Origin of the sequence: Methanothermobacter sp. KEPCO 2, from assembly GCF_041228365.1 — an archaeon.
Lineage (GTDB): Archaea > Methanobacteriota > Methanobacteria > Methanobacteriales > Methanothermobacteraceae > Methanothermobacter > Methanothermobacter marburgensis.
Genome location: NZ_CP166185.1, coordinates 709,085 through 765,923, shown reverse-complemented (window position 1 = coordinate 765,923; position 56,839 = coordinate 709,085). Strand labels below are relative to the sequence as shown.

The following is a 56,839-nucleotide window of genomic DNA, read 5'->3' as shown; positions in this document are numbered from 1 at the left end:
CTGCAAGGAAGGATATTCCCTCCTGTTTGAGGCTCATACCTGGCCCTGAGGATGCTGTCATGACTCTGTGGCCTGCTGCGGCTGCACCGTAGACCATGTTTATGGCTGCCTCCTCTGATTCTGCCTGCACAAACTTCCTTCCCACCATGGGGAAGTACCTTGAGGCCTCGTGGAGTATCTCACTTGCTGGTGTTATCGGGTAGCCGAAGTAGCAGTCGCAGCCAGCATACATGGCCCCTATTATCACGGCGGTGTTACCCTTAACCATCTGTGTCGCCATCTTCACACCTCTCTATGTGGACCTCTATTGCGTTGATCTCGGGGCAGGTGTAGTAGCAGTTCCCGCAGCCATTGCATCCCTCTCCACGGTACTCAACGTAGTGGTAGCCCCTCTCGTTGATCTTATTGCTCATGTAAAGCACTTTCCTGGGGCATGCGATTATGCACCGCTCGCATGCCTTGCATTCGACCCTGTTTATTACCGGGTAGGCCTTCTTCATTGGTTTTCACCGTCTCCTTCAAGGTCATGCTGTCTGATCTCAACACGCCTTATCTTACCGCTTATTGTCTTTGGCAGTTCATCAACAAATTCAACTATCCTGGGGTACTTGTAGGGTGCGGTCACCCTTTTCACGTGATCCTGTATCTCCTTCTTCAGTTCCTCTGATGGTTCATATCCCCTTGCAAGCACCACGGTTGCCTTGACAACCTGTCCCCTTATGGGGTCAGGGTAGCCTGTAACTGCGCATTCAAGGACCGATGGGTGGGATATGATGGCGCTTTCAACCTCAAAGGGCCCTATACGGTAACCTGAGCTCTTGATTATGTCGTCGGTTCTACCGACGAACCACATGTATCCGTCCTCGTCCATCCAGGCTGTATCGCCGGTGTGGTAGTAACCGCCGTACCATACCTCCGATGTCTTCTCGGGGTTCCTGTAGTAGCCGTTGAAGAGCCCTATCGGTTTACCATCCTCTGTTTTTATGACTATCTCGCCCTCTTCACCCACATCCACAGGGTCGCCGTTCCTGTCCACAAGTTCAACCTGGTATCCTGGTGATGGTTTGCCCATTGAGCCGGGCTTTGGCTCCATCCAGGGGAAGTTTGCTATGCACACAACGCACTCTGTCTGGCCGAAGCCCTCCATGAGCTCAAGGCCTGTGTGCTCCTTGAACCTCTCAAAGACCTCGGGGTTGAGGGGTTCCCCCGCTGTCACCGCGTATTCTATGCCTGATAGGTCGTAGCGTGAGAGGTCCTCCTTTATGAGGAACCTGTATATGGTTGGAGGGGCGCAGAAGGTTGTTATGTCATACTTTTCAAGCTTCTCAAGCATCTTCTCGGGGTCAAAGCGATCATAATCGTAGACAAAGACGGCGCTTCCAGCTATCCACTGTCCATAGATCTGCCCCCACATGGCCTTGGCCCAGCCTGTGTCTGCGACCGTGTAGTGGAGGCCGTCCTCCCTGACGTTCTGCCAGTACTTTGCGGTTATTATGTGGCCGAGTGGATAGGTGTGGTCGTGCTCTATCATCTTGGGCATACCTGTTGTACCTGATGAGAAGTACACAAGCAGCGTATCCTCTCCACCGGGGCGGTCTTCAGGGACCTGGAAGTCCCCCGGGATATCACTGAGTTCCTTCCTGAGGTTTATCCATCCTTCCCTTTCCAGGTCACCGACGATGACCCTTTTAACGTCTACCCCAAGTTCATCAATGGCACTGTCAAATACATCAGGCACTCCGTCCTCTGCTATGCAGACAACCATCTTTATATCGGCTTCCCTTATACGGTAGATGATGTCCTTCTCCTTGAGCATGTGTGTGGCTGGTATTGCAATGGCGCCTATTTTGTGAAGTCCCAGGAGGGAGTACCAGAAGTCGTACCTTGCCTTTAGGGTCAGCATGACAGTGTCACCCTTCTCTATACCCTCCCTGGTGAAGAAACTGGCCGCCCTGTCTGAGAGTTCCCTGAGTTCACCGAAGGTTATCCTCCTTTCATCTTCACTGTCGTTGCACCAGACGATGGCTGTCTTGTCGGGTTCAATCTCTGCGTAGCGGTCAACCACGTCGTATGCAAAGTTGAAGTTTTCAGGTATCTTTATCTGGAAATTATCACGGAAATCCTCGTAGGAGTCAAATTCAACACGGTTAACGAATTCATGTATGAGAGCAGTCATTGGCACACCTCTACATTATTATTGCAAGGAATCTGGCCCTTTTACCGTCCAGGGCCTCCATGGCATGTTCATATGATGAGTCAAAGAATATGGAGTCCCCCTCATTCAGTATTATCTCATTGTCGTGTATGTAGAACCTTATGCGCCCCTCCAGGACGTAGTTGAATTCCTGTCCTGGGTGGCTGTTGGTCTTTGGTTTTCCGTCCCGGGGCTCCACTGTGACTATGAATGGTTCGGCCTTCTTGTGTATGAACTTCTCTGCCAGGTTCTCGTAGCGGTACTGTTTTCTCCTCTCAACCTCCACCCCCTTGCCCTTGCGGGTGACGGTGAAGATGTGCATCCTTGTCTCCTCACCTGTGAGCAGAAGTCCCATGTCAACGCCCATCTTATGGGCTATCTCAAAGAGTATGCTTGCCGGGATGTCCTCCTCTCCGGTCTCATAGCGGCGGTAGGTTTCCACGTCAATGTTCAGGTAAGTGGCCATTTCATCTTCTGTGATTTCTGAGAGTTCCCTCAGTTCCCTTACACGGGAACCAATCTCCTTACTTTTCTCTTTCATGGTTACACCTCATCAGTGCCAGAAAAAAATAATAATGATTATTAATGATAAATGTCTTCTGCCTTAAATACATTTCTCCTCCTTTAATGATTTAAGTTACACATAATAAAAATATATTGAAAGGAGGTCTTTTCATGGAGATAAAGACGGTCAGAATAGAGCCCCAGGAGGACCTGAACCTGATACTCGGGCAGAGCCACTTCATAAAGACTGTTGAGGACATATATGAGGCCATTGTGAACACGGTTCCCCAGGCAAAATTTGGGGTTGCATTTGCCGAGGCATCAGGGGACTGCCTTGTGAGGCATGCCGGAAATGATGAGGAACTTGAGGAGCTTGCAGCAGAGACCATGCTTGAAATTGGGGCAGGACACTCTTTCATAGTGTTCCTCAGGGAAGCATTCCCCATAAACGTGCTGCAGCGGATAAAGGATGTACCTGAGGTTGTTAACATCTACTGTGCCACCGCAAACCCTGTTGAGGTCATCATTGCCGAGACAGAGCAGGGGAGGGGGATCCTGGGGGTCATAGATGGCAGCAGACCTGAGGGTATAGAGGATGAGGAGGACATCGCCGAGAGAAAGAGGTTCCTCCGCCTTATCGGATACAAGTTTTAAGGGAGCCACATAATCAGGGAGGGCCAAAATTATATTAAACACCCCGCCCAATAATAATACGGGGGTTGTTTAAATGTCAGATACGGTGGTTTTTGTTAAGGAGAGCGGAAACAAAAATAAGGGCGAAAACATCTTTGAAATAAACCAGAGCAGGGTCCGGATGAAGGAAAAACAGAAAGGTACACTCTCAATAACCTTTGAAAGTCCGGATAAGGGGGACATAGAGGCCGCAATGGCATTTTTTGAATCAATGACCGACATGGAACCTCTCACAATGAACATTGCAGATACCGGTGAGGTTAAGGCCTACTTCAAGGGGACAGCACCCTTCAGTCAGACCGAAGAGGAGGGAATGACGGTCTACACCTACGGTGTGACCATCCAGGAACTGCAGGAGTAAAAATTTAAATTCATTTTTTAAATTTTCATTGGTCCTTTGGGTAGGTCCACTCCTCAAAGATCTTGTAGATTTTGTCAGGGTCACTGAAAACCTCTGTTTTGTCCATCCGTGATATCCTCTTCACGTGTTCAACGTCCTCCCTGGTTATTTTGAGTTCCAGTTTCTTACCGTTTGGAAGTGTCGTGATGACCTTCCCCTCACTGTAATCCGATGGCATGATGTAGACAGGGACAGAGGCCTTCTGGGCCATTATAACGGCATTTGTAACCAGGGTATCCCCTATCCTCAGGGATATCTTGGCTGTGCTGTTGGAGGTGCAGGGAGCCACAAGTATGAAGTCATACTTACCAAGCTGGACCTGGCCTGCAAGGAAGGGTGAATTGGCGTTTATCTCAACCCATTTTCTGTCAAAGCTGGTCTCAAGGTCCCTGTAGAGGCCATAGTACTTGACAACCTGGTCACCTGCCTTGGATATGAAGACGTCGATTTTGATACGGTCCCCATAGATCTTTTTGATGTCCTTCATTATTTCGTAGGTTTCAGTAAGCTTTTCCCCCGCCCCGGTGATACACCAGGCAACAGTCAGTTTTTCAGTCATGGTTCATAATATGTTGGAACTTATTAATCAAATTTGGGTTGCATATGATGGCATGATCATGATGATAAACAGTTCGCATCATCAAGATTCCCAGGACAATTGCATATGATGGCATGATCATGGTGATAGCATGGAGAGCTTTGACCCGGGATCTGAGGATAAATCGACGATTCCATGGTCTGGCATTCAGCCAGGAAAAACCTTGAAGTGGGATTCAGGGATTTTGAAATGATTTCATGACCATTAAACTCTAAAAAATTAATAAGTACTTTTAATACCTTAAATGGCCTACTGCACAGGGGCACTGAAATTACATTTCAGTAGCTGATGTGGTGTCCAGCTAAAGTCACCTTCTTATAAATTCCAGAGCCTATGAAGCGCCCTGGCTACGCTTATGTCAATCCACGATCACACCATCAAGTATCCTTATGGTTCTTGAGGCCATCTCAGCCACATGGGGCTCATGGGTGACAACAACAAGGGTAACCCCCTCCTCATCCTGAAGCTTCTGGAGCATCTGGAGTATATTTCTGCTTGTCTTTGAGTCAAGAGCCCCCGTAGGTTCATCCGCAAGGATTATTGACGGGTTATTGGCCAGGGCCCTGGCAATTGCAACCCTCTGGCGTTCACCACCAGAGAGTTCCGTGGGCCTCCGGTCAGCCTTATCCCCCAGACCCACCTGTTCAAGGAGCTCCATTGCACGCTCCTCCATGTTAACATGCTTCACAGCAAACATGGGTATCTCAACGTTCTCGAGGGCAGTGAGGCTGGGTATGAGGTTATGCAGCTGGAACACGAAGCCTATCTCCTCGGCCCTTAAACGACTCAGGTCCCTCTCCTCTGAGAGATCCCTTCCAGCGACCTTGATGGTGCCTGAGTCAGGGACATCAAGGGCGCCTATCATGTTGAGGAGGGTGGATTTACCTGAACCAGATGGCCCCATGATTGAGATAAACTCACCCATCTCAACTTCAAGGTCAACACCATTAAGGGCCCTTATCTTACCCCCGTCAAAGCTCTTTTTAAGGTTTCTCACCTCTATGGCCTTCATGGAACCACCTACTCGTACCTCAGTGCTTCAGTGGGGGCGAGCCGTGATGCCCGGTAGGCAGGGTACAGTCCACCGAGAACACCCACGCTGAGGGCGACTGCAAAGGCCCTCATGAAGATCTCAGTGCTGTATACTGGCTCTATGAATCCCCTCATTCCAAGCTCAAGGAGCACCTGTATGGCTGCAACACCAAGCACTGAACCCACAATACCGGCGATAACAGTCAGAACCACAGATTCCCCGAGTATCATAACGAGAATCCTGCGGTCCCTCCAGCCAACGGCCTTCAGAACTCCAATCTCCCTTGTCCTCTCAAATACAGACATTATCATGGTGTTTATAACTCCAATTCCACCTATTATTATGGCGAGGAGTGATATGGCCCAGGTTGCGGTGTCAATGGTCTGCAGGCCCTGGTCAACGCTCTGGAGGTCCTCAAGTGAGGCTATGGTTGTGAGGTCACTGTAACGTTTCTCGATGCGGTCTGTGACGTCCTCCACCCTTGAATTTCTGGTCATCTTAACGTAGATCATGGTGACCTTACCCTCCTTCTCCTCTATTTTCTGGAGCTTTTTGAGTGAAATAAAGGCCCCTCCGTCCTGCTGCATGTCACCGGATTCAAATATCCCGACGATACTGTACTCACGGTTCTTTATCTTTATTGTATCACCAACACCCTTGCCATGGTTCTCTGAGGCCACCTTACCGATTATGACCTCATCTGCATCTGGATCCGTGAGGGTCCTGCCGGCAGTTATCTTTATCTGGCTCATGTTTATCTTGGCAGGGTCTATACCTATCAGTACAAAGTAGGGGTTGTCGTCAAGGGGCTGTACAGCCATGAGTATTCCAACGGCGTCCTCAACCCCGCTCACGTTCCGCACCTTATCCACGTATTCCTCATCTATCTTGCTGAAGAACATGTCCGAGACATTGGACTCCACAATCGTGAAGTCGGCGCCACCCGCCTTGAGGGTGTTCTCTGTTGATGCCTTCAGGCCCTCGGTTATCACTCCAAGGGTTACAATGGTTGCAATTCCAATCGCGATACCTGTTATTGCAAGTAGACTCCTTGCACGGCTTCTGAACGGATTCTTCAGAATGAGTGTTATGAACCTCATGTTTAGGTATATGAAGCCGAACCTTAATAATGTTGACTAATCCAAAAAATAAATAATTTGAGGGGTTTCAGGACACTTTTTCTGATTTCAGGGATTAAAATGGCAAATATTAAAAAATAGGTGGTTTTCAGGACATCTTTCCTGCCCTTAGAACCTCAAATGCGTCCAGGTCCACAGTGCCGATGGTGCTGTAACATTCAGCTTCTGGCATCTTCTCAAGCTCTTCCATGCTTATGTACTTCATTTTATCAAGGCCACGGATAAAGTACCTGAACTGGGGTCCAAGCCTCTCCCTCAGCCTGTAACCCTTTCCAATGTTTATGAAGTACCTTCTTTTCACCTCATATTCCCCGGTGAGTTCATGGATTCTGTTAAGAAGCCTCCTTGTTGGGTGCCTGTAGGTGCCGTTCTCCATCGCTATTACAATGTCCACAGGGACACCGAGTTCATCCGCAAGTTCCCTCTGGGTTTTACCCGCACTGATCCTGTAACCCAGCACAAGAAATTTCAGTTCATCTTCACTCATAATTCCACCTCCGTTGAATTTATTATGAGACCCACCTTATAAATACTTTTTTATAAAAAAATATTATTAAAATTTAAATTAATTGAATAAATGTAATAATTATATTCAAAATTTATATTATAAATGATTATATCCATGACTGTGACAATATTTAATAGTTGAATAACACTGGGTAACAGTGAATAATATGAACATGGAGTAGATTATTAACTGGTGGTGGGATCATGGGACCTGAGTCATGGGTGATAATAGCTGCCATATGCCTCATAGGCGAAATGCTGACAGCAGGATTCTTTCTTCTCTGGTTCGCCTTCGGGGCACTGGCAGCAGCGGCACTTGGATACATTGGATTCGATACAACGGTACAGTTTGTTACATTCATCGTTGTTTCAGTTATCCTCCTTGGTATTTCGAGGCCATTCGCCGCGCGCATAACAGGAGAACCATCAAAGAAAGCGGTTGCAGATAGACTCATAGGAAGAGAGGGAACCGTGACAGAGGCAATCACACCCAGGAGCTCTGGTCTTGTGAGGGTCGACGGTGAAACCTGGAGGGCAAGGTCAGACGTGGATCTTAAAGAGGGTGACATGGTGAAGGTGAAGGCAATTGAGGGAGTTAAACTCGTCGTTGAAAAACTGGAGGAATGAAAGATGCTGCTTGAAATAATAATTGTACTTGTACTCCTTGTACTGGCATTCAAGAGCCTGAAAATACTTAGACCCTACGAGAAGGGTGTTGTTGAAAGACTCGGTAAATATCAGAGGACAGTCGAAAGCGGCCTCGTGGTTATAATCCCCTTCATAGAGGCCATAAAAAAGGTTGACATGAGGGAGCAGGTGGTTGATGTACCACCACAGGAGGTTATAACCAAGGACAACACAGTCGTTGTTGTGGACTGCGTCATATTCTATGAGGTGGTTGACCCCTTCAATGCGGTCTACAACGTGGTTGACTTCTACCAGGCCATAACCAAGCTGGCCCAGACGAACCTCAGGAACATAATAGGGGACCTTGAACTGGACCAGACCCTCACATCAAGGGAGATGATAAACACCCAGCTCCGTGAGGTCCTGGATGAGGCCACAGACAAGTGGGGTACCAGGGTTGTCCGTGTGGAGATACAGCGCATAGAGCCACCGGGAGACATAGTTGAGGCCATGTCAAAGCAGATGAAGGCCGAACGCATGAAGAGGGCGGCCATCCTCGAGGCAGAGGGTTACAAGCAGTCAGAGATAAAGAGGGCTGAGGGTGATAAACAGGCAGCCATCCTCGAGGCAGAGGGTAAGGCTGAGGCCATAAAGAAGGTTGCAGACGCCAACAAGTACCAGGAGATAGCCATAGCAGAGGGTCAGGCCAAGGCCATACTCTCGGTTTTCAGGGCAATGCACGAGGGGGACCCGACGAATGATATAATAGCACTCAAGTACCTTGAGGCCCTTGAGAAGGTTGCCGATGGAAGGGCCACAAAGATACTTCTCCCTGTGGAGGCCACAGGCATTCTGGGTTCAATTGCAGGGATCTCAGAGATGCTCTCTGACCCCTCAAGGGCATCTGAAAAAATATCGAAAAAATCTGAGCCATCAGAAGCAGATAAAAAATCAGAATCCCCAGAATTTCAGGAAAAACAGTGAATAATCACCTTTTATTTTTTTAGCTGGTGTTAGTTATAAATATCAAGCTGAACATAATAAGATTCGGGAGGTGTAAGGTATGAAAGAGGATGTTTTCTATGGAAAGGGCATGGTCCATGTGAAGGAGGACTATCCTGATATCTACGAGGCAGTTGTTAAACTCAACGAGGCCGCCTACACAGGGAAGGTTCTTGACTACAAGACACAGAAACTCATAGCCCTCGGGATAACAGCTGCAAACTCAGATGACCGTGCAGTTAAAAAGCAGATACAGAGTGCCATAAATGAATTTGGTGTTACAAGGGATGAGATTGTTGACGTTCTCCGTGTTGTTCTCCTCACATCAGGTAACCCACCATTTGTTAAGGCAATGAGGATTCTTTATGAGGTCCTTGGGGACTGATTAAATTCTTTTTTTAAATTAAAAAGGTCATATTCAGTTTTTTATTAATCAGCTCTTGAAAATCACCTTTTGCAAAAATAAAATAGAGAATAAGTATTCTTAAAATTTAAAAATAGAAAAGAAGTATTTTTTTATTTATCTTGTTGTGAATGCTGATTTGAAATCCGCTGCCATCATGTTACCGCTGCTGGTCTTAACTGCAGTCCTTGGAACAGTTATGATGTACCTTGTACGGGCACTCCAGCTCCCCACGGGTGTTATGATGAGCCTGTTACCGATGATTCTCTTACTGATGGGCTTCAGCCGGCCGGCGGATGTTTTTACAGTTATTGATCTGTAGCTGGGGCCGGCAAGTATGCTGTTACTGAATATTATGACAATTGCCCTGGTCCTTGAAACACCTGTTGCACCACTTCTGGGATCAATGGCTGTTACTGCAATGGCAGATGTGAAATGTGATGTGAATTCCATTTCCAGGGTGTTCCCTGCAATATTTTCTATGGCATTCAAGGGTATTCTGACTGTGAACTTAACACCGGGATCCCAGCCCCCAACGGGTGTTATGATGAGCCTGTTGCCGCTTATACTCTGGATGATTGATTTCAGAGCACCTGTAGATTTTCTGACTGTTATGCTGTAATAGTTAGTTCCGGCTATGATAATGGAGCTGAAGGTTATTACAAGGCTTTTTGTCCTTGAAATGCTCATGGAACCGTTTGGGGGATCCATGGATACCACTTTAAGTTTTTGCAGAGGATCTTTGATGAGGGGAAGGCTGTCGACTCCGCCGCTAAAGGTGTAGGGAGTGTCCCCAAAGTTATCCCCATTTTCATCATTCCCGGTGTAGTCGCTCCAGTAGTTACCTCCAGTGGGTGGCGTGAGATTGAAAAGATTGGTTAAATCACCTTCATTTTCCGCCTGAATACCATTGTATATGAAGCTGTTTCCATAGATCCTGTTACTCTTGCTGTAAGTTGATATAAGTAATCCCACGGAATTGTTCAATAAAAGATTACCATAGATTGTATTGAATGAACCTGTGACATGTATGCCCCTATTGCCGCTAAAGCTTATTTTATTTCCCAAAATGGTGTTGTTACTGGAATAGTGTATAAAAATACCATCATACCTGGCCATGTGTATCCTGTTACTCTGAATAGTGTTTTTACTGGACTGCAACAGGAAGATACCATAGTCATCATCGCTTATGTTGCAGTTCTCGATCCTTGAACTGTTTGTATTTGCAAGTATTATTCCGTTACCACATTTTGAGAGGGCAACGTTTTTTATGGTTACATTCCTGCAGCCCACGAGTGCAAGGTAGCCCATTTGGATTCCATTGTAGACCCTGTTGGAGATTCCAGTGAGATAATAGACTGGTTTACCGTCAATGGTATTTGAGGTATCTATGTTCTGGATAAAATGGCCAACTGAGTTGTCCCCTCCCCCAATTTTAATGGCTCTAGATGCGTTGATGATGGAGTTACCCCTTAAGACACTGTTGAGTGAGGTCAGAAGGCAAATAGCATTCTCTGTTATGTCCTCTATTCTGTTTTCTCTGATTACATTTGAAGGTGAGAACCCAGCTTCGATTCCGTTGAGACAGTTTCTTATAATGTTACTGGAAATTGTGTTTTCAGCTGAGGATTCAAGAGAAATTCCAGATCCCTCACTGCTTATATTATTTCTGGATATAATGTTCCTGTTTGATGATATTAGAACTATTCCACCAGTATTATCAGTTATTTCATTTTCCTGGATCACGCTGTTATCGGAGTCAATTAGCCAGATTGCTATATCGTTGTGTCTTATGACGTTCTTTGTCAGGTTACACCAGCCAGCAGATGAATATATTCCATGAGTACCATTGATCAGTGTAAATCCATTTATTTTCGATCCGTTGGCAATTATATTTATTACAGGTTCTCTTTCACGCCATCCATCTATTATTACGGTTTCATTTGCTTTCAGAGTTAAATTTTCTCTGTTTATCACTATGTTTTCTTCGTAAGTTCCAGCGTCCACCACTATAGTATCCTGGGCTTCACTATCGTCTATAGCCTCCTGGATTGTCATATAAGTTTTTCCGGTTCTTTCATTCCGTGAAACAGCTGCTGAAGTTCCAGAAAAAAACAAAACAAACAAAAAAGCCATAACCAGCAAAGAGCAAAATTTGACGTACTTCACATTCAACCCCCCGAAACAAACACTGTATTATATATACCTCCATTTGGATATAGATTAGCACCAAAATCAATAACCGGTAACATATGTTATGGTATTTAAAATGGTTTTTTGATTTTATGGATCATCTGCATCATGTTTACCGGATCTAAATTCCAGCTTAATCTAGTTTAATGGACTTAAATTAAGACATACACAAATGGTTAATGACACTAAAATCGTGTATAAAAAGATTTTTTCATGGAATCCACAGTAAACTTTTTAAGTGACCACATCAAATGTAGTAGTACATAAACCGCTATTTTTAAGGGATACGATCCCATGGATGTGGCGTAAAGCCGAACAAAATAGAGGTGTAAATAATGTACAAATATGTTAAAGACGCATGGAAAAATCCAAAGGACTCCTATGTAAGGGAGCTTATGTGGGAAAGGGCCCCAAAATGGAGAAGGGACCCTGTAATTAAAAGGATTGAAAGGCCAACAAGAATAGACCGTGCAAGATCACTTGGTTACAAGGCAAAACCTGGATACATAATCGTGAGGACACGTGTGAGGCGCGGTAGCCAGAGAAAAACAAGGTTCAAGGCAGGTAGAAGACCCAAGAGAATGGGTGTTAAGAAGATCACAACTGCAAAGAGCATAAAGAGGATCGCAGAGGAAAGGGTTGCAAGGAAATACCCCAACATGGAGGTCCTCAACTCCTACTGGGTCTGGGAGGACGGAAAATACAAGTTCTATGAGGTCATCCTTGTTGATCCAAACCACCCTGCAATAAAGAATGACCCCAAAATAAACTGGATCTGCGAAAAGCAGCACAGGGGACGTGTGTTCAGGGGCCTCACAAGTGAAGGTAAGAAGAACAGGGGCCTCCGAAACAGGGGTAAAGGGGCTGAAAAGGTAAGGTAAAGCCCCACTTAATTAATTTTAGAGGAAAATGATACACAACATCTCCTACCGTCTCATGGTTTACGGTACCGAGGACGAGGAAAAGGTCCTTGAGGCCCTCAGAAACATAATACCCGGAGCAGCACCTGAAAGGGAAATGGCAGAGGGCTACCATGGAAACCCCATCACGGTTTTAAGGGGCAGGGTGGACCGCAGAAGGGCTCTGAGAGAATTCATGGAAAAATTCATTGAGGTCTTCAGGGGCAGAATGGATGAACTCGAGGACCGTTTCGATGAAAACGGTAACCTGTTCATCCGCCTGGATAAACAGGAGGCCCTTGAGGGGATCTGGAAACCTGTAAGGCACGGTGATGCAATACACCTCAAGATCAAGGTGGAGGCCTACCCTGCAAAGAGGGATGTTGCAGCTGAGAATATAAGGAAATTACTTGAATAACTGGGTCATCCAGCCAGATGAATTCTTTAACTTCCATTAGATGCTCAAATAACCGATTTCAGCAGGGTTCAGATGAAATCCTTTGACTTCAAGGAGGATGCTCGAATAACTGGGTCATCCAGGCAGATGAAATTCTTTGACTTCCACATCCAGGCAGGGGACCATGATTCCAGTCTGAGACTTCTTAGTGAGGCTTCCCGTCTCGGTTACCAGGGGGCTGTCCTGGTATGCCCTTATGAGACCTACAGCCGACTCCAGGCAGAGATTGAACTCCTGAGGGATAACCCTGAAATCAGGGGCCTTGAGGTGGCAGCCGGTGTCATGATAAACGCCTCGAAGCCCCAGGATATGAGGCGCAAGGTTAACCGCTTCAGGAGGAAGGCCGACGTTGTATACGTTTCAGGGGGTGACCTGAAGGTGAACCGCGCCGCCTGTGAGAACCCCCAGGTGGATGTCCTCTCTGCACCCTACTCCTCAAGGAGGGACGCTGGCATGAACCATGTCCTTGCAAGGGAGGCTGCAAGAAACAGGGTTGCAGTTGAACTTGTCACCACTGATATCATGGGCTCATGGCTCAAGGTAAGGGCGAGGGTTCTTGAGTACTTCAGGGACATCCTTAAACTCCACAGAAAATTCGATTTTCCACTCTTACTCTCAAGCAGGGCATCATCAATATATGACCTCCGCACACCCCGTGACCTCATAAACCTTGCAGGATGCTTTGGCATGGATCCCCAGGAGGCCGGGAGGGCGCTATCATCAACACCATCATCCATAATCGAATACTCACGCAAACGCCCCCTTATGATTGCAGATGGTGTGAGGCTTGTGGAGGATGAGGAAGAGGACTGAACACAGCCAACGGAAGAACTGGAATAGGAAGGAAAGGCTTGTGGATTACGAAGAACAGGACTGAACCCCGGTGAAGACATGAGAATGAAGATACTCCCCCCCACACTCAGGAACCCAAAGAGGTACATCGCCTTTGAACTGATATCTGAGAGGGAGCTCTCAAGGGATGAAATCGTATCCCTCATATGGGACAGCTGCCTCAAACTCCACGGTGAATGTGAGACATCAAATTTCCGTTTATGGCTCATGAAACTCTGGCGATGTGATTTTCCGGATGCAGTAAGGATGAGGGGGGTGCTTCAGTGCCAGAGGGGTTACGAGGGAAAGGTCATGGCTGCCCTCACAGCGGCACACCACCACAGCGGGGCAAGGGTGGTATTCCATATACTGGGACTCTCAGGGACGGTGCGCTCTGCAACACAAAAGTTTATTAAACCTTCCAAGAAAGATAAATACTGACTGATTTGTTCACATGTTTCATGATTACCAGATTTATCCATCAATAAAGAGAGGTTAGAAAAATGCAACCACTTCAAAGTGCAGGATATGATAGGGCCATTACGGTATTCAGCCCGGATGGCAGGCTATTCCAGGTGGAGTATGCAAGGGAAGCAGTTAAGAGAGGAACCACTTCTCTGGGAGTAAAATCAAAGGAAGGAATAGTTCTTGTTGTGGACAAAAGGCCCACAAGTAAACTGGTTGAGCCAAAATCCATAGAAAAGATATTCCAGATAGATGAACACATAGGGGCCGCAACATCTGGGCTGGTGGCAGATGCAAGGGCCATAATTGAAAAGGCAAGACTCGAGGCCCAGATAAACAGGATAACCTACAATGAACCCATAAGGGTTGAAAGCCTTGCCAAGAAGATATGTGACATGAAACAGATGTACACCCAGCATGGAGGTGTCAGGCCCTTTGGAACGGCCCTCATAATAGGTGGTGTAAACGGGAAGGGCTGCAGACTCTTTGAAACAGACCCCAGCGGGGCCCTAATAGAGTACAAGGCCACAGCCATAGGGGCCGGTAGGCCAGCGGCCATGGAGGAATTTGAGAAGAAATACACCGATGACATGAACCTTAACCAGGCAATAGAACTGGCCCTTGATGCGGTCTATGAGGCAACAGAGGGTAAAACAACACCTGAAAGTGTTGAGATAGCTGTTATAGAAGCCGCAGATAAGAAGTACAGAAGGCTTCCTGATGATGAGATCAGGGACCATGTTGAGGAACTCCTGATCAGGAAGGAAAAGGAGGAAGAGGAGTAAAAAATGGTCAGCCTTGAAGATGCGGTTATCGCCCGGCTCGAATCCCATGGCGAGCGATTCGAAATTCTAGTGGACCCTGACCTTGCAGCTGAATTTCGGAGAGAGGATTCAGAGGTCAGTGTTGAGGATGTTCTGGCGGTCCAGGAGGTCTTCAGGGACGCCAGAAAGGGTGATAAGGCATCTGAGGAGGCCATGAGGAAGGTCTTTGAAACAGCAGATCCTCTTGAGGTAACACCCATAATACTTCAGAGGGGGACAATACAGCTCACTGCAGAACAGAGAAGACAGATGATAGAGGATAAACGCAAAAAAATCATCAGTAAGATTGCACGTGAAGCTATAAACCCCCAGAACGGACTTCCTCATCCTCCAAAGAGGATTGAAAAGGCAATGGAGGAAGCAAGGGTTCACGTTGATCCATTCAAAACAGTTGATGAGCAGGTCAACATTGTCCTGAAGGCCATAAGGACCAAGATACCCATAAAATTCGAGAAGGTCACCGTTGCCATAAAGATACCCGGCGACAGGGCCGGCCCAGCCTACGGCGTGATATCCAGTTTCGGGAAAATAAAGAATGAGGAATGGCAGAGTGACGGGTCATGGATAGCGGTGGTTGAGATACCGGGGGGTCTTCAGGATAGTTTCTACCAGAAAATCAATGAACTCACCGGCGGTAACGTTGAAACCAGGATTATCAAGTAAACCCTCCTCTCCTTTTTCGCCTTCAAAAAACAGGGAGGCATAATGTGTTACTCGTAAATGAAAAGGACCTGGTTGTCCCAGGTCAGGTTCTGGCAGAAAATGATTACTACCCAGGCAGGGGAACCTTCAAAGAGGGCAAAAAAATATGTTCGTCATTTGTTGGACTTGTTTCTGTCAGAAATAAGAAGATAAATGTGATACCACTTCAGAGCAAATACATCCCCAAGAGGGGAGATGTGGTGATCGGCGAAATCACGGATATAAGGTTCTCAATGTGGGGCCTCGATATAAACTCCCCCTACAGCGGGCTCCTGCCAGCATCTGAGGTTTTCGGCAAGGAGAAAAGGGAACTTGAGAACGTCTTTGAAATAGGCGACGTGCTCCTTTTAAGGGTAGTTGATGTGGACGAGGTCAAGAAGGTTAAACTGGGCCTTAAGGGCCGCGGGCTTGGAAAGTTCAGGGACGGAATTTTGGTATACATAACACCAACAAAGGTTCCAAGGCTCATAGGCAAAAGGGGATCCATGATAAACATGGTCAAGGAGAAGACACACTGCGATATCGTTGTGGGCCAGAATGGAGTCGTCTGGATAAAGGGCGAACCCGACATGGAGCGGATAGCCGAGAGGGTTATATTGATGATAGACCGTGAGGCCCACACATCAGGACTCACAGACCGCGTAAGGGAACTTCTGGACAGACTAACGGGCACTGAACCCACTGAGCTGGATGAGGATGACGGGTCTGAAGTGGTTGAAGCAGAGACCCCAGTTGAGGATGCTGAAGAGCTGGAAGAAGAAACAGAAAACCCTGATGAAGTAGAAGAAGATGAAGAGGAATTATCCGAGGGCGAAGAATCAGGGAATGAAGAAGTTGAGGATGAAAATAATTCCGAAGAACCGAGGTGATTTGTATCATCACACAGGATCAGCTGAAAACCTCCCCCAGTGTCAGGGAGGACGGAAGGGCATTTGATGAACTCAGGCCCCTGAAAATTGAGGCAGGAATACTTGAAAGGGCTGACGGTTCATCCTACCTTGAATTTGGAGGCAACAAGATACTTGTAGCTGTTTACGGGCCAAGGGAGGCACAGATAAGGAAGCTGCAGCGACCTGACCGGGCAGTTATAAGGTGCAGGTACAACATGGCACCATTCTCTGTTGAGGAGAGAAAGAGGCCGGGTCCCGACAGGCGCTCTGTTGAGATTTCCAAGATAACCGCGGAGGCCCTTAGGCCTGCACTGATACTTGAAAAGTTTCCAAGGTCCGTCATAGACGTCTTCATAGAGGTCCTTGAGGCAGAGGGCGGTACAAGGTGTGCGGGCATCACAGCAGCATCCGTGGCCCTTGCAGATGCCGGGATACCCATGAGGGACATGGTTGTCGCCTGCGCCGCAGGTAAGGTAAACGACCAGGTTGTCCTTGACCTCTCTGAGGAGGAGGACAAGGCCGGACAGGCAGATGTACCGGTTGCAATCCTACCAAGGACACGTGAGATCACACTTCTCCAGAGCGATGGAAACCTGTCAGAGGATGAATTTGAAAGGGCCCTTGACCTGGCAGTGGAGGGTTGCCTCAGAATACATGAGGTTCAGAAAGAGGCCCTCAGAAAGAGGTATGGTGAATAAAATGGATATAATACCTGAAATTACAAGAAAAAGCATAACAGACCTTATAAATAACAAGGAGAGAATTGATGGAAGGTCACTCCATGAGTTCAGGGACATATCCATTGAAACAGGGGTGATATCCAAGGCTGAGGGTTCCTCAAGGGTCAAACTCGGCAACACACAGATAATAGTTGGTGTCAAGCCGCAGATAGGCGAACCATTCCCTGACACCCCTGAGATGGGAGTGATACTCACAAACTCCGAACTACTACCAATGGCATCACCAACCTTTGAGCCGGGACCCCCTGATGAGCGTTCGGTTGAACTCTCAAGGGTTGTTGACCGCTGCATAAGGGAGAGTCAGATGATAGACCTTGAAAATCTCTGCATAATAGAGGGTAGCAAGGTCTGGATGCTCTTCCTGGACCTTCACATAATCGACTACGATGGCAACCTCTTTGATGCCGCGGTACTTGCCACTGTGGCAGCGCTCCTGGATACAAGGATACCTGCAGCGGAGGTTGAGGATGGTGAGGTCCTGGTTGACAGGGAGAACATGCAGCCACTCCCCATCAACAGGAAGGCCCTCATGTGCACCTTTGCAAAGATTGGTGATGAGATAATACTGGATCCCTGCCTTGAGGAGGAGGACATACTCACTGCAAGGCTGTCCATAGGGGTGACAGAGGATGGCTCCATATGCGCCATGCAGAAGGGCGGTGAGGGAGCCCTCACAAGGAATGATGTCCTGAGGGCGGTTTCCATTGCAAGGGAGAAGGTGCCCCAGCTCATCGAGTACCTTGATAAGTCAATGGCACCATGAATCCCCTGGAGAAATCAGAGGTCACCATATTCCGGTGGCTCTGTTCTCATGAGGAGTTATGGTTGGGATGAATCGGAGGTCACCATATTCTGGTGGCTCCCCAAATCTTAAATACTCGCCTTACAATACCTATAACATCATATTTACTGGAGTGATAAAATGGCAAGAACAAAGAAAGTTGGTATTACAGGACGTTTCGGTCCACGTTACGGTCGTAAAGCTAAAAGAGCTGTCAAGAAGATTGAAGAAGAGATGAAGAGGAAGCACGTATGCCCCAGCTGTGACAGGCCAGGTGTTAAAAGGGAGAGCAGGGGCATATGGAAGTGCAGAAAGTGTGGCGCTGTATTCACAGGCGGCGCGTACCTGCCTGTAACCCCGATGGGTAAAACAGCGGCCCGTAACATCAAGAGGATAGTTGGAGGTAAGTAGATTGTACCGCTGCGCCCAGTGCGGAACCCTGATCGACCCCAAGAAGTACATGGAGAATAAGTGCCCGAGGTGCAGGTACAGGATCCTCTTCAAGGAGGTGCCTCCTGTTAAGAGGACCATAAGGGCACGGTAGGATGCTTCTTACAACATCCAGGAAGCCTTCCCAGCGAACAAGGTCGTTTTCTCAGAGGCTCTCCAGGATAATGGGCTGGAGATATGTCAACAGGGGCAAGATGAGTATCAGGGACGTGCTCATCGAGGCATCAGGACCCGTGGCTCTTGTATCTGAAAGACACGGAAACCCCTCCCGGATAACGTTCCTTGGTGATAGGGGGGACGAGAGGGGATACATCCTGTTCAACCCATCCTTTGACATCAGGGGATCAGAGCGGGATTCTCCTGCTGCAGGGATAAGATCATGCCCCCCTGAGCTTAAAGGTATCTGCAGGATCATGGGCCTTGAGGTTGATCCCGGGGCATCAGGGAGCGTCTGGGAACTCAGGGAGGGCGAGGATTACCCCTGGGTTATGGAGTTCTTTGATGCCACTGGCGAACCTGCAGGGTTCAAACTGCTGATAAGGGACTTTAAGGCCGGTGAGTGATGTGGGTCTTAAGAGAATTCAGGGATTCATTGACATATCCACAGGAAACCCTGAATCCGCTTCAGTGGTTTACAGGGCAGTTAAGCCAGAGTTCATGGATTCTCCATCAGGGAGGTCTTCAGTTTCAGTGGACCTTGAGGATGGCCGGATAACCATAAGTATCAGTGCCCGGGACCCGGCATCATTCAGGGCGGCCCTAAACTCGTCGCTTCGCTGGGTGAGGCTCTCACTGGATATGATGGAACTAATTTCTCCAGATAAACAGGATTCATGATTGAATTAATGAAAGGTGATAATATGGAACTTCCACAGAATGTACAGCACCAGCTGGCCCAGTTCCAGCAGCTGCAGCAGCAGGCACAGGCAATATCTGTGCAGAAACAGACGGTTGAAATGCAGATTAATGAAACACAGAAGGCCCTTGATGAACTCTCAAAGGCTGCAGATGACGCTGAGGTATTTAAGAGTTCAGGAAACATCCTTATAAAGGTAGATAAGGGTGAAATCACTGCTGAACTTGAGGAAAAACTTGAAACTCTCCAGTTAAGGGAGAAAACCATCCAGCGACAGGAAGAACGTGTGATGAAAAAGCTGCAGGAGATGCAGGTTAACATCCAGGAAGCCATGAAGGGCGCCGGGATCAATCCAGGGATGGGTAACTAATTGAGCCTTAAAAAACTCAGTGACAGGGATCTGGATGAGATATCCAGTTTCCTTTATAACACCATTTCTGATTTTATACTTGAGAGGGTCTCAGCAAAGGAGATAGTTGATATTGAGATAACTGTGAGCGTTGAATACACCGACAGGCTGGATGTTGATATCACCGCCGAGCTTCATCTCGACGAACTCTCAGATGCAGACCCCCGAATTGTTGACGAGGCAGTGGATGCTGCTTACGAGGCACTGGAGTCATTCCTTGAAGGGTACAGGGAATGATTAGACTACGGGCTTTTCATAATTATTTAGGCTGATTAATTAATACTAAGATCTGGATCATTTAAATATAAGTAATAATTTTATTTCAAAAAGTATTTATATATCCTGTGCCAACCATCATATGAGCATGAATTCCTCCTAGCTTACCAGAGTAAGCCAGCTCAACAGGGCATCCAGCTACAATCCTTTCGCTCAAAAAAAATGTCATCTGATGCCCTGTTCCTCCTCTTTTCTAATCAAAATAAGATTTGATATCTACTCCAGGCATCAGTATTGAAGTACTCTGTGGGTTTTAAAGGGTTCTGCATGTGGATTGTGCTGAGTTTATCTGGACTTCCAACAGGTTTAAGGGGTTTTTCCATGTGGACCGTGTTGAGTTCGTTCCCGGTGTCAAGGGTCACCCTGTAGCCCATGGAGAGCCAGAATTCAAGTGCACCCCTCACATGTTTGTGTGTATGGAGGTACATCCTCCTGTACCCCATTCTGGCTGCATGGGCCTCTGCGATACCAACAAGGAGTGACGCGATCCCCCGTCTCCTGTAGTCCTCATGCACAAAGACCCTCCACAGACCTGCTGCTGTCTCAGGATCATAACTGAAGCCCTCAAATTCACGGTCATAGGCGCGGAGTCCCAGGGTCCCGATTACCTTTCCACCCAGAGAGGCAGAGATGAAGGTGTTCCCCGGTGGATTGAGATAGTGTTCCCTGAATTCCATGATATCCCGGTGGTAATCGGGTATGTACCCGTAGCCAAATTCCCGCCTGATCATATCAAACAGGAATCTTCTTATGGATTCAATTTCACTTTCTGTTTGGGGAATGGTAATCAGAATAATATCAACCACCATTCAGTATTAATTTTTAAGGGCATGCATGCTTCATAGTAATACCTGATTTCGTACACATATTATATATGCTGTGAAGTCTTATAAAGACTGCTGTTTAATTAATTACCATCATGGAGAACCCCACATGAGCTGCTACATCTACTGGAATAAGATAAAGAGGATAGCCTCGAGGCTTGAGGGGATGGACCACCACTTCGACAGGATGGACACATCCAGGGTCATACCCCTCCTGGACGAGATCGAGGAGATAGCCCATGATTCATCCATTGACTTTGAATCAGCCAGGCACATACTTGACGATGCTGATATGAACCATGCCCTCAGGGTCATAAGAACCTTCTATGTTAACCTTGGCATGAGACTTGAACTGGAGAAGGCGGCGGAGGTTAAAGACTCAGATTCGCCATGGGAGACCCTGGAATCATTCTACTTCTACCCAAGGTACCTCCAGCTCCTCAAAAATGAGGCTGCCCTTGGAAAATTCAGGAGTGGGGAGCGCGCTGTATTCATTGGGGGAGGGCCACTACCACTCACAGGGATACTCCTTGCAGATATCTATGGTATGAGGGTCCATGTTGTTGAGATTGAACCTGAGATAGCTGATATCTCCCGTGGCGTGATAGAGAGGCTTGAACCTGGGGATGTGGATGTGATCACTGGTGATGAGACCGCACTGGCGGATCTTGACTTTGACGTTGTTATGGTGGCTGCCCTTGCAGAACCCAAGAGGAGGGTCTTCAGGAATATCCACAGGTATGTGAACCCTGATACCAGGGTTATATACAGGACTTACACGGGAATGAGGGCGATTCTCTATGCCCCCGTGACTGATGAGGATGTGGCGGGATTCAGAAGGGCGGGGATTGTGCTTCCTTCGGGTAAGGTTAACAATACCTCAGTGCTTGTTTTTAAGTGCCCGTGATGTTTCTGTCATGATCAAATCAGTAACATCTGAACTTTTTTAAAGATCACATTATCTCTTTATTACCATTCCGGCAGTCTAGGCCCGATAATTATTATGAATATTAAAATAGAAAATATTAAATATGGCTGGTTTGCAATTTTAACTATAACACCATTATGGTGTTTGATAATAAATTTTCCCTCCAGCAATCAGTTCATGGGACCTTCCCATGAATCCCCTCCTTTTTAATTGAAATTAAGTATTACATTTTGCCTTTTATCAGTTTCTAAAGTATTAACAAAATAATTATATATGTTATTACTCCTACTCATTCTGTACATTATTAAACATTACAGAACTTAAAGGAGGTGAAAATGTTATGAGAAGACAGTATTTCATGGTTTTCATGGTTCTTCTCGTTGCTGTCGCACTGACGGGTTCAGTGAGCGCAGTAGACACAGCATGTGAGGTGGGGGTGGATGTAAAGTACGAATTTGCAGACGACAACCCCCGCATCAACCCTGACATAAACTGTATCACCGATGCAAACGGATCAAAGATCAACTTCACAAAGACCTTTGACCCTGCAGCCAACAGGACAAAGATCATCTTCAATTACCAGAACGTCACAAACACCACAAAATTCCGGATAAAGGTAACAGCACCGGGCTACAGGGACCTAGTACATGAATTCACCCTATCAACCAACCCGGCGAATCCACTGGATACCAAATACTATGCACTGCTTTCACTTAAAATGAACGCCACAGACGCCTACAAACTGGGAAGGGAGATCACCAGGAGGGCAGATCAGATCCTGAACTTCTCGAAGGGAAACGTGCTCGTCATAACAACTGCTGGTATTGTTAAGTACAGGAACGATACCACAGAGGACGTCATTGAGGGAATACTAAACCAGGCAGGTGGCCGTGTAACCTATGGTAAGGGGAACCTGCTTGTAATAAGGAAGTCACCTGTTGACCCCCTGGACACGTTCTTCATACTACAGAGGGGCAGCACACTGGTGGGTGTTTACTTCAAGAATGCAAGCACATCACCGGTTGTAATTAAAACAGTCAACGGAAAACCAGTTTACACAATCGACCTTCTGAAAAACATGACTGAGGCAAACTGGAACCTTCTGGTAAGCAAATACGGAAACTACGCGTTCCCGGTTGCAAGCCTTTCAAACGCATGGATGCAGGGCGCACCATCTGATCTCCTCAGGGCTGCAGCATTCCATGGTCACATGTGCCTCGGTACCATCAGCGGTTATGCAATGAGCCTCACACTATTAAAGTACTATCCACCGGTCATGGACTTCACCAACCCTGGCTCACCAGGTGAGATAACAAGTTACGTGACAGTGGGTGTCCCAGGGGACTCAGATGACGATTCACTGCTCATGTTCCTTGACACCACACCAGGTAAGGGAGGATCCTACAGCGGGTTCAACACCACGGCCACAGGTGCCGACACAAACCTGGTTGGCTTCATAAGGTGGAACCCCAACACCCTCAAGGGTGACCTCATAGTGATGAAGTTCGACAAGGAGGCACTCAGGAAACAGTTCCAGCAGCAGACAGGCAAAAAAACAGAACTTGAATTCAACGCATGGCTCATATCCAGGGTGAAACAGGACCCAACATCCCTTGTGACCATAGTCAGGGAACTTAAGGGCCTCAATGTGACCCACTACTACTATCTCCTGGGAAGCGAAAGCGGTGCCAACGTGACAGATAGGGTAAACAACATAACCTACCAGATTCCACCACAGGTGGCCCATGGACTTGACATGGCCTACATAGACAGCCTTGGACTTCCAAATGCGACCCGTGAAAACAGCACCTTCACATGGGGTAACCTGACATACGAGCAGATCAGGAAGATCGGTGCTGACGCAGCCAACCTTGCAAAACAGCTATTCCTCACAGAGAAGGGTATAAACCTTGAAAAGGACGACAGGGACCTTGTGGTACTCACATCAGCCGGTTACTCAAGGGTTAACGGTCAGGATATGAGTGCCGCCTGGGACGGAGTATTTGATGTTCTCGGCTCAAGGCTCAGCAGGGCAACACTTCTCCCGGTTCACAGACCACTCTGGAAACCACTCTGGTTCACATTCGTCCTGAGGGGCTACGATGGAGTGACAATGGATGCAGTCTACATCTACTATGACCCAACAACCGGTCAGCTAATCGCAAGCAATGCATCAGATGGTAAATTTGTGAATGACATCGGACCAAGAACCCTGAACAGCACACAGCTCAGCAACAAGGTCTCAAAGGTCTTTGCAAAGGATGGCTGGTTCAACATACAGAGCATAGCAAACGCATGGAGAAACGATCCACCATACGACCAGATACTGACGTTCCTCTTCCACGACCATGCATGTCCAGGCGTATCACCTGGTTACCTGATAACAGAGTACATATTCAAGAACTACCCCCTTAAGGAAAACGAGAACTACATCTACCTTGGTAACACCATCTACTGCAAGGACGACGCCATAGTCTACCGCCTCGGGGTCTCACCTGGACAGGGAACCTACTTTAACCTGCGTGTACCTGGATCAGATAACGACCCTGAGAATGAGTATGCATACGGAGGTAACATTGAGGGAATCCTTGTGATATGGGACAGCAAGAACAAGGTTGGAAAGGCAGTGGTCCTGGACTTCAAATGGCCGACCTTCGATGTGAGCGACTGCGTAACCAGCGATGCGAAGAGGGAAAAACAGATAGCAGGTTTCATCAGCCTCTACAAGGGTGAAACACCAAGCTATATGATCTCAGGGCCGGTTGTGACCTATGACGCTGAGAGGTACATCACTGAGAGTGAACTTCAGATGATCCTTTCAGGTGCCGGTGGTCAGCCAATAGCCTATGTGAAGGGGCTTCCTGCAAACAGGACACTTGAGGACCTCATCCCGGTGAACAATGGCGGAAGCCAGAACGGAAACCAGGGTGGTGTACCAGGTATACCTGGTGGCTCCACGGGTGGTTCAAGCGGTGGTTTACCATCAGGGTCCCATGGTACTGCAGGTGGCCATGCCGGTTACACACCCGGTGTTGATTACAGTGCTTCACCGGCTGATGTGAGTGCAGCATCTGAGGTTTCAGAGGAACCTGCAACAGCTGAGGGTAAGAAGGCCTATGAGGTTACAAATGCAACCTCCACTTCCGGTGGTTCTGACTCCTCATGGTACGTTTATGGTATCGTCGGTGTCCTTGTGGCTGCTGGCCTTGTGGCCTTCGGATTCCTCAGGGGTGGAGCAGGAAAATAAACACCCCAATTATTTATTTTTTTATTCAGAGGATTATTACTTTTTCTTGATTGATATTTAAATTAAGTAATATTTTAGGTTAAATAATAATTTATTTTTAAAGTATTCTGTATAATGTAATAATAATTTATTTTAATGACATAACTCAGAGGGGTTACTGTAAATTTAAAAAAATAAAAGGAGGTGAAAAGTCATGAGAAAACAGCTACTTACACTGATAGCAGTTCTCTTCATGGTTATATTCTGCCAGACAGTGGCAGCTGCAGATAACAGCACCGCAGGAGGTGATTCAGGAAACCTAACAGTGAACAGCACACAGGGGATCAGGGATCCTGTCGTACTTGTCATACACTCGTCAACCAGTTCCAAGATGACCAACGATGCTGCAAAGAAGGTCATGGACCTTATAAACCCATCACAGCCAGGGTACAACCCCCAGAACAGGTCAACATGGACGGTCAGGTTTGAGGTGAGGACCACCACACAGATATCAAGAATGAACTCCTCTGAACTTAAAACTCTTATCGAGTCTGCGGATATCGTTATTGCAGAGTGGCTCTTTGACTCAGGTAACTTCAGGAATGTTATGCGTGACTACCCTGAAATCGCATCTAACAGGCCAAACAAGATATTCCTGGTCCTTGAAAGTGACCCTGACCTCACAAACATGTCACAGATCAATGGTGTACGCATATTCCAGGGTATAGATGCCTCGGTGATTGGTAACACAGATACAAAGAACACAATCCTCTATGACCTCAAAAACTCCAACGAGGCACGTCTGAGGGCCTATGTTAATACTTACCCTCAGCTCGCACCCTGGGTGACCTACGGTCTCTACTATGCAAAGAAGGGAACCGTGAACTATGAAAACCAGTTCAAGCTGCTTCTTAAGAACTTCACGGTGATGAATGGGGGTACCTGGCCATCTGAATGGGAACCCGCAGCACCCATAACCATTCCAGCGGAGATGCTCTACCGTGACGGCAGGGTCTTTACAAGCCTCGCTGATTACCTTGCAGCATACCCACTCAACGCATCACGGCCAACTGTTGGAATAGCGGGCCTTGATAGCGTGCTCCTTTCAGGGGATATGGCCCACTTTGACAGCATAATAGCCAGGCTAACAGCCAGCGGAATGAACGTGATACCCGTTGTGGGGGCTTATTCCGGTGTTAACGGTACACAGCCACTCAACATCTATTCGGCAATGGTCAAGTTCTTTGTCTATGACCCTGCAAACCCATCAAGGGTGATCACAGCAGCGGAGTATGAGGCCAACCCCTCAGCCTACAGGTACAGGATAGACGCCCTTGTGAGTTTCACAACATTCACACTGGGTTCTGGCTTTGTGAACCAGACCGCAGCTCTCCTTGAGAGAATGAATGTGCCTGTATTCAGGGCGATGATATCCACCAAGAGGGAAGAGGGTGAATGGATAGTATCAGAGGACGGACTTCTCTGGAGTGACACCTACTACCAGATAGCCATTCCAGAGACCCAGGGGATAATAGAGCCCATATTCGTTGCAGCACCGGCAAAGAGTATTGACAGTGTAACAGGGGTTGAGATAGTTGCATACACACCGATAGATGAGCAGATGAACTACCTGGTGCAGCGAATCAGCAACTGGGTCAGGCTCAGATACCTGGCAAACTCCCAGAAAAGAATAGCACTCATCTACTACAATTACCCTCCAGGTAAGGGTAACATAGGTGCCAGTTACCTCAACGTACCTGAAACTCTCGTTGAAATACTAAGAGCACTCCAGAGCTCAGGGTACACTGTTTCAGGCTTCCCCCAGAGTGCAGACGACCTTGTGAAGCTCCTCACCGAAAGGGGAATAAACGTTGCAACATGGGCACCGGGGGAACTCGAGAAACTTGCAAATAAGACCTCCATCATCCTCTGGGATGCGGAGGAATACTATGCATGGTTCCAGAGCCTGAACCCGATTGCGAGAAAACAGGTCGTGGAGGGTCCTGTGGGTTACATTGAGGAGATGGTTAAGCTCGCGCTCAGCTACGTCTCCAGTGACACCGCATACACCGCAGCCCTGAATACCCTTGATAAGTGGTCCTCTGAGATGATATCACTTGCAAATACCTACCCTGAGAAGGCACAGCAGGCATCAGTTCTCATAAGAAACATGACAGAAGCACTGAAATCAGTTCTCAACAACGCAAGGACAGGTCAGAGCACAGATGCACCATGGAACATGTTCTATAACTTCAAAAATGAATTCCAGTCCCTTGCAGTCCCTGGATTCAATGGATGGGGCGCCCCGCCAGGTAATGTCATGACAGTGGAGAGAAACGGCAGAAAGTACATCGTCATACCAGGTATAATGTTTGGCAATGTCTTCATTGGCCCTGAACCCCAGAGGGGATGGGAGGCAGACGTTGATAAACTCTACCACAGCACGGTCGTGGCACCACCACACCAGTACCTTGCATGGTATGCATGGGTTAACACGGTGTTCAATGCGGATGCCCAGGTCCATATAGGCAGACATGCAACATACGAGTGGCTCCCAAGAAAGCAGGTCGCACTCAGTAACTTTGACTTCTCACAGATTTGTGCCGGTACAAAGCCCTCAGTCTACATCTACATCATGGATGGCGTTGGTGAGGGCATACAGTCCAAGAGGAGGGGATATGCGGTTATAGTGGACCACCTCACACCCCCAATGAAGACAACACAGCTCTACGGGGACCTCTCAGAACTCAGAGCCCTTATCGATGATTATACAAAGACACCGGATGCAAGCCCACTCAAGCAGGAGTACTTCAGTTCAATAAAAAAGATGGTCATGAAACTCAACATAGCCGCAGAGATTGGTATCAGTCCAGATAACTTCACTGCAGAGGACATTGAAAGGGTTGAGGATTACCTTGTGGTGCTCCAGCAGACACTCATGCCTGTGGGTCTCCATACCTTCGGGTTAAGGTGGACCGATGAGGAGATAGCCCTCCTTGCTGCTGCAATGGTATCCTCTGATGGCGGCCCATCAAGTCCCTCACTGCAGAGGCTCATAGCATCTCTGAAGGGATGGAACTTTGACAACCTCACGGCACTGCAGGCAGAGGAGCTCAACAATATCACCATAAGCTGGATACTGCAGGTCATGGGTGGCACACCACCAGCGGACCTTACAAACAATTCACAGGTAATTGAGCTTCTCAACAGGGCACGTGATTACGCAGCACTGATAGGCCAGAGCTTCAGTTCAGAGATGAACTCGCTTCTCGATGCACTGAAAGGCGGATTTATAACACCAAGACCAGGAAATGACCCTGTAAGGAACCCCTCAGCACTTCCAACAGGCAGCAACTTCTATGCGGTTTCAGAGAACCTGATGCCAACAAAGACAGCATGGAATCTGGGTAAACGCCTGGCTGACATGGCACTTGCACAGTTTGACAGGATCCCTGAGAAGGTGGCTGCGGTTGTCTGGTGTGTTGAGACGGTTCGTGACGACGGTACCATGGTCTCATTTGTCCTTAGGCTGATGGGTGTGGAGCCAACCTGGTCATCCACGGGGTCAGCTTCCAACCTTAAGGCCACACCACTCTCACAGTTACTCGCAGATATCAATGCAGTAAGATCAGCATCTGGACTTTCAAACTTCACAGAAAGGCCCCGGGTGGATCCGATTGTAACAACAAGCGGACTCTTCAGGGACCTGTTCCCGAGACTCCTCATCAACATGGACAGGGCATACAGGGTTGCCCTTGCCGCTTCATACAGTGAGATCGTCGCGCCCTATCCGTCACTTAAAACCTCACTTGACCATGTGCTGCAGACACTTGTCGATGCCAAGTATACAAACTTCAGGGGAAGCGAGCCTCTGCGCACCAACTACATTGCACTCCACTGGATCAATGATACCCTGAGGTACATGCAGGCGGGTCTTAACGCCACGGATGCAGGTGAAATCGCCATCACAAGGATATTCGCACCGCCTGTTGGTGATTACGGTGCCGGTGTCAGTAAGGGTACAGAGGTGTCATGGACCTGGAACGACAGAAGCGAACTTGCAGACATCTACTTCAACAGGATGAGCCATGCATACAGTGAACGTTCCTGGGGCGTTTCAATGCCCGAAACCTTCAAGGAACTCCTCAAGGGTATTCAGACGGCCTACCACAGCAGAAACACCAACCTGTATGGGGTTGTTGATAACGACGACTACTTCGACTACTTCGGCGGCCTTTCAATGGCCATCGAGATGATGAACAATGGAAGGGCCCCGGAACTCTACGTACTGAGATATGCAAACCCAGGCAATCCCCGGGTCATGTCACTGAAGCAGTTTATAGCCATTGAATACAGAACAAGGTACCTGAATCCCGAGTGGATCAGGGCAATCATGAATGAGGGGTATCAGGGGCCAAGGACCGTAGCCAAGTACACATCCCACCTGGTGGGATGGGAATACACGGTGCCTGAACTCCTTGACAGTGGCTTCTGGGACGAGTACTATGATGCGGTGGTTGCAGATAAATACAATCTTGGACTGAAGACAGCCTATTCAAAGAACCCCTACGCTGCCATGGACATACTGGCACATTTTGCCGAGATGGCAAACAGGGGCCAGTGGAATGCCAGGAGTGAGCAGCTTGCATTCATTGCAGAGTGCCTTGGAAATTACGTTGCCGAGAATGGTGTTTCATGTTCAGGATCGGTCTGCGGTGACAGGGAACTGATGAAGTGGATCAGCCAGTACATGTCATCTGATCTCAGGAAGAAATTCACTGCAGCGCTCTACGCGGCAACAGGGGCGTCGGTGTTTGCACCTGAACCATCCGGTGATGTGAATCCAGGTGAGAATCCATCCACAGGGCCCACAACAGGCCCTTCAGCCACAGGTGGCGGATCCTCTGGAAGAACCTCCGCTGATGGTTCTGCTGGAAGAACCTCTGTGGCTTCACAGGCAGCTGTTTCTGCATCTTCGGAGAATTCCGCAGGTGAAGGGGCCGGTCAGCAGAAATCCTATGAGGTGAAAGAAACCCATTCAGCGGTCAATCAGAGAACAGAGTTCCCGTTATATGGAGTGGCAGGTATAGCAGCCATACTGGTACTTGTGGGTGTGGGATACTTCCTTGGACCTGGAAGGAGGTAGGCCCACCATAATTTATTTTTTAGAAAACATTAAATATCAGATTTACTTTAATTCTAATAAAAATTGTTTGAATGAGTTATTACTCATTAGGGCCTAATAGTAATAAGAAATATGGTATTAAAATACTGCTTTAATCCTGCGAAATAGTAATAATTTAATTTATATAGTAATTATTATAAAGTTGAAAAGAGAAGGTGTGGAACATGGACATGGCAAACCTACTTTGGCAGGCGGGAATCCTATCGGTTTTACTGATATTCGGCGTGAAGATTGGACTGGCAATGGGTTTTGCAGGGCTATCAAGGAAGATGGCCGCCCTGATAACTGCAGGTTACGGTCTTGGCATATATGGCCTTTCAGCCCTTGCAAATGCCTACATGAACTCGATTCAGGGCTTCTTCAACACCTACAGTTCACTGATAACAATCGTAATGGCATCCATCCTCATATTTGCCGGTGTGCACACCCTCCGTGAGTGGAAGGAACACAGGAGGGACACAGCAAAGACTGCGTGCGTTGCAATGGTGGCGCCCTGCCCCTGCTGTTTCGGGGCGGTGATCGTCAGCATAATACTTGTATCACCCATACTCGGTGTATCAGCAATCACACTCGGCAAATATTCCGGAATAATTCTGGCAGCCTTCATAGCGTTCTTCTATTTATTTGCCAATGGAGTCGCATCAGCAATCAATAAACCCTACCCTGTTCTCCTGGGCAACTTCATGCTTTTTGCCGGTCTCTACTTCCTGACAGCTGCCATTGTGCTTCCAAATGTGAACAGCGCCATGAGCATGAAAATGACGCCACTGACGGTTCCAGGCATAAACACCATAATATATGTTGTGCTGGGGACACTGGCGCTCATGGGACTTGGAATTTACCTTAACAAGAGAAAGAGCACTTTCATAGAATAAGGAGAGGTGATAGGATATGGTTGCAGTACCCGGCAGTGAAATACTGAGCGGCGCACTACACGTTGTCTCCCAGAGTCTCCTCATACCTGTTATAGCAGGGCTCCTGTTATTCATGGTCTATGCAATAATAACTCTTGGCGGGCTAATGTCAGAGTACTCTGGAAGAATAAGGACTGACATCAGGGAACTGGAATCCGCTATAAAATCAATTTCCAATCCAGGAACCCCTGAGAGGATAATTGAGGTTGTAAATTCAATGGAGATACCACAGAGCCAGAAGGAGGTCCTTACAAATATTGCGGAGACTTCAGAACTGGGACCCAAATCAAGGGAGGCCCTTGCAAGGAAACTCATAGAGAACGAGGAGCTCAGGGCTGCAAAGAGCCTCGAGAAGACGGACATCGTGACAAGGCTCGGACCAACCCTTGGTCTTATGGGGACACTCATACCCATGGGGCCAGGTCTGGCAGCCCTCGGTGCAGGGGATATAAATACACTGGCCCAGGCCATCATCATAGCCTTTGACACAACAGTCGTGGGCCTCGCATCAGGGGGTATAGCCTACGTAATCTCAAAGGTCAGGCGCAGATGGTATGAGGAGTACCTCTCAAACCTTGAGACCATGGCCGAGGCAGTGCTGGAGGTGATGGATAATGCCGCTCAGACGCCGGCGAAGGCTCCTGTCGGATCAAAATGAAGAGGACCCGATGGCCGGAAGTGCAAACCTGGTTGATGCCATGCTGGTCCTGTCTGTGGGCTTCCTCATATTCCTGGTGCTCTCCTGGAACATGCAGAATGTCGTATTCGCTGACATGACCCCACAGGAGCGTCAGGAAACCATGGAGGCAATGAAAAGGGCAGTTGAGGTTCAGAAGGGCCAGGAGCTCAACAACACTCCCGAGACCAGTTCAGGGTCCGGCCAGGGATACGTTGAGATGGGAACCGTTTACAGGGACCCCAAGACGGGTAAGCTGATAATGGTTCAGGGGTAGCTTACCTTCTTTTAGTTTTTTTTGAAAGTTTGATGGTAGTGGTTCAGGGGTAGCTTACCCATTCCCATTCTCTGAAAAACTTCAAATGGTAATGGTTCATGATGGCTTACCATTTTTTCTGAAAACTTTAAATATCTCAAACTCAAACTGAGTTCTGGTATTTCACTTCTTCTTAGAGGTATCCATATGATTGAAGTCATACCTGTTATTGATCTGAGGGGAGGTATAGCGGTAGCCGGCAAATCAGGTGAACGTGAAAATTACAGGCCCCTCGAGACGGTGTTCTCATCATTCCCTGACCCTGTGGACATGGCACTCTCCCTGAGGGCAGCCGGGGCACGGTCAATCTACATAGCAGACCTTGATGCCATCGAGGGTACGGGATCCAATCTTGATATCGTAGGAAGGGTTAATCATGTCTTGCCGGTAACCCTCGACGCAGGGGTAAAGAACAGGGAGACATTCAGATTTATGCTCCAGTTTGCATCACGGGTTGTTGCCGCAACAGAGACCCTTGAGAGTACAGAGGAACTTGAATACATCCTTAAAACATATCCCCCAGAGAGGACCGTTGTGAGCGTGGATGTTAAGGACATGAAGCTCCACTCAGAGAACATTGACCTTGAACTTGAAGAATTCATGGACCTCCTCCTCGGTTATGAATCTGACGTCATACTCCTTGACCTTGGGGCGGTTGGCACATCCTCAGGGTTCAACAGGGACCTCCTTGAACTCTTCAGGCTACTCATCAGAAGGGTGATACCCGGCGGCGGCGTTCTACCCAGAGAGATACCTGAACTTGAGGCCATGGGTGTGGGGAAGGTTCTTGTTGGAAGGGCTCTCCATGAGGGGATGGTGAGGCCCGGGTGAACACAGAAAGGTACCTCCTTATCGGTCCTGTTAGCAGGGACCGGATAGTGAGGAGGAACTCGACAGAGTCCAGGGTGGGGGGCGCCGTTTACTACTATTCCCGGCTACTCTCACACCTTGGGGTTGACCACACGGCAGTTGTAACACTGTCAGAGGCTGACAGGCACCTTCTCGGCGAATTCCCGTCCAATACAAACATAATGCCACTGTACAGGGACTCAACGGTTGAGTTTGAGAATATCTATGATAACGGCGATACCTCGAGGAGGATCCAGAGGTCCAATTTTGCCAGTAACCCCATTGAAATTGGAGATATTGAAACAATTGCAGGGGAGAAGTGGACAGCCGTCCTTGCAGGGCCTCTTCTGCCCTCAGACATACCCCTTGAGACGCTGCAGTTTCTGGGAAAAAGGCACAGGCTCTACACAGGACTTCAGGGCTACCTGAGATACCCTGCTGGAGACATGGTCAGACTGAAATTCAGGAAGGAAATCCTGCGGGTCCTGGAGGCAGGGAGCGGAGCTTTTCTTGACATCAACGAACTTCGAACAGTTTCCAGTGACATCATGGGGGCTATTGGAATACTCAGTGAACACTGCGGTGAGGTCATGGTGACCTGCGGACCCCGGGGCTCCCTGATATCCCATAAGGGGTCCCTCATAAGGATAATGGCTGTTACTGCAGAAAGGGAACTCGACCCAACTGGGCTGGGGGATACATACATGGCTGCCTACGTCCATATGAGGAGGACATCTGATCCTGAGGATGCTGGAAACTTCGCATCACTCATGGCAACAAGAAAGCTTGAGGGGAAAATTTAAGGTTAAATCCGATATATAGGTTTAGATACCAAGGATCAGGGGCAGTATGATGAACGGAAGCAGCCCTGCTGCAAAGAATAAACCAAGACCTGCAAGCACCTGGTCCCTCTTATCATCCATCATACCGTTACATATGAGTATCAGTCCTGTAAATCCGAGAAGTGCGGGTACAGCATGTGAGTAAATCACAGACCCTGTGAATGTTCCTGCCACCATTTTTATCACGAAAAACCTGCTGGTCTAGCTATGATTCATCATCATCTGCTTATGTTATGATTCATCATCTTAAATATTTTCGGGAGCAGCAACCCGGGCAAGATATTTAACAGTTGGTTTTCAGATATAAATATGCTGTTTATTCTAACAGGAGGAGATTGATCATGCTGCATGGTACAGAAGTACTCAAGAAGGGATTTGCAAAGATGACCAAGGGCGGCGTTATAATGGACGTTGTCAACGCTGAACAGGCTGCAATTGCAGAGGACTCAGGGGCAGTCGCTGTAATGGCCCTTGAGAAGGTACCCGCGGATATAAGGGCCTCTGGCGGAGTTGCAAGGATGGCCGATCCCAACAAGGTCCAGGAGATAATGGACGCAGTGTCCATACCTGTGATGGCCAAGGTCAGGATAGGACACTTTGTGGAGGCCCAGGTCCTTGAGGCCCTTGGCGTTGATATGATAGATGAGAGCGAGGTCCTAACCCCTGCAGATGAACGCTTCCACATAGACAAGAAGAAGTTCACGGTCCCATTTGTGTGCGGTGCAAGAAACCTTGGCGAGGCCCTCAGGAGGATAGATGAGGGCGCAGCCATGATAAGGACCAAGGGGGAACCTGGAACTGGTAACATCGTTGAGGCCGTAAGGCACATGAGGATAATGATGAGTGAGATCAGGGAGATCCAGAACAAGGAGGAAGAGGAACTCTGGGAATTCGCAAGGAAGATTGAGGCTCCACTTGAACTTGTGAGGGAAACAGCCCGCCTCGGAAAGCTCCCGGTGGTCAACTTCGCAGCGGGTGGTGTTGCAACACCAGCAGACGCAGCACTCATGATGCAGCTTGGTGCCGACGGCGTGTTTGTTGGTTCAGGTATATTCAAGTCAGATAACCCTGAGGGATATGCGAGGGCCATTGTTGAGGCCACAGCCCACTACGACGAACCTGAGGTCATAGCGGAGGTTTCAAGGGGCCTTGGCACAGCCATGAGGGGCCTTGAAATCAGTGAGATACCTGAGGAAGGTAGAATGCAGGATAGGGGATGGTGAATCCCCTTTTTTATTTTGAATGTTTAAACTGCAGTGTAAATGACTTCGGTGCTGTATGTGCCGGGGTCTGTGTAGGGTGGAACTGTGAGATAATAATTCACGGGTAATATTATACCATCTACACTACCAACGCGTGTCCATATCTGAAAGTCTGATGTTGTAAAGTTTCTTATTTGAACCTCGATGGGGCCATATGGTCCATCATATTTTATACTGTACTTCAGATTTGAGAGTGGTATTGTATTTGAACTGTTTTCAACATCTCTAAGGTCGCCGCTGGCTCTCACATAGACTCTGAGTCTTCCTGCATTGTTTTTTATCTCTACATTTGTTGCAGAATAGTATTCTCTTTCAACTCCATCAGGATAGACGGTCCCAAGATTGAGGGTTGTGGGATTAACTGCTATATCAACTCCAACTCCCAGGGGTTCCACTGCTGTCATGCTAATCTTGCTGGATGTAATATTTTCAGCGGTTGTGTTGTTCTGCATGTCTGCGGATGCGCATCCAAGGAAGAATACTGACATTATGAGTGTTATGAGCATTATCTGGCCCTTCAAGAACCCCCAACTCCTCTTTTCTCTGATTAGGGGTATGGTATCTATATTATTAATAGTTAATTGATTGAGTCAGAGAAAAATCAGCAGGTTCATAAAGATAAAATTTAAAAAAATAAAAATTATGATTTTAAACGGCCTTTTTACCGCTTTCACCTGTTCTTATCCTGACAACATCTTCAACCCCTGATATGAATATCTTCCCGTCGCCTATGTCACCGGTCTGGGCGCTTTTTACTATCGTATCAATGACCTTTTCAAGGTCCTCGTCATTCACCACTATCTCAATCTTTGTCTTGGGTATGAGGTCTATCCTGTAGTCCCTTCCACGGTAGCTCTCGGTTATACCCAGCTGTCTCCCGCGGCCCCTTACCTCGGTCACTGTCATCCCATGGCACCCTACCTCTTCAAGGGCATTTTTAACTTCCTCGAGTTTCTCGGGTCTTATGATGGCCACCACTTCTTTCATCCTATCACCCCTAGATTCTGTATCCTGTCTCCTCGTGGAGGTGGGTATCGAGTCCCTCTATTTCCTCCTTCTCTGTTACCCTGAGGCCCACCGTGAGGTCCAGGAGCTTTCCTATCACCAGTGTAACTATGAATGAGTAGACAGCGACGATCACAACTGCTATTACCTGTGCCGTCATCTGACCGGGGTTTCCGTAGATGAGGCCTGTTCCCAGTTCATTTATGAATGGTGCCGCGAAGATACCTGTTGCCACTGATCCCCATATACCTGACATCCCATGTATTCCGAACACGTCCAGGGCGTCGTCGTATCCAATCCTTGGTTTGAGGTATGATATTGCAAGGTATGATATGGCACTTGTGACCAGGCCTATGATTATTGCTGCGGGTACCGTTACAAATCCTGCTGCAGGTGTTATTGCAACAAGACCTGCAACGGCACCTGATATGCCGCCGAGCACTGTGGGTTTACCTGTTTTGAGGTAGTCTATTATCACCCATGAGATCATACCTGCTGCTGCAGCGGTGTTGGTCACAAGGAAGGCTGATGCTGCCAGTCCACCTGCTGTTAGGGCCGAACCTGCGTTGAATCCGAACCAGCCGAACCAGAGGAGCGCAGCGCCTATCACTGAGTACCCCAGGTTGTGTGGTAGCAGCCTTGTGTCCTTCCTCTTGCCAAGTAGGTATACCAGTGCAAGTGCAGCCACACCTGAGTTTATGTGGACCACTGTACCCCCTGCAAAGTCAAGGGCACCCAGCTGGGCAAGGAATCCGCCGCCCCATACCCAGTGGGCTACCGGTACATACACCAGGCTCACCCATAGTGCAACGAATGCAAGCCATGCTGAGAATTTCATTCTCTCCACTATCGCACCTGATATGAGTGCAACTGTTATTGCAGCGAATGTTAGCTGGAATGCTATGTAAAGGAAGTCTGGTATCGTTGGTGCGAGTTCTGCGAGTTTATCGACACCTATGCCATTCATGAATAGGTTCGCCGGACTTCCTATGAGTCCCATTATGTCTGTTCCAAATGCAAACTGATAGCCGTAGAGTACCCATATGAGGCTTGTCACTGCAAAGGCTATCAGTGACAGGAACATTGTGTTGAGCACGTTTTCCTTTTTTGTTAAACCCCCATAGAATAGTGCCACGCCTGGAACCGTCATGAGCATCACGAGGGCCGTTGATATCAGCATCCAGGCCGTGTCACCGGAGTTTAAAACCGCGTCCATCAGAGTCATCCTCCATATACTTGTTGTTATTATTCTGTTTTTTTACAATCTTATACTTCAATACCGGAAGGCGGAAATCAACTTCCGACACTATCACTTAGATCATGCTCATATATAAAGATTTCGGTTGAAATTTCAGGTAAAGTGGATGAAACTAAAATAAGTTCAAATAAGAATGTAACTTACAGCAAAATGTTAAATAAAGATCAGGGGAGGGCTGAGTTCTGGATTAATTGGTCACTGGACAGCCTTTCCCCCTTTTTCCTGTCATTATCCTTAAAAAAGGGGTTTTACATGATTTTTGATCATTATATGGCCTTTTTTCCCCTTTCACCGGTCCTTATCCTCACAACATCAAGCACATCACTTATGAAGATTTTACCGTCCCCAATATCTCCTGTTCTTGCGTTTTCGGTTACTGTTTCAATCACCTTTTCAAGGTCACCTGAGTCAACCACCACCTCAATCTGAACCTTTGGGATCAGGTCAACACAGTAATCCATACCACGGTAACTCTCACGGATACCCATCTGCTGGCCCCTTCCCCTCACATCTGTGACGGTCATCCCGTGAATTCCCACCAGTTCCAGGGCATCCTTCACATCCTCAAGTTTTTCTCTTCTGATAATGGCTGTGATCCTCTTCATTGATCTTCACCTCTCTGTGAAAAGCTTTTTATGTATATTCTCTTGCCCCTATTTAAATCACTGATTATGTCAGTCTGTAACCGGTTTCCTCGTGTAGGTTTATGTCAAGGCCCTGAATCTCATCCTCCCTTTCAACACGGAGCCCCCTCCATTTCTTGAGCAGGCTTGCTAGAATGTATGTAACTGTGAAGGTGTAGATGACAACAGTAACAACACCTATAACCTGACTGGTGAGGAGCGCGGTGCTCCCTGTTATGAGACCACCTCCAGTGAGGGCGGGGTTAAGTGCGGGTATTGCAAATAGACCCACCCCTATTGTTCCTATAACACCTGAGACTCCATGAATTCCGAAAACATCCAGGGCGTCATCATACCCCAGGAGGGGCTTGAGCCAGGACACAGCAAGGTAACAGATCATGGCTGCCAGAAACCCAATGAAAATCGATGCACCTATATCCACGAAGCCAGCTGCAGGGGTTATTGATGCAAGACCTGCAACTGCACCTGAAAGGGCTCCAAGGAGGGTTGGCTTCCCGGTTTTGATTCTGTCCATCAGCATCCAGCCGAGCATCCCTGCGGCAGCAGAGGTGTTGGTCACAATCATTGCACCTGTGGCCAGGTTGCCCGCTGAAAGGGCTGAACCTGCGTTGAACCCGAACCAGCCAAACCACAGAAGACCTGTACCTATCACAGAGTATCCAAGATGGTGCGGCATCAGCTTCTGGTCGTGCCTTGGGCCAATGACCAGTGCAAGTGCAAGTGCGGCAATACCACTTGTGAGGTGCACCACTATTCCACCTGCGAAATCATAGACACCAAGGTTCTGCAGGAATCCGCCTCCCCATACCCAGTGGGCCACGGGTACATAAACAAATGTGAACCAGAGGGGGATGAAGATGATCCACGATGAAAACCTGATCCTCTCAACCACAGCACCTGATATCAGCGCAACTGTTATGGCAGCAAATGTCATCTGGAAAATTGCAAAAAGACCCCCTGGAATTGTTGGAGCATATTCTGACGCTGAGTTAAGGGATGTAAGGCTTATGCTGCTGATCTGGGTCCCTATTATCCCTGAAATGTCGCCTCCAAAGATGAGGCCATAGCCAAATAAAAACCACAGCAGACTGACCACTCCGAAGGAGACAAATGATAGAAAAATTGTATTGAGGACATTTTCCCTTTTTGTAAGGCCTGAATAGAACATTGCAACGCCGGGTATGGTCATAAGAATTACCAGGGCAGTTGATATCAGCATCCAGGCTGTATCACCTGAATTTAACATTCCTTATCACACTCCTTTTTTTTGTTATCCATATGATAAACTAGACTATATAAGGATGCCGGTAACCTTTTTCCGAGTGCCATGCCAACATTAAAATATCAGAAAAATGAGAAAAACAGTAAGAGGTGTTTCATTGAACTCAACAAAAAAGGGAAGGCTCTTTGCAGTGCTCATGATAGCTCTTGTTGCATATGGCTTCTCATCCACAGTATGTATCTTCATAAAACCATCCTTTGCAGTTGAATTTCCCACAGACATCCTTCCCTCCGATGAGAAGATAGAACCCATGGGAAACCCTGGTTTCCAGCCAGTAGTCCTGAGGAAACACATAATGAACGTCACCAACAACACAACCAATGAGACAGAGGTCACATTCTATACTGATAACAGAACAAACAGAACAGCACCGGCCAGCAGGGACCAGAACCAGGATCAGTAATCCGCCGGCAGATTATGTTCATGAACACTTTTAAACAGCAATTTTTTTAAACTGAAATTTTAGTAAATAGATACATATGACCATATTTTAAGGTGATCACGTGCCAGCAAACACTGTGGGAGAAAGAATAAAACAGCTCAGGGATAACCAGAACATCACACTGGAGGAACTTGCAGAAAGAAGTGGAGTTAATAGGGAACTCATCAAGAAAATAGAGGAAGGAGACATTCTACCATCACTCACACCCCTCATAAAGATCTCAAGGACACTTGGAGTGAGGCTCGGCACACTCCTTGATGACAGGGTCCAGGATGAACCGGTTATAGTCAGAAAGGGAAAAACCCAGAGGGTCATACACTTCTCAGGCTATGAGGAGAGTGCGGATACAAGCAACCTCAACTTCCACTCCCTCGGTGCCGGCAAAAGCGACAGGCACATGGAGCCATTCCTGATCGACGTTGAACTCCACAGCGACGACTTCGAACTGTCATCCCATGAGGGGGAGGAGTTCATATACGTCCTGAAGGGTGAAATCGAGGTCATCTATGGACAGGAGAAGTACAGGCTTGGTGAAGGGGACAGTATATACTATGACTCTGTGGTACCCCACCACCTCCACGCAGCAGGGGAAAATGATGCAAGGATACTGGCAGTTGTCTACACACCATTCTAGTGGCTGATAGGATGTTCAAAATCACGGTGACACCACGTTTTGGGGATATAGATGGTCTCAGACACGTTAACAACACTGTCCTGGCGGTCTGGTTTGAGAAGGGAAGGAACCCAATCTTCAGGATGTTCACACCTGACCTTGACCTCAGCTATGAGAAGTGGAAACTCATCCTTGTAAGGACAGAATTCGACTTCCTTGCACAGATGTACTATGGGAGTGACGTGGAGATAAGAAGCTACATAACACACATAGGGAACTCATCCTTCACCATAGGCCACGAGGCATGGCAGGACGGGGAACTAAAGGCAAAGGGGAAGGCTGTCCTGGTCCACTACGATTTCATTGAACAGAGGAAAAAGCCAATACCCCCTGATATAAGGTCACAGCTTGAAAAACACCTTGTGGAAGAGGATTAACATAGAAAGGGTGGATTTATGGTTTTCACTGAGGAAACAATAGGGGAATTCTTTGAGAAACAGGTTGAAAGGTACGCTGATAAGGAGTTCATAGTATACCCTGACAGGGATCTAAGGTTCACCTACAGGGAGTTCAATGAGAGGGTCAACCTCCTTGCAAAGGGCCTGTTATCCATCGGAATAAAGAAGGGTGACCACGTGGGTATCTGGGCCACCAACGTACCAGACTGGCTGACATTCCTCTTTGCAACAGCAAAGATAGGGGCGGTTCTTGTAACGGTGAACACCGCCTACAAGAGCCATGAACTTGAATATGTCATGAAACAGTCCGACATGAAGGCAATAGCAATCATAGACGGTTTCAGGGACGTTGACTACGTGCAGACACTCTATGAACTTGTACCTGAACTCAAAACCCAGGAGAGGGGCCACCTGAGGAGTGAAAGGTTCCCTGAACTTCGAAGCGTCATATACATAGGGGCCCAGAAGCACAGGGGGATGTACAACACCAATGAACTGATGCTCCTGGGTAAACACGTCCCTGACAGTGAACTCCGCAGTGTGATGTCAACCCTCAAGAACACCGATGTCATAAACATGCAGTACACCTCGGGGACCACGGGTTTCCCCAAGGGGGTAATGCTCACCCACAGGAACATACTCAACAACGGCTATTACATCGGTGAGAGACAGAAATTCACCGAGGAGGACCGTCTGTGTCTACCGGTGCCACTCTTCCACTGCTTTGGAATAGTTCTGGGGGTGCTGGCCATCCTTACGCATGGCGGGACACTTGTCATGATAGAACTCTTCGACCCCCTCCTGGTACTTGCAGCGGTGGAAAAGGAGAGGTGCACTGCACTCTATGGCGTGCCAACCATGTTCATAGCAGAGTTCACACACCCGATGTTTGACATGTTCGACCTTTCATCCCTCAGAACAGGGATCATGGCGGGGTCACCCTGCCCCATAGAGGCAATGAAGCGTGTCATGAATGACATGAACATGAAGGAGGTCACCATAGCCTACGGCCTCACAGAGGCATCCCCGGTCTTCACACAGACAAGTGTGGATGACCCCATCGAGAAGCGTGTCGAAACCGTTGGAACACCCCTACCACACATTGAGGTCAAGATAGTGGACCCTGAAACCGGCGAGGAGCTGGGCCCCGGCGAACCCGGCGAGATACGCTGCAGGGGCTATAACGTCATGAAGGGCTACTACAAGATGCCTGAGATGACAGCTGAGGCCATAGATGAGGACGGCTGGCTCCACAGTGGGGACCTTGCGGTGATGGATGAGGATGGATACTACTCAATCGTTGGAAGGATAAAGGACATGATCATCAGGGGCGGCGAGAACATCTACCCGAGGGAGATCGAGGAGTTCCTCCACACAATGCCCGGTATAAAGGACGTGCAGGTTGTGGGGATACCCGATGAGAAGTACGGCGAAATAGTCGGTGCCTTTGTGATCAGGGAGGAAGGTGCAGACATACTCGAGGAGGATGTCAGGGACTATGCAATCCAGAGGATAGCAAGGTACAAGGTCCCGAAACACGTTTTCTTTGTTGATGAGTTCCCGCTCACCGCAAGCGGGAAGGTCCAGAAGTTCAAACTCAGGGAGCTGGCAGTTGAACTCCTCAAGAAGAAGGAAGGCTCCTGACCCTTAATTTTTTGAGAGATATAATGATAGTCCTGAATCGAAGGAAAAGATCAGTTGATTTTATACCCGCCGGAAGTCCCCGGGGTGCCTTAAACACCCGAAGAAAGCCAGGTTACTGGGGAAAGCTGAAAATCAAAAAAACCTCCTCTGGCCCCAGAATAGCAAGGTTCACAGTGGAGAAAAATGAAAGGGAAACCCTCAGAAAACCCTCAGAGGCCATAAAACTCCTGAGGAAACAGGCCGTGTTTCTAACAGGGCGGGATGAGGAACTTGAAGAACTGCTTGAGAATCACGGTATCAGGTACAGGTATGCAAGGGTATGCCAGCACTGCCTCCATGAGGGCTATGTGACCCTTGTGAGCTCAAGGGCATCAACGAAGCATGAGGGCCAGATCATATGCTCAAGGTGCGTTGATGAGGTAATAAGAAGGGAGCTCAAACTGGCAGGCATGGATAAATCGGCATTCAGAAACTTCAGGAGGCTGATCAGGAGGGGTGTAAGCCTTGAGAGGGTCCTTGAGATGATGTCACCCAGGTTCGACCCACTGGCGAACCAGGAACTGACACTCTATGATAGGGTAACAGCAACAGCAGACAGAACCCCAAAGGTGCCCATTGACAGGCTTGGGCTTCCTGAGAAATTTAAGCGGATTCTAAGAAGGGAGGGCAGCAGGGTGCTGAGGCCAGTGCAGGTACTGGCAGTTGATGCTGGTCTCCTTGAGGGCGCTAGTCTTATGGTTGTATCTGCGACAGCCAGTGGAAAGACCCTTGTGGGGGAACTTGCAGGTATCCCCCGGGCAATGAGGGGTGAAAGGTTCATATACCTCACACCACTCGTTGCCCTTGCAAACCAGAAGTACAGGGACTTTAAGAAGAGATACTCTTCACTTGGACTTAAAACAGCCATAAAGGTTGGTATGAGCAGGATAAAGGCAAAGGGCGAGCTGCGGATTCCTGATACCGATGTGGCTGACGCCGATATAATAGTTGGTACCTACGAGGGAATCGACTACATCCTGAGGTCAGGAAAGGCAGGTATCCTCGGTGATGTGGGCGTGGTCGTGGTTGATGAGATACATACCCTTGAGGATGAGGATAGGGGAGCAAGGCTCAACGGCATGATATGGAGGATAAAAAGGTTATTCCCGAACGCACAGATCATAGCACTCTCTGCAACAGTCAAAAACTCCGCGGAAATAGCATCAGATTTTGGCCTGAAGCTGGTTGAATACGATAAAAGGCCAGTGCCACTTGAAAGACACCTCATATTCTCAAGGAGCGGTGAGGAAAAGAAGAACATCATACTGAGGCTTGCAGAACGTGAGTTCTCCTCGAAGTCAAGGAAGGGGTTCCAGGGACAGACGATAATATTCACAAACTCCCGCAGGAAAACAAGGCTCATTGCAGAGTACCTCACAAGGAACAGGGTGAGTGCAGCCGCATATCATGCAGGTTTATCCTACTCTGAGAGGCAGCGAATAGAGAAGGCCTTTGCATCCCAGAAACTCGCCGCAGTTGTGACGACAGCGGCACTTGCAGCGGGAGTGGACTTTCCGGCATCACAGGTTATATTTGAAACGCTCCTCATGGGTAACCGCTGGCTCACCCCAAATGAGTTTTCACAGATGCTTGGACGTGCTGGCAGGCCATCCTACCATGACCGGGGTGCTGTCTATGTTCTTGCAGAAATTGGCATGGAATTTGATGGTGATTCAGAGGAATCTGTGGCCCTTGAGCTCCTTGAAAGCGGTCCTGAACCTGTTGAGGTTCAACATACAGATGAAAACATTCTTGAAAATCTTCTGGCGGATATAACCTCGGGGGCCATTGAATCAGAGCATGACATCACCCCTGATGTGCCATGGACCATGGGTGGAGACATGGCGCTTGATTTCCTTGAGTCATCTGGCCTTATAAGCAGGAAAGGAGAACTCAGGGCAACTGATTATGGGATGGCCGTCTCAAGATCATTCCTAAATGTGGAGGATGCGGAGTACATAAGGAGGAACCTCAAATCCACTAAAAAGCCTCTTGATATTGCGGTTGAACTTGAACCATTTGAGGGCGCGTATCTCTCAGGAAGAATGCATAGGGGATTAACGAGGGCAGTTGGCGCCAATGTTTCAATCCGATTGACAGCGGATTCAACCCTTGATATAATATCCAATGGGGATAATCTCATAAAACTTGATAAAAATCTACAGGAGGCTGTTCTTGGAATACAGATGGATTTTCTTTCCTGTGAATGCATGGACAGACCCTTCTGTGGGTGTATTCAGCGAAAATTGTCGGAATATATACTTTGGGAGAGAATGAGTGGCAGGGACCCTAGGGATATAAGTAAGGGGCTTCTCTCAAGATATCAGATTCAGGCGTATCCTGGAGATATTTTCAGCTGGCTTGACAAAATGGTGAGAACAGTTGAGTCCATCGGAAGGGTTGCCTCTGCATTTAAAGAGAGAATTATTTTGAAGGAATGTTCAGGTATTGCGAGGGCCATCGAAAAGGGTAAACGTATTTAGAACATTATAGATTTAGATATATATTGTAAAGGTATACGATAGCTGCAGATAGGATATAAATCACCACAAGCTGATCAAGGATTCCGGTTTCAACTGAGATGAGACAGTAGGCCATAATAAGGGAGTAGATCATGACATAAAAGGAATCCCTTGTTTTTTGCATTATTCTGTAGCCCAACCCTAAAATTAAGCCAAGCAAACTCATTCCAGCTGCCACACCAGCTGTGCCGAATTCCACGATCATCTGTCCAAATATTGTGGGTGTGATTGTAACTCCTGTCCTCCAGCAGATCAGTTTCCCGATTAGTGTTCTTGGTCCACTGCCAAGGCCGGGAACCATACTCAAGGTTAATTTACCATGCATAACGCCAGTCATCCCTGAAAGGGTGGATAATCTGTCGAGCACACCCATTGTGAAGGCAGCCCTCATCTGTAAAAACGTTAAAGCGCTCAAGTTACTTAAGGAATACTCCTCGACTGATCTGAAATAACCTATACCCATGATTACAAGTAAAGTCACCATCAAGAAACCCAGGACTTCCCATACTTCAAATAACTCTGTGTAATAGCCCATTATGACAGTTATGAGAATAACTGCAACAAGGGGTGTTCTGTACCCAAGTAAAGCCAGGAGAAAAATGCAGATTATGTTCAGAATCATGACTCTAAACCTAGCAGCTGGTCTCTCTATACGCTTCTTCTGCATTTCATCTATTATGTAAGATGATAGCAGTGCTGTTCCAGGGATCATTAAAAAAGAGGGAATAGTTAATCTGGGGTTGAGGAGATATCTCAGGGCGGGTTTCATGAGAGGAATGCCATTCACGGATGTGATGGTTATGGCGAAAAAGGCGAAGCCAATAAGAAAGAGGGTAAGGCCAATTGATCTTATATCTTCCATGTCAACTTTCAGGTATCTGTTTCCCCTCAAAATTCTGTCGGGTATTACCATTGAAAAAACAAAGAAACATACAAAACCAGTTATTATGTTAACATGCAGGAGCCCTGTGACAGGAATGGCAGCGAGGCCCATGAATACTGAGAAAAACACGATGAAAGCTGGAGGTGAAAATATGTGGTTTCTGAGTATTCTGCTCTTTTTGAGGAAATTCATAAAATTACTTGAAGGGAATATTCTCCTGAAAAAGCTCTTTAACCATATTTCTTCAACAGTTAGAAAGACTCCCAGCATTAATCTGAATATCAATGCTTTCCTGACGTTAAATTCCACCTTTCTGCATAGATTCCTTGCTGCATTGTAAAGATGACTCATAAAAGATACCTGCGAAGTTTATACTGTACTAAAAGTTTATAATGTGCTAAGATTAATTACCTTGATGATCTTGTAGCGGCTTTTTATTTTTTCTAGGACATTACTGTCTGCATTGTATACTCTTATTGTTATGAAATCTGTCTGGCCATCTAGATCTCCTAGAACTTCATCAGATATTTTTATGGCCTCGGGAGTTGCCTGGAGGATCTCTATTCTACCATTTTGGATGTCCAGGGTTATTGACACATGTTTTTCTCTGCTGTACAGTTCTCTTGAAAGCTCCTGAAATCTTGATACATCCACATTGCTTATGGGTATGTTTGTTGTCATTTCATACTTTGAGGGAATATCAAGGAGCAGATCAGACATTCTCCGGATTTTTATGGGTTCTATGATAATATCAGTGGCGTTCCGGGTTCCCGTGGCTTCCAGTGTTATTGAGTCTATGTAATAATCTGCGAATTTGTCCTGGTATTCCCCTGCAAGTATTTTTTTTCCACTGACATTCATGAGAACTTCTACCCTCCCATTGATGGTTCCTACCCATAGAACCTCACCATTTATTACCCCTCTTTTCTGTGTTAAGGAGTTATAACCATTGATTTTACTGTTAATGATTTTTCCCTTACTGTAGAGATCGTTGTACTTTATCTGGACTTTGGTCATTTCTGAAGAATCGAATGTGAATGTCTGTATGTTTGAATCAATATCTGAGGTTTTAAGAAATCCGTATAAAACAAGTGAAGCGAGGAATAAAATGATTGCGACATCGATCACGGTTAATTTACCGATTTTCATTTTTTATCTCTCCCATTCCAGTATTCTAGCAGTTGCTTATCACTAAATTGCAGAAATTTAAGAGTCTGCAGCTACAGTTGAAGACATTTAGACTTGAGTAAATATTAACTTTCTAGTTATTTAACTTATGATGTGGATTAACTTTTCATATTGATATACATTTAATACCATACTTCTCTTGATCTGCGATTAACTGCTTGCACAACAAATTCCACATTGAAGAAGAAAACTTAAATGCCGTCGGTAATAGACCTTATTTAAAATATAACATGATCACAACTTCCTTATGAAGGAGGATTATTAATGGAAAATTCAAATCAGAGAGTACTATACCTTGTACCGTCATTCATAGTATTCCTAATGGCTCTTATGGTAACTTTCAGGCACCCATGGCCAGTTGGGTGGGATATATTCTACCATATTCATCTGGCAAAGGTTTACATGTTAAAGGGTTTAACATTTTTTGATCCTGTTTACAATGCACCTGAGGGAGCTATTATTAACTACCCACCAGTTTTTCACATGACACTTCTTGCACTGGCATATCTCTTTAGAATGAACATGTTTGACGTGGCAAGGATAATACAGCCATTTTTGGCATGCCTTGTTGCTTTATCAGTTACTCTGGTTGCCTCAAGGTTCTATGAGGATAAAATCGTGGGTTTAGCTGCAGGTTTAATACTTTTCTCAGGAGCAATTGCAATGAGGCTTGTTTCACCATTGCCAGAGAATATGGCGCTTATATTCCTTCCTTTAAGTATTTACTTTTACTATGAATTCTTTAAAGAGGATAAATTACTCTCTTCATTCATATCAGGAGTTTTAATGGGCATCGTTGCACTTATACACCCAGCTGCAACCTTTTGCCTTGGCTTTGCGATTACCTTCATCACAGCCGGAATTATAATAACTGAACTCTACTTTAAAAGAGATGTCGGTATCATAAAAAAGGCTTTGAAAGGTTATGGGATCCTGATTATGACTGCGGGCTTAATTGCAGCGGTATGGTGGGCACCGGCATTTTACCTTAAAAGTACTGGTGGACCTGGTGGTGTAAGCACATCACTACAGACTTCAAGAAACCTCAGTATAATGAAATATCCTGATCTCTTGGGTTACCTTGTTATAGTGCTATCCCTTGTTGGTCTCACACCCTCCATTAAAAGATTCGGTTTAAGAGATCGTTTTATACTTTTATGGGTTATTTCGATGTTCCTTCTCTCAAAGGCATACTACTTTGGGGTTAATGTCATAACCTATAGGGTACTCATCTACATAATGATTCCTATGAGCATTCTGGCGGCTCATGGGTTAAGATACACTGCAGAAATCATTGAAATTAAAAATAAAAATATTGCATGCATTTTAATGGCAGCTGTACTTTTATTTGCTGTTTTCCAAGGGTTCAGCAACCTATCAAGTACAGAAGTTGTTGATTATGGTGCTATGACATCTCATGGAAGAATTAAGATCGCGCCTCCCACACCTTCAGAAGTTGAACTTGCAGAATGGTTCAGCCAGCAGGATAAAGAGGGCACCATTTCAATGTCAAATTATTTCGCAGCAGGGTTTATAATGGCTTATACAAACAGACCCGTGAATCCTTTATTATATGAGAAACCTGAAATCCCTCAGAGGAATGAGCTGACTAAAAATGGAATCGTTTTTCTGGTATTTGATAAAAGACTTAGGGCGAACGGAAATTTCACTTTTGATGCTTCCAGCAGTTTTCTCTTCTATAATCCATCAAAGGTTGATGTATCAAGCCTGAAATACCCTTATCTTGAGAAGGTTTATGAGAATAGCGACTTTGTTGTCTACAGGGTGGTCTAGCTGAATGAGAAAGACTATATATACTGTCCATTAGATCAAAATAGGGAGGATTCAGGGTCATATGGTGTCCATTTTATCACCTTGAACTCCTCCCATATAATATCAATTGGGGCAGCTCATATCCCTGCATGAACCTGCATATTCAGGAAACCTCAGAACCTCATTCATTTTGCTTCCATACCTGTAGATGGTTATTCCCTTGCATCCAAGTTCATATGCTGCCCTGAATACCCTCTCAGCGTCCTTTATGGACGCATCAGGCGGCAGATTAACGGTTTTTGAGACGGCGTTGTCCACATGGCGCTGGAAGGCGGCCTGCATCTTAACATGAAAGACAGGGTCGATCTCATGGGCGGTTACAAAGAGCCTCCTGATTCTATCTGGAACCCCCGAGACTCCCTGCAGATTTCCCTTCGATATTATCATTTCAAATGCATCCCTTTTCAGCTGCCCCCTGGCGATTCTTTCAAACAGGGGATTGATTTCGGTGAATTTTCTGCCCAGAATGTTTCTTGTGAATGAGACCGCAAAGAGGGGTTCAATCCCGCTGCTTGTACCTGCTATTATGCTGAGGGAACCTGTGGGTGCAATGGTTGTCAGTGTGGCGTTTCTCATCCCCTCAAAGCCCATTTCATCCCACATGCTTCCTGAAAATTCCTGAAAAGACCCTCTTTCATCTGCAAGATTAAGTGAGGCCCTCCTGGCTTCACCCTCTATGAAGGACATGACCCGCTCAGCCACCCTAAGGGCCTCCCCTGAATTGTAGGGGACACCCAGCTTTATGAGCATATCAGCGAATCCCATTACACCAAGGCCGATCTTCCTTGTCTTCAGCGTCATCTCCCTGACCTCAGGGAGCGGGTAGCTGTTGACGTCTATGACGTTGTCAAGGAAGTGCACCGCTGTATGGACGGTTCTTCTGAGTCTTTCCCAGTTCACACCTGAAGCTGAGACCATTAATGAGAGGTTGATTGAGCCGAGGTTACATGACTCATAGGGGAGTAGGGGCTGCTCACCGCAGTTGTGGACAATGAAACCGTTGGCAGTGAAGGCATTTGCACCTGCAACACAGGCATCATAGACATCCTCATAACCCTTACTTTTAAGATAAAGGAATGTGGAGAACGTCTCCCCTGAGTTAAAGCTGCTTTCCGAATCCATAACAAGCACATCACCCCTTTCAAGGTCGCAGGCGGCCTTCCATACTGGTTTATCCTCCATTACCAGTAAGGGGTGATCTTTGGTCAACTTTAAACTGTAACCCTCCCTGGTTTTAATTTCAAAAACCTCTCTGTAACCTGTTTTAAAGAAACCAGAACTGGAGGGATACTCTGAGCCATTGACAACCGCCATGAATGCTCTGCCCTCCAGTTCCTTTACAGGGAGAGGACCCTCAGAGGTCACTATCAGGGTGTCACTGGATATGCACGGGTTGGTTGCCTCTATTCTTCCAAGGGATGGTGTTGGGTTGTACTGGTTTATCCTGTCCTCGAATATCATCCCGGGGTCCCCTGACCTCCAGGCGGCCTTTAAAATCCTCCTGAATATTTCCCTGGATGCTACTGAGTCAACGGTTTCACCGGTCCTCGGGTTTATGAGGTCAACCATCCCGTCCTCCATGAACCTGTCAGGGACCGAAACAGAGAGGTTGAAGTTTCTGAGGGGCCCCTCTGATGTCTTGGCCTCTATGAATCTGAATATGTCCGGGTGGCTGACATGGAGCACCCCCATATTGGCCCCACGTCTCCGTCCACCCTGCTTTATAACCTCGACTGCGACGTCGAATACCCTCATGAATGACACGGGACCTGAGGCCACGCCCATCGTCGATGCAACGGTGTCCCCCCTGGGTCTGAGTCTGGAAAATGAGAATCCAACGCCCCCACCTGATTTGTGGATTATTGCCATGTTCCTGAGGGATTCAAATATGCTCTCAATTGAATCGTCAACAGGGAGGACGAAACATGCTGAGAGCTGGTTTATTGGCGTACCTGCGTTCATGAGGGTGGGTGAATTCGGGAGGAACTCAAGATTCCGCATAACCGAATAGAAGAGTTCCACTGCCCTATGGCTGTCGAAACCATACATCTCATCTGCAGATGCAACTGCCAGGGCAACCCTCCTGAACATCTCCTCAGGGGTCTCTACAACCTCACCCCTTTCGTTCTTCAGGAGGTACCTCTCCTCAAGTACCTTCAGGGCGGTTTTTGTTAAATTTATCATCATTAAGAGTTATATGGGGACCTCTAGGGTAGCATCTCCAGGAGCTCCCTAACATCGGATACGACACTCTCGATGGCATCATCAAGTATTCTCTGGCCAAGAACAGGGTCAGGGTTTATACCCTCCTTTTCACAGATTCTTGCGGCCCTATCAATCCCCTTATTGGCCTCTCTGGCCTCCCTGAGGCCTATCATTCCTATTTCAGGATAAAGTTCTGGTCTGCATTCCCCGAGTCTCGTGAGGTCCGCTATGCCCAGTATGATTCCAGCGGACACCTCACCGCTTCCTGCGTGGGGACCCTCAATCTCAACGATCCTGTTATTCCAGATTATCTCCATGTCAAGTTCATCCATGAGATCCTCAACGCAGTCCTCAAGCTGGTTTCCGCCATGACCATTTACAATAACAGCCGCGTCGATGTTCAGGCGTTTCCTGGCCTTTCTAAGGACAGGTTTGAGGTCTCCTTGCAGGAGTTCGTCCCTGTCAATATGGATGCCGTGTTTAACATATGGAAACTCGGTTGCACCGTAGATTATCCCCAGGAACTTTGCCCCTGTTCTGAGGGATGCCTCCAGGGCCACGTAGGATGCTATCTTGGCATCGGTGTCGATTGGGAGGGCCGGGCCGTGGTTCTCAAGGTGTGATCCCAGTGCGAGTATACCCACCCTGTGGACATCCCCTGAGATTACGTTACCGGCATCAAGGTTGAGTTCAACCACCCTTCACACCTCGAGGTCCCATATCGCATCTCCAATGTGGTGGATGGTTTTGATGGCCTTTCCAGAGTCATTTTCTATCATTTCAGGTCCACTTATGAGGCTTATTCCCACTGCAAGGGGTTTTCGGTGTTTTTCATCCACCACGATGACGATGTCATCTCTCTCAATTTCAGGGTCAGCATCAACTATGCCTGGACTCATCACATCGGCCCCGTTTGCAAGGAACCTCACGGCCCCCATATCAACCACCACATAACCCTTTTCTATATCCCTCATATGGATGGCCCCCCTCAGGGTGGGAACGACCCTTTCATCCATGAACATGAGGAGCGGCTCTCCATTGATGAGTATTATGTCGTTTTCATCTGTTTCTATTATCTCAACGGTGGCCTTTCTGGGTATGAGCAGGGAGAATTCCCCTATCTGGTCGAGAATCTCCTTCATCTTCTTTTTCTTTATATGGTACCTCTTTTTTATCTTCACATTCACACCCTGGAAATTTCATGAGAACCTTACATATCTATATGGTTTAATCCATTAAACCAGTTTACCCTCTAATCTGCAATCACCTTTATTTAAAGAGTAAGATTTATGCCATTATCGTTGTGAGAAAACTTATATACTAGTAAAATAGAAAAATGGAGTATCTGACTGGAAGATTCTGGCTTGTTAGTTAGATTTAAATATAATCTGACCATATTTTAATCTAGGATAGGTGATAGATGTGAGTTCACAGAGAGTTAACGTACAGAGACCACTTGATGCTTTGGGCAATTCACTGAATTCCCCTGTGATCATTAAACTTAAGGGTGACAGGGAATTCAGGGGAGTTTTAAAAAGCTTTGATCTCCATATGAACCTCGTGCTGAATGATGCAGAGGAACTGGAGGACGGAGAGGTCACAAGAAGGCTCGGAACCGTCCTTATACGTGGAGATAACATAGTCTACATATCCCCGTGATCCGGGAACAGCTTTGATTTATATATGATTAAAGAAAGCATATATTTAAATTAACAAGTTTTAACTGATTTTCAGGAGGATTAGAACATGAAAGGTACTCCATCATTTGGTAAGCGTAACAAGAATCTCCATATAAGGTGCAGGCGCTGCGGTAAGAACTCATACCACGTGCGTAAGAAGGTATGTGCAGCATGCGGCTTCGGGAAATCACGCCGTATAAGGCGCTACAGCTGGCAGAATAAAAAAATTACAGGCCAAAGGTTGAAATAAATGGATAACAAGGGCCCTGTTGATGTGCGGATAATTGTTGAGGGAGCCTCTGACGTTGAGAGTGTTTCAAGGGCACTGCAGAGGGTATCCCTCGGCGCCAAATACCATATAACCATATCATCCATAGTGCCAACAACAAGCCTTGAAATAGCCATGAGGGCTGTTGAGGGCGCGGATATTGTCCTCATAGCCACTGACGTTGACCAGACAGGGCGGGAACTGGCTGATAAATTCCGTGAAGCCCTTAAGGGTCATGTAGGGCACATTGAGAGAATGAAACTCCCCTACGGCCATGACGTCGAGTACCTCGACCCTGACCTCATAAGGGAGGAAATAGAAAACGCCATCATAAGGGCCGGACTCCAGACACTCTCCAGTGTTAAAAATCTGAGGAACATGAAGGAGAGCCTTGAAGAGTGTCAGGAGAGGCTTAATGAACTGGTAGCCGAAAACAGCGCCCTCAGGGATGAAAATATCAAACTCCTCGGTGAAGTTGAGGATGGTGAGAGGGAAGCAGAATCCCTCAAAGAGGAGATAAAGGTCCTCGAGGAGAAATTAAAGGTCCTCGAGGAGGATTATTCCCGGCTCAAAACTCGTTTTTCTGAAATTAAAGATAAGGAACTTCTTGAGACCTTCTCAATAGGGGAACTCTGGAGCGAAACCTTTGGAGAGGAACCAGATGACCCTGAGAAGATTTATTTTGTAACTGATCACATCAAACCTGAAGGCATAATCCTTGGCCAGGGCTTCATCGCGGCACCATCAAGGGAGGATGCTGTTGAGTGGCTCAGAATAGTTAAATCGGCCCTGGTGTTCACTGAAACCGATGATGAATCATCCTAGACCCGGGAACTTAAAACCTTCTTGTTGGGAGAATCTGAAGTGAGAGACAAATGTGGTATTGTAGGGATTTACTCACAGGATAAAAACATCAGCGTGGCCTCCCAGATCTACTATGCACTCTATGCACTCCAGCACAGGGGACAGGAATCCGCAGGGATTTCAACATTTAACGGATGTGACATGCTGACCCACAGGGGGATGGGGCTTGTCTGTGACGTCTTCGACCCTGAGAAACTGGATGAACTAGAGGGGAATGTTGGCATAGGTCATGTCCGTTACTCAACCACCGGTGAATCCAGGATTGAGAATTCCCAGCCATTCTGGAGTGAATTTCAGGGAGGTAAAATCGCCATAGCACACAACGGCGACATAATAAATTCAATGGAACTTCGGGATGAACTGGAGGATGAGGGCCACTCATTCATATCAACCACCGATTCAGAGGTGATATGCCACCTTCTGAGCAGGGAATACGAAAAAAAACCCAACATGATAGGTGCAATAAAGAGGGTTTCAGAGCAGCTTGTGGGGTCCTACTCCCTCGTGGTCCTCTTCAATGGGGACCTCTACGTCATAAGGGACCCTGTTGGTATAAAGCCCCTGGCATTTGCAAGGAAGGGAAACACCCAGATGGTTGCCTCTGAAACCGTTGCCTTTGATGTTATAGGGGCCGAGCATGTGAGGGATGTTCAGCCAGGGGAGATACTGCACCTCAACAGGGGAAAGTCCTACTGGGTTGCCAACGCACCCAACACCAGGAGGGCCCACTGCATGTTTGAGTACGTCTACTTTGCAAGACCCGACAGCGTCATAGACGGCCGGAACGTCTACAGGGTCAGGCTCAGTATAGGGGAGGCCCTCTACCGTGAACACCCCGCCGATGCCGACGTGGTTGTACCGGTACCTGACTCCTCAATCCCGGCGGCCATAGGCTACTCCCGCGCATCAGGGATACCCTACGGTGAGGGGCTCATAAAGAACAGGTACGTTGGCCGCACATTCATAATGCCCACACAGGAGGAACGCGAAACAGCGGTTAAACTCAAGATGAACCCCATAAGGTCGGAGCTTGAGGGTAAGAGGATAGTGCTCATCGATGACAGCATAGTGAGGGGCACGACCTCCAGGGCACTCATCGACATAATCAGGGATGCCGGGGCAGAGGAGATACACCTCCGTATAGGATGCCCCCCCATAAAGTCCCCCTGCTACTATGGTATAGCCATGGCAACCAGGAAGGAGCTTATAGCATCAAGCAGGGATGTTGAGGAAATAAGGAAGATAATAGGGGTTGAGTCCCTGGGTTACCTGAGTATCGAGTCACTCGTTGAATCCATAGGTATCAAGAAGGGCTTCCTGTGTACAGGGTGCCTGGATGGGGACTACCCGACACCTCTCCCCTCGGATATAGAGGAATATGAGGCACTGAGGTCCTGCCTCTAGTTCAGCATAAAAATTTAACGTGAACATGATGTCTGATTTCACTGTTTCTTTTTTCAATAAATCCTTCAACGTGATCTAAATGCCTGAGCTTCTATCACCAGCAGGTGACTTCCCATCCCTGATGGCAGCCCTTAAGTCGGGTGCTGACGCGGTTTATGTGGGCCTTGAGGGCTGTAACATGAGGGCAAGGGCAGGTAATTTCAGCATCGGTGAAGTCGCTGAGGCAGCGGAGATAGCCCACAGCTACAATGCAGGGCTCTATGTATGCACAAACACGGCCCTCAGGGACTCTGATGTTGAGAGACTCGAGAAATTATTCCCTGAGCTTTACTCTGCGGGTGTTGATGCGGTGATAGCATCTGACCTTGCGGCTGTGGAGCTTGCATCTGAATGCGGCCTGGACGTCCATGTCAGTGTACAGGCGAATGTTACAAATACAAGGACGCTGAGGATACTGGGGGAGATGGGCGCCAGCAGGGCCATACTATCAAGGGAGCTCTCCCTTTGTGAGATCTCAGACATTGCGGCAAAATCACCCATTGAAATCGAGGTTTTTGTCCATGGGGCCCTCTGCACAGCAATATCTGGTAGATGCTACCTCAGCTCATACCTTTATGGTAGAAGCGCCAACTGCGGGGACTGCCTTCAGCCATGCAGAAAGAGGTGGAAGCTGGTATCTGAGGACGGAGAATTTGACCTTGAGGTGACCCCTGGCGGTGATATAAGGAGTTACATCCTGAGTCCCCGGGATCTGTGTATGGTTGAACATATACCTGAACTCCTGGATGCCGGTGTCGACGCCCTCAAGATAGAGGGCCGTGGGAGGGCAGCGGATTACGTTGCAACCGTTACCTCAGTATACCGGGAGGCCATTGACACTTACCTTTCAGGCGAATGGAGTTTTGATTCCCGGTGGCTTGAGAGACTTGAGGGTGCCTTTAACCGGGGCTTTGGCACAGGTCTGTACTTCTCTGAGCCAGATACCGGTAGTGGGGGTAACATATCCAGTTATGTGAAGCAGGATGTGGGGGAGGTTGTTAATTACTACAGGAAGGTGGGGGCCGCTGAGGTGAGGCTGTGGAGGCCACTTGAGGTTGGGGATGAGATCATAATACAGGGCAGAACAACGGGGGCCCTCATACAGCGTGTTGAATCCCTTCAGGTTGATGGAGATCCTGTGGAAAGGGTTGAATCTGGCAGGGCTGGTCTACTCGTGGAGGATAGGGTCCGCCCCGGGGACCTCGTATACCGCAGGGTTAGAAGGGATTGAGGTTATCAGGGTTCAGAATCATTTCTTTGATGCGCGTAACTGCGGCCGGTAATTCTGGTGTGCGGTCCAGTACATTAAATGTCTCTGATGTACTCATCTAACCTGGGAACGGGCTTATGGCTCTATGTATCCTGTTATGTCCAGGTATGCGTCAGTAACTGTTATTTTTAAAAGTGATGCTCCACATATTAAAGAGGGGTGAGTTAATGATAAGGGTAAAGGATGCCATGCAGACAGATGTCATAACAGTTAAGAGGAACAGTAAGATACATGATGCCGCACGGGTACTGAGGGAGAACAGGATCAGCGGGGCCCCTGTTGTTGATGATGAGGGTAAGCTCGTGGGTGTTATCAGTGAGGGTGATATAATGAGGCTGATTGAGGTCCATTCACCCAGTCTGAACCTCCTCATGCCATCCCCCCTGGACCTGCTTGAACTTCCA

At 47.4% G+C, this 56,839-nt stretch carries 62 protein-coding genes (2 of these 62 cut by a window edge); 41 read left to right on the top strand and 21 right to left on the bottom strand.

Going from position 1 to position 56,839, the window contains the following annotated elements:
* The 4 genes in view from vorB to AB9H23_RS04065 are tightly spaced (at most 10 nt apart) and all read right to left on the bottom strand, a layout consistent with a single transcriptional unit that may run on beyond the window.
* A protein-coding gene (gene vorB / locus AB9H23_RS04080) for a 3-methyl-2-oxobutanoate dehydrogenase subunit VorB (RefSeq protein WP_370005711.1) crosses the window boundary here: on the bottom strand, positions 1-280 show its 5' end (the start). It extends 779 nt beyond the left edge of the window; the window shows 280 of its 1,059 coding nt (coding positions 1-280); the start codon lies at positions 278-280; its stop codon lies off the left edge, out of view.
* On the bottom strand, positions 261-500 hold the full coding sequence (gene vorC / locus AB9H23_RS04075; RefSeq protein WP_013295907.1) for a 3-methyl-2-oxobutanoate dehydrogenase subunit VorC: 240 nt from the start codon (positions 498-500) through the stop codon (positions 261-263). Before vorC ends, vorB begins: the two co-directional genes overlap by 20 nt.
* Complete coding sequence (locus AB9H23_RS04070) at positions 497-2,176, bottom strand: AMP-binding protein (RefSeq protein WP_370005709.1); 1,680 nt, start codon at positions 2,174-2,176, stop codon at positions 497-499. Before AB9H23_RS04070 ends, vorC begins: the two co-directional genes overlap by 4 nt.
* 10 nt (positions 2,177-2,186) lie before the next feature.
* Positions 2,187-2,735 (bottom strand): XRE family transcriptional regulator, encoded by a 549-nt coding sequence (locus AB9H23_RS04065; RefSeq protein ID WP_321212092.1) that lies wholly within the window; start codon positions 2,733-2,735, stop codon positions 2,187-2,189.
* Between the two features lie 134 nt (positions 2,736-2,869).
* On the opposite strand from AB9H23_RS04065, the gene AB9H23_RS04060 reads away from it, so the two are divergent.
* Together AB9H23_RS04060 and AB9H23_RS04055 are read left to right on the top strand one after the other, a co-directional pair.
* Positions 2,870-3,352, top strand: coding sequence for an adenosine-specific kinase (locus AB9H23_RS04060; RefSeq protein WP_370005707.1), 483 nt, complete (start codon positions 2,870-2,872; stop codon positions 3,350-3,352).
* A gap of 73 nt (positions 3,353-3,425) precedes the next feature.
* Positions 3,426-3,752, top strand: coding sequence for a hypothetical protein (locus AB9H23_RS04055; RefSeq protein WP_321212090.1), 327 nt, complete (start codon positions 3,426-3,428; stop codon positions 3,750-3,752).
* Positions 3,753-3,777: 25 nt separating this feature from the next.
* Here AB9H23_RS04055 and afpA read toward each other — a convergent pair whose 3' ends face one another.
* From afpA to AB9H23_RS04035, 4 genes are all read right to left on the bottom strand, one after another.
* Entirely contained in the window at positions 3,778-4,350 is a 573-nt protein-coding gene (gene afpA, locus AB9H23_RS04050; RefSeq protein WP_300488881.1) for an archaeoflavoprotein AfpA, read from the bottom strand.
* Positions 4,351-4,747: 397 nt separating this feature from the next.
* Positions 4,748-5,401 (bottom strand): ABC transporter ATP-binding protein, encoded by a 654-nt coding sequence (locus tag AB9H23_RS04045; protein ID WP_013295901.1) that lies wholly within the window; start codon positions 5,399-5,401, stop codon positions 4,748-4,750.
* 8 nt (positions 5,402-5,409) lie between these two features.
* Positions 5,410-6,522, bottom strand: a complete 1,113-nt coding sequence (locus AB9H23_RS04040) for an ABC transporter permease (protein ID WP_321212089.1) — start codon at positions 6,520-6,522, stop codon at positions 5,410-5,412.
* Positions 6,523-6,649: 127 nt separating this feature from the next.
* Entirely contained in the window at positions 6,650-7,048 is a 399-nt protein-coding gene (locus AB9H23_RS04035; protein WP_321212088.1) for a helix-turn-helix transcriptional regulator, read from the bottom strand.
* A gap of 224 nt (positions 7,049-7,272) precedes the next feature.
* On the opposite strand from AB9H23_RS04035, the gene AB9H23_RS04030 reads away from it, so the two are divergent.
* The 3 genes from AB9H23_RS04030 (at position 7,273) to AB9H23_RS04020 (ending at position 9,082) form a co-directional block, all read left to right on the top strand.
* Positions 7,273-7,695, top strand: coding sequence for an NfeD family protein (locus AB9H23_RS04030; RefSeq protein WP_321212087.1), 423 nt, complete (start codon positions 7,273-7,275; stop codon positions 7,693-7,695).
* A gap of 3 nt (positions 7,696-7,698) precedes the next feature.
* Positions 7,699-8,679 (top strand): SPFH domain-containing protein, encoded by a 981-nt coding sequence (locus AB9H23_RS04025; RefSeq protein ID WP_321212086.1) that lies wholly within the window; start codon positions 7,699-7,701, stop codon positions 8,677-8,679.
* A gap of 79 nt (positions 8,680-8,758) precedes the next feature.
* Positions 8,759-9,082: a carboxymuconolactone decarboxylase family protein gene (locus AB9H23_RS04020; RefSeq protein ID WP_013295896.1), complete on the top strand. Its 324-nt coding sequence runs from the start codon at positions 8,759-8,761 to the stop codon at positions 9,080-9,082.
* 135 nt (positions 9,083-9,217) lie between these two features.
* Here AB9H23_RS04020 and AB9H23_RS04015 read toward each other — a convergent pair whose 3' ends face one another.
* Positions 9,218-11,269 carry a NosD domain-containing protein gene (locus AB9H23_RS04015; protein ID WP_321212085.1) on the bottom strand — a complete coding sequence of 684 codons (2,052 nt, stop codon included), beginning with the start codon at positions 11,267-11,269 and terminating at the stop codon, positions 9,218-9,220.
* A gap of 359 nt (positions 11,270-11,628) precedes the next feature.
* Here AB9H23_RS04015 and AB9H23_RS04010 point away from each other — a divergent pair, with 359 nt between their 5' ends.
* From AB9H23_RS04010 to AB9H23_RS03940, 15 genes are all read left to right on the top strand, one after another.
* Positions 11,629-12,174 (top strand): 50S ribosomal protein L15e, encoded by a 546-nt coding sequence (locus AB9H23_RS04010; RefSeq protein ID WP_370005704.1) that lies wholly within the window; start codon positions 11,629-11,631, stop codon positions 12,172-12,174.
* A gap of 28 nt (positions 12,175-12,202) precedes the next feature.
* Positions 12,203-12,610: an RNA-binding protein gene (locus AB9H23_RS04005; RefSeq protein WP_321212083.1), complete on the top strand. Its 408-nt coding sequence runs from the start codon at positions 12,203-12,205 to the stop codon at positions 12,608-12,610.
* A gap of 72 nt (positions 12,611-12,682) precedes the next feature.
* A complete protein-coding gene (rnp3, locus tag AB9H23_RS04000; RefSeq protein ID WP_321212082.1) occupies positions 12,683-13,462 on the top strand; it encodes a ribonuclease P protein component 3 in 780 nt (259 codons plus the stop codon).
* Between the two features lie 84 nt (positions 13,463-13,546).
* On the top strand, positions 13,547-13,921 hold the full coding sequence (gene rnp2, locus AB9H23_RS03995) for a ribonuclease P protein component 2 (RefSeq protein WP_370005937.1): 375 nt from the start codon (positions 13,547-13,549) through the stop codon (positions 13,919-13,921).
* A gap of 62 nt (positions 13,922-13,983) precedes the next feature.
* Positions 13,984-14,730, top strand: a complete 747-nt coding sequence (gene psmA / locus AB9H23_RS03990; RefSeq protein WP_013295890.1) for an archaeal proteasome endopeptidase complex subunit alpha — start codon at positions 13,984-13,986, stop codon at positions 14,728-14,730.
* 3 nt (positions 14,731-14,733) lie between these two features.
* The gene (locus AB9H23_RS03985; protein ID WP_300476340.1) at positions 14,734-15,432 is read left to right on the top strand and encodes a ribosome assembly factor SBDS; all 699 of its coding nucleotides are present in this window, start codon (positions 14,734-14,736) and stop codon (positions 15,430-15,432) included.
* A gap of 44 nt (positions 15,433-15,476) precedes the next feature.
* On the top strand, positions 15,477-16,340 hold the full coding sequence (rrp4, locus tag AB9H23_RS03980) for an exosome complex RNA-binding protein Rrp4 (protein WP_321212080.1): 864 nt from the start codon (positions 15,477-15,479) through the stop codon (positions 16,338-16,340).
* On the top strand, positions 16,337-17,059 hold the full coding sequence (rrp41, locus tag AB9H23_RS03975; RefSeq protein ID WP_321212079.1) for an exosome complex exonuclease Rrp41: 723 nt from the start codon (positions 16,337-16,339) through the stop codon (positions 17,057-17,059). Before rrp4 ends, rrp41 begins: the two co-directional genes overlap by 4 nt.
* A complete protein-coding gene (rrp42, locus tag AB9H23_RS03970; protein ID WP_321212152.1) occupies positions 17,049-17,864 on the top strand; it encodes an exosome complex protein Rrp42 in 816 nt (271 codons plus the stop codon). The genes rrp41 and rrp42 overlap by 11 nt, the downstream gene beginning before the upstream one ends.
* A 159-nt stretch (positions 17,865-18,023) precedes the next feature.
* Complete coding sequence (gene rpl37A, locus AB9H23_RS03965; RefSeq protein WP_010876320.1) at positions 18,024-18,293, top strand: 50S ribosomal protein L37Ae; 270 nt, start codon at positions 18,024-18,026, stop codon at positions 18,291-18,293.
* A 1-nt stretch (position 18,294) separates the two neighbouring features.
* Positions 18,295-18,426 (top strand): DNA-directed RNA polymerase subunit P, encoded by a 132-nt coding sequence (locus tag AB9H23_RS03960; protein ID WP_048901205.1) that lies wholly within the window; start codon positions 18,295-18,297, stop codon positions 18,424-18,426.
* Between the two features lies 1 nt (position 18,427).
* Positions 18,428-18,895 carry a Brix domain-containing protein gene (locus tag AB9H23_RS03955; RefSeq protein ID WP_370005700.1) on the top strand — a complete coding sequence of 156 codons (468 nt, stop codon included), beginning with the start codon at positions 18,428-18,430 and terminating at the stop codon, positions 18,893-18,895.
* A 1-nt stretch (position 18,896) separates the two neighbouring features.
* Positions 18,897-19,169 (top strand): KEOPS complex subunit Pcc1, encoded by a 273-nt coding sequence (locus AB9H23_RS03950; RefSeq protein WP_321212077.1) that lies wholly within the window; start codon positions 18,897-18,899, stop codon positions 19,167-19,169.
* A 23-nt stretch (positions 19,170-19,192) separates the two neighbouring features.
* Positions 19,193-19,558, top strand: coding sequence for a prefoldin subunit beta (locus AB9H23_RS03945; protein ID WP_147671820.1), 366 nt, complete (start codon positions 19,193-19,195; stop codon positions 19,556-19,558).
* Positions 19,559-19,834, top strand: a complete 276-nt coding sequence (locus AB9H23_RS03940) for a DUF3194 domain-containing protein (RefSeq protein ID WP_321212076.1) — start codon at positions 19,559-19,561, stop codon at positions 19,832-19,834.
* Between the two features lie 236 nt (positions 19,835-20,070).
* Here AB9H23_RS03940 and AB9H23_RS03935 read toward each other — a convergent pair whose 3' ends face one another.
* Positions 20,071-20,604 carry a GNAT family N-acetyltransferase gene (locus AB9H23_RS03935; protein ID WP_321212075.1) on the bottom strand — a complete coding sequence of 178 codons (534 nt, stop codon included), beginning with the start codon at positions 20,602-20,604 and terminating at the stop codon, positions 20,071-20,073.
* 202 nt (positions 20,605-20,806) lie between these two features.
* On the opposite strand from AB9H23_RS03935, the gene AB9H23_RS03930 reads away from it, so the two are divergent.
* The 8 genes from AB9H23_RS03930 (at position 20,807) to AB9H23_RS03895 (ending at position 33,594) form a co-directional block, all read left to right on the top strand.
* The gene (locus tag AB9H23_RS03930; RefSeq protein WP_321212074.1) at positions 20,807-21,604 is read left to right on the top strand and encodes a nicotianamine synthase family protein; all 798 of its coding nucleotides are present in this window, start codon (positions 20,807-20,809) and stop codon (positions 21,602-21,604) included.
* Between the two features lie 361 nt (positions 21,605-21,965).
* Positions 21,966-24,872, top strand: a complete 2,907-nt coding sequence (locus AB9H23_RS03925) for an FmdE family protein (RefSeq protein WP_370005698.1) — start codon at positions 21,966-21,968, stop codon at positions 24,870-24,872.
* Between the two features lie 193 nt (positions 24,873-25,065).
* The gene (locus AB9H23_RS03920; protein WP_370005696.1) at positions 25,066-29,997 is read left to right on the top strand and encodes a cobaltochelatase subunit CobN; all 4,932 of its coding nucleotides are present in this window, start codon (positions 25,066-25,068) and stop codon (positions 29,995-29,997) included.
* A gap of 203 nt (positions 29,998-30,200) precedes the next feature.
* Entirely contained in the window at positions 30,201-30,911 is a 711-nt protein-coding gene (locus tag AB9H23_RS03915) for a DUF2162 domain-containing protein (RefSeq protein WP_370005694.1), read from the top strand.
* Positions 30,912-30,927: 16 nt separating this feature from the next.
* On the top strand, positions 30,928-31,608 hold the full coding sequence (locus AB9H23_RS03910) for a MotA/TolQ/ExbB proton channel family protein (protein ID WP_370005692.1): 681 nt from the start codon (positions 30,928-30,930) through the stop codon (positions 31,606-31,608).
* Positions 31,565-31,903 (top strand): DUF2149 domain-containing protein, encoded by a 339-nt coding sequence (locus tag AB9H23_RS03905; protein ID WP_237779774.1) that lies wholly within the window; start codon positions 31,565-31,567, stop codon positions 31,901-31,903. The genes AB9H23_RS03910 and AB9H23_RS03905 overlap by 44 nt, the downstream gene beginning before the upstream one ends.
* A 186-nt stretch (positions 31,904-32,089) precedes the next feature.
* A complete protein-coding gene (locus AB9H23_RS03900; protein ID WP_370005690.1) occupies positions 32,090-32,773 on the top strand; it encodes a HisA/HisF family protein in 684 nt (227 codons plus the stop codon).
* A complete protein-coding gene (locus AB9H23_RS03895) occupies positions 32,770-33,594 on the top strand; it encodes a PfkB family carbohydrate kinase (RefSeq protein WP_370005688.1) in 825 nt (274 codons plus the stop codon). The genes AB9H23_RS03900 and AB9H23_RS03895 overlap by 4 nt, the downstream gene beginning before the upstream one ends.
* Positions 33,595-33,615: 21 nt before the next feature.
* Here the strand turns inward: AB9H23_RS03895 and AB9H23_RS03890 are convergent, their stop codons facing one another.
* A complete protein-coding gene (locus AB9H23_RS03890) occupies positions 33,616-33,810 on the bottom strand; it encodes a hypothetical protein (protein WP_237780025.1) in 195 nt (64 codons plus the stop codon).
* A gap of 164 nt (positions 33,811-33,974) precedes the next feature.
* Between AB9H23_RS03890 and pdxS the strand changes: the two genes are divergently transcribed.
* Positions 33,975-34,856, top strand: coding sequence for a pyridoxal 5'-phosphate synthase lyase subunit PdxS (gene pdxS, locus AB9H23_RS03885; protein WP_321212067.1), 882 nt, complete (start codon positions 33,975-33,977; stop codon positions 34,854-34,856).
* 23 nt (positions 34,857-34,879) lie between these two features.
* On the opposite strand, the gene AB9H23_RS03880 is transcribed toward pdxS, so the two are convergent.
* The 5 genes from AB9H23_RS03880 to AB9H23_RS03860 all read right to left on the bottom strand — a co-directional run bounded on the left by AB9H23_RS03880 (position 34,880) and on the right by AB9H23_RS03860 (position 39,048).
* Complete coding sequence (locus AB9H23_RS03880; protein WP_370005685.1) at positions 34,880-35,416, bottom strand: hypothetical protein; 537 nt, start codon at positions 35,414-35,416, stop codon at positions 34,880-34,882.
* 127 nt (positions 35,417-35,543) lie between these two features.
* Positions 35,544-35,882 (bottom strand): P-II family nitrogen regulator, encoded by a 339-nt coding sequence (locus AB9H23_RS03875; protein ID WP_370005683.1) that lies wholly within the window; start codon positions 35,880-35,882, stop codon positions 35,544-35,546.
* A 10-nt stretch (positions 35,883-35,892) separates the two neighbouring features.
* Positions 35,893-37,116 (bottom strand): ammonium transporter, encoded by a 1,224-nt coding sequence (locus tag AB9H23_RS03870; protein ID WP_370005681.1) that lies wholly within the window; start codon positions 37,114-37,116, stop codon positions 35,893-35,895.
* 308 nt (positions 37,117-37,424) lie between these two features.
* On the bottom strand, positions 37,425-37,763 hold the full coding sequence (locus AB9H23_RS03865) for a P-II family nitrogen regulator (RefSeq protein WP_321212063.1): 339 nt from the start codon (positions 37,761-37,763) through the stop codon (positions 37,425-37,427).
* Between the two features lie 64 nt (positions 37,764-37,827).
* Entirely contained in the window at positions 37,828-39,048 is a 1,221-nt protein-coding gene (locus AB9H23_RS03860; RefSeq protein WP_370005679.1) for an ammonium transporter, read from the bottom strand.
* A 133-nt stretch (positions 39,049-39,181) separates the two neighbouring features.
* Between AB9H23_RS03860 and AB9H23_RS03855 the strand changes: the two genes are divergently transcribed.
* The 5 genes from AB9H23_RS03855 to AB9H23_RS03835 all read left to right on the top strand — a co-directional run bounded on the left by AB9H23_RS03855 (position 39,182) and on the right by AB9H23_RS03835 (position 44,763).
* Complete coding sequence (locus tag AB9H23_RS03855) at positions 39,182-39,487, top strand: hypothetical protein (protein ID WP_370005678.1); 306 nt, start codon at positions 39,182-39,184, stop codon at positions 39,485-39,487.
* A 100-nt stretch (positions 39,488-39,587) separates the two neighbouring features.
* Positions 39,588-40,160, top strand: coding sequence for a helix-turn-helix domain-containing protein (locus AB9H23_RS03850; protein WP_370005676.1), 573 nt, complete (start codon positions 39,588-39,590; stop codon positions 40,158-40,160).
* A gap of 11 nt (positions 40,161-40,171) precedes the next feature.
* Complete coding sequence (locus AB9H23_RS03845) at positions 40,172-40,576, top strand: acyl-CoA thioesterase (protein ID WP_370005674.1); 405 nt, start codon at positions 40,172-40,174, stop codon at positions 40,574-40,576.
* A gap of 18 nt (positions 40,577-40,594) precedes the next feature.
* Positions 40,595-42,241, top strand: coding sequence for an AMP-binding protein (locus AB9H23_RS03840; RefSeq protein ID WP_370005672.1), 1,647 nt, complete (start codon positions 40,595-40,597; stop codon positions 42,239-42,241).
* Between the two features lie 23 nt (positions 42,242-42,264).
* Complete coding sequence (locus AB9H23_RS03835; protein ID WP_321212059.1) at positions 42,265-44,763, top strand: DUF5814 domain-containing protein; 2,499 nt, start codon at positions 42,265-42,267, stop codon at positions 44,761-44,763.
* A 4-nt stretch (positions 44,764-44,767) separates the two neighbouring features.
* Here AB9H23_RS03835 and AB9H23_RS03830 read toward each other — a convergent pair whose 3' ends face one another.
* Together AB9H23_RS03830 and AB9H23_RS03825 are read right to left on the bottom strand one after the other, a co-directional pair.
* Entirely contained in the window at positions 44,768-46,036 is a 1,269-nt protein-coding gene (locus AB9H23_RS03830; protein ID WP_370005670.1) for an oligosaccharide repeat unit polymerase family protein, read from the bottom strand.
* Between the two features lie 36 nt (positions 46,037-46,072).
* Positions 46,073-46,834, bottom strand: a complete 762-nt coding sequence (locus tag AB9H23_RS03825; protein WP_321212057.1) for a hypothetical protein — start codon at positions 46,832-46,834, stop codon at positions 46,073-46,075.
* A gap of 303 nt (positions 46,835-47,137) precedes the next feature.
* On the opposite strand from AB9H23_RS03825, the gene AB9H23_RS03820 reads away from it, so the two are divergent.
* Complete coding sequence (locus AB9H23_RS03820; protein WP_370005668.1) at positions 47,138-48,667, top strand: hypothetical protein; 1,530 nt, start codon at positions 47,138-47,140, stop codon at positions 48,665-48,667.
* Positions 48,668-48,769: 102 nt separating this feature from the next.
* Here AB9H23_RS03820 and AB9H23_RS03815 read toward each other — a convergent pair whose 3' ends face one another.
* From AB9H23_RS03815 to AB9H23_RS03805, 3 genes are read right to left on the bottom strand one after another with little or no spacing between them, the layout of a single operon-like run.
* Complete coding sequence (locus tag AB9H23_RS03815; protein ID WP_370005667.1) at positions 48,770-50,893, bottom strand: ribonucleotide reductase N-terminal alpha domain-containing protein; 2,124 nt, start codon at positions 50,891-50,893, stop codon at positions 48,770-48,772.
* A gap of 20 nt (positions 50,894-50,913) precedes the next feature.
* A complete protein-coding gene (gene arfB / locus AB9H23_RS03810) occupies positions 50,914-51,609 on the bottom strand; it encodes a 2-amino-5-formylamino-6-ribosylaminopyrimidin-4(3H)-one 5'-monophosphate deformylase (RefSeq protein WP_321212054.1) in 696 nt (231 codons plus the stop codon).
* A 3-nt stretch (positions 51,610-51,612) separates the two neighbouring features.
* Positions 51,613-52,098, bottom strand: coding sequence for an RNA-binding protein (locus AB9H23_RS03805; RefSeq protein WP_321212053.1), 486 nt, complete (start codon positions 52,096-52,098; stop codon positions 51,613-51,615).
* A 235-nt stretch (positions 52,099-52,333) separates the two neighbouring features.
* Here AB9H23_RS03805 and AB9H23_RS03800 point away from each other — a divergent pair, with 235 nt between their 5' ends.
* The 6 genes from AB9H23_RS03800 to AB9H23_RS03775 all read left to right on the top strand — a co-directional run.
* Positions 52,334-52,570 (top strand): LSm family protein, encoded by a 237-nt coding sequence (locus AB9H23_RS03800; RefSeq protein ID WP_013295846.1) that lies wholly within the window; start codon positions 52,334-52,336, stop codon positions 52,568-52,570.
* Positions 52,571-52,657: 87 nt separating this feature from the next.
* The gene (locus AB9H23_RS03795) at positions 52,658-52,840 is read left to right on the top strand and encodes a 50S ribosomal protein L37e (protein ID WP_013295845.1); all 183 of its coding nucleotides are present in this window, start codon (positions 52,658-52,660) and stop codon (positions 52,838-52,840) included.
* Positions 52,841-53,683: a toprim domain-containing protein gene (locus tag AB9H23_RS03790; protein WP_321212052.1), complete on the top strand. Its 843-nt coding sequence runs from the start codon at positions 52,841-52,843 to the stop codon at positions 53,681-53,683.
* Between the two features lie 39 nt (positions 53,684-53,722).
* Complete coding sequence (gene purF, locus AB9H23_RS03785; RefSeq protein WP_321212051.1) at positions 53,723-55,126, top strand: amidophosphoribosyltransferase; 1,404 nt, start codon at positions 53,723-53,725, stop codon at positions 55,124-55,126.
* A 79-nt stretch (positions 55,127-55,205) separates the two neighbouring features.
* The gene (locus AB9H23_RS03780; RefSeq protein ID WP_321212050.1) at positions 55,206-56,396 is read left to right on the top strand and encodes a peptidase U32 family protein; all 1,191 of its coding nucleotides are present in this window, start codon (positions 55,206-55,208) and stop codon (positions 56,394-56,396) included.
* A gap of 206 nt (positions 56,397-56,602) precedes the next feature.
* Positions 56,603-56,839, top strand: the 5' portion of a protein-coding gene (locus AB9H23_RS03775; protein ID WP_147671836.1) for a CBS domain-containing protein. 234 nt of this gene lie beyond the right edge of the window; 237 of the gene's 471 nt are visible here — the first part of the coding sequence; it begins with the start codon at positions 56,603-56,605; its stop codon lies beyond the right edge, outside the window.

What these genes read in the sequence shown, in the direction of transcription:
- AB9H23_RS03875 (WP_370005683.1), bottom strand. Translation starts at nt 35,882, where the DNA reads ATGAAAGAAGTGGTGGCCATCATAAGACCCGAGAAACTCGAGGAAGTT.
- AB9H23_RS04025 (WP_321212086.1), top strand. Translation starts at nt 7,699, where the DNA reads ATGCTGCTTGAAATAATAATTGTACTTGTACTCCTTGTACTGGCATTC.
- AB9H23_RS03870 (WP_370005681.1), bottom strand. Translation starts at nt 37,116, where the DNA reads ATGGACGCGGTTTTAAACTCCGGTGACACGGCCTGGATGCTGATATCA.
- vorC (WP_013295907.1), bottom strand. Translation starts at nt 500, where the DNA reads ATGAAGAAGGCCTACCCGGTAATAAACAGGGTCGAATGCAAGGCATGC.
- AB9H23_RS03955 (WP_370005700.1), top strand. Translation starts at nt 18,428, where the DNA reads ATGCTTCTTACAACATCCAGGAAGCCTTCCCAGCGAACAAGGTCGTTT.
- AB9H23_RS03920 (WP_370005696.1), top strand. Translation starts at nt 25,066, where the DNA reads ATGAGAAAACAGCTACTTACACTGATAGCAGTTCTCTTCATGGTTATA.
- AB9H23_RS03910 (WP_370005692.1), top strand. Translation starts at nt 30,928, where the DNA reads ATGGTTGCAGTACCCGGCAGTGAAATACTGAGCGGCGCACTACACGTT.
- AB9H23_RS04040 (WP_321212089.1), bottom strand. Translation starts at nt 6,522, where the DNA reads ATGAGGTTCATAACACTCATTCTGAAGAATCCGTTCAGAAGCCGTGCA.
- AB9H23_RS03935 (WP_321212075.1), bottom strand. Translation starts at nt 20,604, where the DNA reads ATGATCAGGCGGGAATTTGGCTACGGGTACATACCCGATTACCACCGG.
- AB9H23_RS04020 (WP_013295896.1), top strand. Translation starts at nt 8,759, where the DNA reads ATGAAAGAGGATGTTTTCTATGGAAAGGGCATGGTCCATGTGAAGGAG.
- AB9H23_RS03865 (WP_321212063.1), bottom strand. Translation starts at nt 37,763, where the DNA reads ATGAAGAGGATCACAGCCATTATCAGAAGAGAAAAACTTGAGGATGTG.
- AB9H23_RS03890 (WP_237780025.1), bottom strand. Translation starts at nt 33,810, where the DNA reads ATGGTGGCAGGAACATTCACAGGGTCTGTGATTTACTCACATGCTGTA.
- AB9H23_RS03905 (WP_237779774.1), top strand. Translation starts at nt 31,565, where the DNA reads ATGCCGCTCAGACGCCGGCGAAGGCTCCTGTCGGATCAAAATGAAGAG.
- AB9H23_RS03945 (WP_147671820.1), top strand. Translation starts at nt 19,193, where the DNA reads ATGGAACTTCCACAGAATGTACAGCACCAGCTGGCCCAGTTCCAGCAG.
- AB9H23_RS04030 (WP_321212087.1), top strand. Translation starts at nt 7,273, where the DNA reads ATGGGACCTGAGTCATGGGTGATAATAGCTGCCATATGCCTCATAGGC.
- rnp2 (WP_370005937.1), top strand. Translation starts at nt 13,547, where the DNA reads ATGAAGATACTCCCCCCCACACTCAGGAACCCAAAGAGGTACATCGCC.
- pdxS (WP_321212067.1), top strand. Translation starts at nt 33,975, where the DNA reads ATGCTGCATGGTACAGAAGTACTCAAGAAGGGATTTGCAAAGATGACC.
- psmA (WP_013295890.1), top strand. Translation starts at nt 13,984, where the DNA reads ATGCAACCACTTCAAAGTGCAGGATATGATAGGGCCATTACGGTATTC.
- AB9H23_RS04060 (WP_370005707.1), top strand. Translation starts at nt 2,870, where the DNA reads ATGGAGATAAAGACGGTCAGAATAGAGCCCCAGGAGGACCTGAACCTG.
- AB9H23_RS03780 (WP_321212050.1), top strand. Translation starts at nt 55,206, where the DNA reads ATGCCTGAGCTTCTATCACCAGCAGGTGACTTCCCATCCCTGATGGCA.
- AB9H23_RS04055 (WP_321212090.1), top strand. Translation starts at nt 3,426, where the DNA reads ATGTCAGATACGGTGGTTTTTGTTAAGGAGAGCGGAAACAAAAATAAG.
- rpl37A (WP_010876320.1), top strand. Translation starts at nt 18,024, where the DNA reads ATGGCAAGAACAAAGAAAGTTGGTATTACAGGACGTTTCGGTCCACGT.
- afpA (WP_300488881.1), bottom strand. Translation starts at nt 4,350, where the DNA reads ATGACTGAAAAACTGACTGTTGCCTGGTGTATCACCGGGGCGGGGGAA.
- AB9H23_RS03840 (WP_370005672.1), top strand. Translation starts at nt 40,595, where the DNA reads ATGGTTTTCACTGAGGAAACAATAGGGGAATTCTTTGAGAAACAGGTT.
- AB9H23_RS04005 (WP_321212083.1), top strand. Translation starts at nt 12,203, where the DNA reads ATGATACACAACATCTCCTACCGTCTCATGGTTTACGGTACCGAGGAC.
- AB9H23_RS03790 (WP_321212052.1), top strand. Translation starts at nt 52,841, where the DNA reads ATGGATAACAAGGGCCCTGTTGATGTGCGGATAATTGTTGAGGGAGCC.
- AB9H23_RS03795 (WP_013295845.1), top strand. Translation starts at nt 52,658, where the DNA reads ATGAAAGGTACTCCATCATTTGGTAAGCGTAACAAGAATCTCCATATA.
- AB9H23_RS03845 (WP_370005674.1), top strand. Translation starts at nt 40,172, where the DNA reads ATGTTCAAAATCACGGTGACACCACGTTTTGGGGATATAGATGGTCTC.
- AB9H23_RS03815 (WP_370005667.1), bottom strand. Translation starts at nt 50,893, where the DNA reads ATGATGATAAATTTAACAAAAACCGCCCTGAAGGTACTTGAGGAGAGG.
- AB9H23_RS03925 (WP_370005698.1), top strand. Translation starts at nt 21,966, where the DNA reads ATGAGAAGACAGTATTTCATGGTTTTCATGGTTCTTCTCGTTGCTGTC.
- AB9H23_RS04065 (WP_321212092.1), bottom strand. Translation starts at nt 2,735, where the DNA reads ATGAAAGAGAAAAGTAAGGAGATTGGTTCCCGTGTAAGGGAACTGAGG.
- AB9H23_RS04045 (WP_013295901.1), bottom strand. Translation starts at nt 5,401, where the DNA reads ATGAAGGCCATAGAGGTGAGAAACCTTAAAAAGAGCTTTGACGGGGGT.
- AB9H23_RS04035 (WP_321212088.1), bottom strand. Translation starts at nt 7,048, where the DNA reads ATGAGTGAAGATGAACTGAAATTTCTTGTGCTGGGTTACAGGATCAGT.
- AB9H23_RS04010 (WP_370005704.1), top strand. Translation starts at nt 11,629, where the DNA reads ATGTACAAATATGTTAAAGACGCATGGAAAAATCCAAAGGACTCCTAT.
- rnp3 (WP_321212082.1), top strand. Translation starts at nt 12,683, where the DNA reads ATGAAATCCTTTGACTTCAAGGAGGATGCTCGAATAACTGGGTCATCC.
- AB9H23_RS03930 (WP_321212074.1), top strand. Translation starts at nt 20,807, where the DNA reads ATGAGCTGCTACATCTACTGGAATAAGATAAAGAGGATAGCCTCGAGG.
- AB9H23_RS03915 (WP_370005694.1), top strand. Translation starts at nt 30,201, where the DNA reads ATGGACATGGCAAACCTACTTTGGCAGGCGGGAATCCTATCGGTTTTA.
- rrp42 (WP_321212152.1), top strand. Translation starts at nt 17,049, where the DNA reads ATGGTGAATAAAATGGATATAATACCTGAAATTACAAGAAAAAGCATA.
- AB9H23_RS03825 (WP_321212057.1), bottom strand. Translation starts at nt 46,834, where the DNA reads ATGAAAATCGGTAAATTAACCGTGATCGATGTCGCAATCATTTTATTC.
- AB9H23_RS03985 (WP_300476340.1), top strand. Translation starts at nt 14,734, where the DNA reads ATGGTCAGCCTTGAAGATGCGGTTATCGCCCGGCTCGAATCCCATGGC.
- AB9H23_RS04070 (WP_370005709.1), bottom strand. Translation starts at nt 2,176, where the DNA reads ATGACTGCTCTCATACATGAATTCGTTAACCGTGTTGAATTTGACTCC.
- AB9H23_RS03860 (WP_370005679.1), bottom strand. Translation starts at nt 39,048, where the DNA reads ATGTTAAATTCAGGTGATACAGCCTGGATGCTGATATCAACTGCCCTG.
- AB9H23_RS03835 (WP_321212059.1), top strand. Translation starts at nt 42,265, where the DNA reads ATGATAGTCCTGAATCGAAGGAAAAGATCAGTTGATTTTATACCCGCC.
- AB9H23_RS03900 (WP_370005690.1), top strand. Translation starts at nt 32,090, where the DNA reads ATGATTGAAGTCATACCTGTTATTGATCTGAGGGGAGGTATAGCGGTA.
- AB9H23_RS03820 (WP_370005668.1), top strand. Translation starts at nt 47,138, where the DNA reads ATGGAAAATTCAAATCAGAGAGTACTATACCTTGTACCGTCATTCATA.
- AB9H23_RS03830 (WP_370005670.1), bottom strand. Translation starts at nt 46,036, where the DNA reads ATGAGTCATCTTTACAATGCAGCAAGGAATCTATGCAGAAAGGTGGAA.